This is a genomic window from Streptomyces sp. NPDC048496 (genome assembly GCF_043200055.1).
Lineage (GTDB): Bacteria > Actinomycetota > Actinomycetes > Streptomycetales > Streptomycetaceae > Streptomyces.
Genome location: NZ_JBICXB010000015.1, coordinates 1 through 57403, shown reverse-complemented (window position 1 = coordinate 57403; position 57403 = coordinate 1). Strand labels below are relative to the sequence as shown.

The 57403-nt window shown below is 70.3% G+C and carries 51 protein-coding genes and 2 pseudogenes (1 of these 53 cut by a window edge); 11 read left to right on the top strand and 42 right to left on the bottom strand.

Annotated features, from left to right (window positions below):
* Positions 1 to 711 carry the 3' portion of a uracil-xanthine permease family protein gene (locus ACGFSA_RS16885; RefSeq protein ID WP_393304847.1) on the top strand. 681 nt of this gene lie to the left of the window's left edge, so only the last 711 of its 1392 coding nucleotides appear in the window; its start codon lies off the left edge, out of view; it ends in the stop codon at positions 709 to 711.
* A 476-nt stretch (positions 712 to 1187) separates the two neighbouring features.
* Here ACGFSA_RS16885 and ACGFSA_RS16880 read toward each other — a convergent pair whose 3' ends face one another.
* Both ACGFSA_RS16880 and tnpA read right to left on the bottom strand, forming a co-directional pair.
* Positions 1188 to 2396, bottom strand: a complete 1209-nt coding sequence (locus tag ACGFSA_RS16880) for an RNA-guided endonuclease InsQ/TnpB family protein (protein WP_393304845.1) — start codon at positions 2394 to 2396, stop codon at positions 1188 to 1190.
* Positions 2393 to 2827 carry an IS200/IS605 family transposase gene (tnpA, locus tag ACGFSA_RS16875; RefSeq protein WP_393304843.1) on the bottom strand — a complete coding sequence of 145 codons (435 nt, stop codon included), beginning with the start codon at positions 2825 to 2827 and terminating at the stop codon, positions 2393 to 2395. Before tnpA ends, ACGFSA_RS16880 begins: the two co-directional genes overlap by 4 nt.
* Positions 2828 to 2976: 149 nt before the next feature.
* Between tnpA and ACGFSA_RS16870 the strand changes: the two genes are divergently transcribed.
* A complete protein-coding gene (locus ACGFSA_RS16870; RefSeq protein ID WP_393304841.1) occupies positions 2977 to 3678 on the top strand; it encodes a DUF5995 family protein in 702 nt (233 codons plus the stop codon).
* Positions 3679 to 3881: 203 nt separating this feature from the next.
* Here the strand turns inward: ACGFSA_RS16870 and ACGFSA_RS16865 are convergent, their stop codons facing one another.
* Both ACGFSA_RS16865 and ACGFSA_RS16860 read right to left on the bottom strand, forming a co-directional pair.
* Positions 3882 to 5588, bottom strand: coding sequence for an NAD(P)/FAD-dependent oxidoreductase (locus ACGFSA_RS16865; RefSeq protein ID WP_327247450.1), 1707 nt, complete (start codon positions 5586 to 5588; stop codon positions 3882 to 3884).
* A 49-nt stretch (positions 5589 to 5637) separates the two neighbouring features.
* Positions 5638 to 6435 carry a carbon-nitrogen hydrolase family protein gene (locus ACGFSA_RS16860; protein WP_393304838.1) on the bottom strand — a complete coding sequence of 266 codons (798 nt, stop codon included), beginning with the start codon at positions 6433 to 6435 and terminating at the stop codon, positions 5638 to 5640.
* 367 nt (positions 6436 to 6802) lie between these two features.
* Between ACGFSA_RS16860 and ACGFSA_RS16855 the strand changes: the two genes are divergently transcribed.
* Positions 6803 to 6928, top strand: a complete 126-nt coding sequence (locus tag ACGFSA_RS16855) for a hypothetical protein (RefSeq protein ID WP_393304836.1) — start codon at positions 6803 to 6805, stop codon at positions 6926 to 6928.
* A gap of 15 nt (positions 6929 to 6943) precedes the next feature.
* On the opposite strand, the gene ACGFSA_RS16850 is transcribed toward ACGFSA_RS16855, so the two are convergent.
* Entirely contained in the window at positions 6944 to 7399 is a 456-nt protein-coding gene (locus tag ACGFSA_RS16850) for an Lrp/AsnC family transcriptional regulator (RefSeq protein WP_266987999.1), read from the bottom strand.
* Positions 7400 to 7554: 155 nt separating this feature from the next.
* Between ACGFSA_RS16850 and ACGFSA_RS16845 the strand changes: the two genes are divergently transcribed.
* Complete coding sequence (locus tag ACGFSA_RS16845) at positions 7555 to 8580, top strand: GDSL-type esterase/lipase family protein (protein ID WP_393304833.1); 1026 nt, start codon at positions 7555 to 7557, stop codon at positions 8578 to 8580.
* Between the two features lie 174 nt (positions 8581 to 8754).
* On the opposite strand, the gene ACGFSA_RS16840 is transcribed toward ACGFSA_RS16845, so the two are convergent.
* Positions 8755 to 10221, bottom strand: coding sequence for a GuaB1 family IMP dehydrogenase-related protein (locus ACGFSA_RS16840; protein ID WP_393304831.1), 1467 nt, complete (start codon positions 10219 to 10221; stop codon positions 8755 to 8757).
* A 305-nt stretch (positions 10222 to 10526) separates the two neighbouring features.
* On the opposite strand from ACGFSA_RS16840, the gene ACGFSA_RS16835 reads away from it, so the two are divergent.
* Positions 10527 to 11582: a terpene cyclase gene (locus ACGFSA_RS16835; protein ID WP_393304829.1), complete on the top strand. Its 1056-nt coding sequence runs from the start codon at positions 10527 to 10529 to the stop codon at positions 11580 to 11582.
* A 147-nt stretch (positions 11583 to 11729) separates the two neighbouring features.
* Here ACGFSA_RS16835 and ACGFSA_RS16830 read toward each other — a convergent pair whose 3' ends face one another.
* From ACGFSA_RS16830 to fmt, 4 genes are all read right to left on the bottom strand, one after another.
* The gene (locus ACGFSA_RS16830) at positions 11730 to 12746 is read right to left on the bottom strand and encodes a sugar-binding transcriptional regulator (RefSeq protein ID WP_393304941.1); all 1017 of its coding nucleotides are present in this window, start codon (positions 12744 to 12746) and stop codon (positions 11730 to 11732) included.
* Positions 12747 to 12922: 176 nt separating this feature from the next.
* Positions 12923 to 13606, bottom strand: a complete 684-nt coding sequence (gene rpe, locus ACGFSA_RS16825; protein ID WP_393304827.1) for a ribulose-phosphate 3-epimerase — start codon at positions 13604 to 13606, stop codon at positions 12923 to 12925.
* A 123-nt stretch (positions 13607 to 13729) separates the two neighbouring features.
* Entirely contained in the window at positions 13730 to 15163 is a 1434-nt protein-coding gene (locus tag ACGFSA_RS16820) for an RsmB/NOP family class I SAM-dependent RNA methyltransferase (RefSeq protein ID WP_393304825.1), read from the bottom strand.
* A 109-nt stretch (positions 15164 to 15272) separates the two neighbouring features.
* Complete coding sequence (gene fmt / locus ACGFSA_RS16815) at positions 15273 to 16205, bottom strand: methionyl-tRNA formyltransferase (RefSeq protein WP_366694423.1); 933 nt, start codon at positions 16203 to 16205, stop codon at positions 15273 to 15275.
* Positions 16206 to 16541: 336 nt separating this feature from the next.
* On the opposite strand from fmt, the gene ACGFSA_RS16810 reads away from it, so the two are divergent.
* Positions 16542 to 17090 (top strand): hypothetical protein, encoded by a 549-nt coding sequence (locus tag ACGFSA_RS16810; protein WP_393304822.1) that lies wholly within the window; start codon positions 16542 to 16544, stop codon positions 17088 to 17090.
* 83 nt (positions 17091 to 17173) lie between these two features.
* On the opposite strand, the gene ACGFSA_RS16805 is transcribed toward ACGFSA_RS16810, so the two are convergent.
* The 14 genes from ACGFSA_RS16805 to pyrR all read right to left on the bottom strand — a co-directional run bounded on the left by ACGFSA_RS16805 (position 17174) and on the right by pyrR (position 34049).
* The gene (locus tag ACGFSA_RS16805; RefSeq protein ID WP_393304820.1) at positions 17174 to 19318 is read right to left on the bottom strand and encodes a primosomal protein N'; all 2145 of its coding nucleotides are present in this window, start codon (positions 19316 to 19318) and stop codon (positions 17174 to 17176) included.
* A 136-nt stretch (positions 19319 to 19454) separates the two neighbouring features.
* Entirely contained in the window at positions 19455 to 20678 is a 1224-nt protein-coding gene (gene metK / locus ACGFSA_RS16800; RefSeq protein ID WP_393304818.1) for a methionine adenosyltransferase, read from the bottom strand.
* Positions 20679 to 20910: 232 nt separating this feature from the next.
* The gene (gene coaBC / locus ACGFSA_RS16795; protein WP_393304816.1) at positions 20911 to 22122 is read right to left on the bottom strand and encodes a bifunctional phosphopantothenoylcysteine decarboxylase/phosphopantothenate--cysteine ligase CoaBC; all 1212 of its coding nucleotides are present in this window, start codon (positions 22120 to 22122) and stop codon (positions 20911 to 20913) included.
* 147 nt (positions 22123 to 22269) lie between these two features.
* Positions 22270 to 22542, bottom strand: coding sequence for a DNA-directed RNA polymerase subunit omega (rpoZ, locus tag ACGFSA_RS16790; protein ID WP_037695306.1), 273 nt, complete (start codon positions 22540 to 22542; stop codon positions 22270 to 22272).
* 83 nt (positions 22543 to 22625) lie between these two features.
* Entirely contained in the window at positions 22626 to 23243 is a 618-nt protein-coding gene (gene gmk / locus ACGFSA_RS16785) for a guanylate kinase (protein WP_393304813.1), read from the bottom strand.
* Positions 23244 to 23281: 38 nt separating this feature from the next.
* The gene (locus ACGFSA_RS16780) at positions 23282 to 23605 is read right to left on the bottom strand and encodes an integration host factor (protein ID WP_014157387.1); all 324 of its coding nucleotides are present in this window, start codon (positions 23603 to 23605) and stop codon (positions 23282 to 23284) included.
* Positions 23606 to 23849: 244 nt separating this feature from the next.
* On the bottom strand, positions 23850 to 24689 hold the full coding sequence (gene pyrF / locus ACGFSA_RS16775; protein WP_393304810.1) for an orotidine-5'-phosphate decarboxylase: 840 nt from the start codon (positions 24687 to 24689) through the stop codon (positions 23850 to 23852).
* Complete coding sequence (locus ACGFSA_RS16770) at positions 24686 to 25795, bottom strand: quinone-dependent dihydroorotate dehydrogenase (protein ID WP_393304808.1); 1110 nt, start codon at positions 25793 to 25795, stop codon at positions 24686 to 24688. Before ACGFSA_RS16770 ends, pyrF begins: the two co-directional genes overlap by 4 nt.
* 255 nt (positions 25796 to 26050) lie before the next feature.
* Positions 26051 to 29359, bottom strand: a complete 3309-nt coding sequence (gene carB, locus ACGFSA_RS16765) for a carbamoyl-phosphate synthase large subunit (RefSeq protein WP_393304806.1) — start codon at positions 29357 to 29359, stop codon at positions 26051 to 26053.
* Positions 29352 to 30494, bottom strand: a complete 1143-nt coding sequence (gene carA, locus ACGFSA_RS16760; protein ID WP_393304804.1) for a glutamine-hydrolyzing carbamoyl-phosphate synthase small subunit — start codon at positions 30492 to 30494, stop codon at positions 29352 to 29354. The genes carB and carA overlap by 8 nt, the downstream gene beginning before the upstream one ends.
* The gene (locus ACGFSA_RS16755) at positions 30491 to 31069 is read right to left on the bottom strand and encodes a hypothetical protein (RefSeq protein ID WP_266987967.1); all 579 of its coding nucleotides are present in this window, start codon (positions 31067 to 31069) and stop codon (positions 30491 to 30493) included. The genes carA and ACGFSA_RS16755 overlap by 4 nt, the downstream gene beginning before the upstream one ends.
* Positions 31066 to 32379, bottom strand: coding sequence for a dihydroorotase (locus ACGFSA_RS16750; RefSeq protein ID WP_358860741.1), 1314 nt, complete (start codon positions 32377 to 32379; stop codon positions 31066 to 31068). Before ACGFSA_RS16750 ends, ACGFSA_RS16755 begins: the two co-directional genes overlap by 4 nt.
* Positions 32380 to 32381: 2 nt before the next feature.
* The gene (locus ACGFSA_RS16745; RefSeq protein ID WP_393304801.1) at positions 32382 to 33383 is read right to left on the bottom strand and encodes an aspartate carbamoyltransferase catalytic subunit; all 1002 of its coding nucleotides are present in this window, start codon (positions 33381 to 33383) and stop codon (positions 32382 to 32384) included.
* Between the two features lie 81 nt (positions 33384 to 33464).
* Complete coding sequence (gene pyrR / locus ACGFSA_RS16740) at positions 33465 to 34049, bottom strand: bifunctional pyr operon transcriptional regulator/uracil phosphoribosyltransferase PyrR (protein WP_359112240.1); 585 nt, start codon at positions 34047 to 34049, stop codon at positions 33465 to 33467.
* A 196-nt stretch (positions 34050 to 34245) separates the two neighbouring features.
* Between pyrR and bldD the strand changes: the two genes are divergently transcribed.
* Positions 34246 to 34746 (top strand): transcriptional regulator BldD, encoded by a 501-nt coding sequence (gene bldD, locus ACGFSA_RS16735; RefSeq protein WP_014044812.1) that lies wholly within the window; start codon positions 34246 to 34248, stop codon positions 34744 to 34746.
* 748 nt (positions 34747 to 35494) lie between these two features.
* Here bldD and nusB read toward each other — a convergent pair.
* From nusB to rpsD, 14 genes are all read right to left on the bottom strand, one after another.
* Complete coding sequence (gene nusB / locus ACGFSA_RS16730) at positions 35495 to 35926, bottom strand: transcription antitermination factor NusB (protein WP_358860744.1); 432 nt, start codon at positions 35924 to 35926, stop codon at positions 35495 to 35497.
* Between the two features lie 2 nt (positions 35927 to 35928).
* Positions 35929 to 36495: an elongation factor P gene (efp, locus tag ACGFSA_RS16725; protein ID WP_114243496.1), complete on the bottom strand. Its 567-nt coding sequence runs from the start codon at positions 36493 to 36495 to the stop codon at positions 35929 to 35931.
* A 49-nt stretch (positions 36496 to 36544) separates the two neighbouring features.
* On the bottom strand, positions 36545 to 37654 hold the full coding sequence (locus ACGFSA_RS16720) for an aminopeptidase P family protein (RefSeq protein ID WP_393304798.1): 1110 nt from the start codon (positions 37652 to 37654) through the stop codon (positions 36545 to 36547).
* Positions 37655 to 37725: 71 nt separating this feature from the next.
* The gene (locus ACGFSA_RS16715; RefSeq protein ID WP_393304795.1) at positions 37726 to 38553 is read right to left on the bottom strand and encodes a Pro-rich N-terminal domain-containing protein; all 828 of its coding nucleotides are present in this window, start codon (positions 38551 to 38553) and stop codon (positions 37726 to 37728) included.
* 164 nt (positions 38554 to 38717) lie between these two features.
* Positions 38718 to 39158: a type II 3-dehydroquinate dehydratase gene (gene aroQ / locus ACGFSA_RS16710; protein ID WP_266987952.1), complete on the bottom strand. Its 441-nt coding sequence runs from the start codon at positions 39156 to 39158 to the stop codon at positions 38718 to 38720.
* Positions 39155 to 40801 (bottom strand): 3-dehydroquinate synthase, encoded by a 1647-nt coding sequence (gene aroB / locus ACGFSA_RS16705; protein ID WP_393304793.1) that lies wholly within the window; start codon positions 40799 to 40801, stop codon positions 39155 to 39157. Before aroB ends, aroQ begins: the two co-directional genes overlap by 4 nt.
* The gene (gene aroC, locus ACGFSA_RS16700; protein ID WP_393304791.1) at positions 40798 to 41982 is read right to left on the bottom strand and encodes a chorismate synthase; all 1185 of its coding nucleotides are present in this window, start codon (positions 41980 to 41982) and stop codon (positions 40798 to 40800) included. The genes aroB and aroC overlap by 4 nt, the downstream gene beginning before the upstream one ends.
* 147 nt (positions 41983 to 42129) lie before the next feature.
* Complete coding sequence (locus ACGFSA_RS16695) at positions 42130 to 42966, bottom strand: shikimate dehydrogenase (protein WP_393304789.1); 837 nt, start codon at positions 42964 to 42966, stop codon at positions 42130 to 42132.
* Complete coding sequence (gene mltG / locus ACGFSA_RS16690; RefSeq protein WP_393304787.1) at positions 42953 to 44749, bottom strand: endolytic transglycosylase MltG; 1797 nt, start codon at positions 44747 to 44749, stop codon at positions 42953 to 42955. Before mltG ends, ACGFSA_RS16695 begins: the two co-directional genes overlap by 14 nt.
* 95 nt (positions 44750 to 44844) lie before the next feature.
* Positions 44845 to 45330 (bottom strand): Holliday junction resolvase RuvX, encoded by a 486-nt coding sequence (gene ruvX / locus ACGFSA_RS16685; protein WP_064744960.1) that lies wholly within the window; start codon positions 45328 to 45330, stop codon positions 44845 to 44847.
* Complete coding sequence (gene alaS / locus ACGFSA_RS16680; RefSeq protein ID WP_393304785.1) at positions 45327 to 47996, bottom strand: alanine--tRNA ligase; 2670 nt, start codon at positions 47994 to 47996, stop codon at positions 45327 to 45329. Before alaS ends, ruvX begins: the two co-directional genes overlap by 4 nt.
* Entirely contained in the window at positions 47996 to 48349 is a 354-nt protein-coding gene (locus ACGFSA_RS16675; RefSeq protein WP_393304783.1) for a DUF6167 family protein, read from the bottom strand. The genes alaS and ACGFSA_RS16675 overlap by 1 nt, the downstream gene beginning before the upstream one ends.
* Positions 48350 to 48356: 7 nt before the next feature.
* Positions 48357 to 48806 carry a DUF948 domain-containing protein gene (locus ACGFSA_RS16670; RefSeq protein ID WP_037695363.1) on the bottom strand — a complete coding sequence of 150 codons (450 nt, stop codon included), beginning with the start codon at positions 48804 to 48806 and terminating at the stop codon, positions 48357 to 48359.
* Positions 48807 to 49161: 355 nt separating this feature from the next.
* Positions 49162 to 49776: a 30S ribosomal protein S4 gene (gene rpsD / locus ACGFSA_RS16665; RefSeq protein ID WP_030918857.1), complete on the bottom strand. Its 615-nt coding sequence runs from the start codon at positions 49774 to 49776 to the stop codon at positions 49162 to 49164.
* 187 nt (positions 49777 to 49963) lie between these two features.
* Here rpsD and ACGFSA_RS16660 point away from each other — a divergent pair.
* Positions 49964 to 50229, top strand: a pseudogene (locus tag ACGFSA_RS16660) (DUF2470 domain-containing protein); the annotation flags it as partial.
* Between the two features lie 119 nt (positions 50230 to 50348).
* Here ACGFSA_RS16660 and ACGFSA_RS16655 read toward each other — a convergent pair.
* Positions 50349 to 51722, bottom strand: a complete 1374-nt coding sequence (locus ACGFSA_RS16655) for a replication-associated recombination protein A (protein WP_393304780.1) — start codon at positions 51720 to 51722, stop codon at positions 50349 to 50351.
* A 66-nt stretch (positions 51723 to 51788) separates the two neighbouring features.
* Positions 51789 to 52424 carry a vitamin K epoxide reductase family protein gene (locus ACGFSA_RS16650; RefSeq protein WP_393304778.1) on the bottom strand — a complete coding sequence of 212 codons (636 nt, stop codon included), beginning with the start codon at positions 52422 to 52424 and terminating at the stop codon, positions 51789 to 51791.
* A gap of 135 nt (positions 52425 to 52559) precedes the next feature.
* Between ACGFSA_RS16650 and ACGFSA_RS16645 the strand changes: the two are divergent.
* Positions 52560 to 52893: pseudogene (locus ACGFSA_RS16645) on the top strand (ATP-binding cassette domain-containing protein); the annotation flags it as partial.
* A gap of 71 nt (positions 52894 to 52964) precedes the next feature.
* Here ACGFSA_RS16645 and hisS read toward each other — a convergent pair.
* Both hisS and ACGFSA_RS16635 read right to left on the bottom strand, forming a co-directional pair.
* Complete coding sequence (gene hisS, locus ACGFSA_RS16640; RefSeq protein WP_393304776.1) at positions 52965 to 54227, bottom strand: histidine--tRNA ligase; 1263 nt, start codon at positions 54225 to 54227, stop codon at positions 52965 to 52967.
* A gap of 13 nt (positions 54228 to 54240) precedes the next feature.
* Complete coding sequence (locus ACGFSA_RS16635; RefSeq protein ID WP_393304774.1) at positions 54241 to 54927, bottom strand: MBL fold metallo-hydrolase; 687 nt, start codon at positions 54925 to 54927, stop codon at positions 54241 to 54243.
* Positions 54928 to 55084: 157 nt separating this feature from the next.
* On the opposite strand from ACGFSA_RS16635, the gene ACGFSA_RS16630 reads away from it, so the two are divergent.
* Both ACGFSA_RS16630 and ACGFSA_RS16625 read left to right on the top strand, forming a co-directional pair.
* Positions 55085 to 55873 (top strand): peptidylprolyl isomerase, encoded by a 789-nt coding sequence (locus ACGFSA_RS16630; RefSeq protein ID WP_393304772.1) that lies wholly within the window; start codon positions 55085 to 55087, stop codon positions 55871 to 55873.
* 201 nt (positions 55874 to 56074) lie between these two features.
* Complete coding sequence (locus ACGFSA_RS16625) at positions 56075 to 57304, top strand: DUF349 domain-containing protein (RefSeq protein ID WP_393304770.1); 1230 nt, start codon at positions 56075 to 56077, stop codon at positions 57302 to 57304.
* Positions 57305 to 57403 lie beyond the last annotated feature (99 nt).

Below are 57403 nucleotides of genomic sequence, written 5' to 3'. Positions count from 1 at the left end.
TGGCGCCTCGACCTGTCGGGTGTCTCCAAGGCCGACTGGATCGGACTGCCGTCCTTCCACGCCCCGAGCTTCGAGTGGTCCGCGATCCTGGTCGCGCTGCCGGTGGTGATCGCGCTGATCGCGGAGAACGCGGGGCACGTCAAAGCCGTCGGCGAGATGACCGGTGACTCGCTCGACGACAAGCTCGGCACCGCCATCGCGGCGGACGGCGCAGCCTCCATGCTCTCCACCGCCGTGGGCGGTCCGCCCAACACCACGTACTCCGAGAACATCGGCGTCATGGCCGCGACCCGTGTCTACTCCACCGCCGCGTACTGGGCCGCTGCCTGCTTCGCCCTGCTGTTCGGCCTCTGTCCCAAGTTCGGCGCGGTCGTCGCCGCGATCCCGGGCGGGGTCCTCGGCGGCATCACCGTCATCCTGTATGGAATGATCGGTCTGCTGGGCGCCCAGATCTGGATGAGCGGCAACGTCGACCTCCGCAACCCGCTGAATCTGGTACCGGCCGCCGCGGGCATCATCATCGGCGTCGGCGGGGTCAGCCTGAAGATCACCGACAACTTCGAGCTGAGCGGAATCGCCCTCGGCACCATCGTCGTGATCACCGGCTACCACGTCCTTCGGGCCTTCGCCCCGGCCCATCTGAAGACCCAGGAGCCCCTGCTGGACGCGGGTACGTCCTCGTACGACGACACCACACCTCCCACGCAGTAGCCACGCCCGGCAGAGATTCCGCGGGCCGTCCGGTGAGCCGACCGCTTGCCGGGCCGCGGTCGGCCCCCGTAGGGCGCCGGGGCGAACAGACCTGGCGTCGATGCTGCGGCCGCCGGGGCGGCCGCGCCGGGTCACGCCAGGGCATGGACCGACCGACCGTCAGGGAGATGCAGGCCCACGGCACATCGTGGACGGACAGTTCGCTCGAACCAGCTGATAGCGCCGTCGGCCGTGGCACCGAGTGGGGTTCCGCACCGGGCTGCCGAAAGGAACTCATGTCCGCCGCGCTGCCCCGTCCGGAGCGTCTCGGGGCCGGCCTCCGGGTCACCGATGGCTCCGCCGTCGTTCCCCCGTTCCGATGAACCCGCGGTCGGTCGGCGCCAGGATGTGCCCGCGGCTGGGACGCTGCCCCCATGGCGCAGTTCAAGCAGGTGACTCCACCCACCGTTGAAGCGGCGGGTTTCCTGTGTCGGTGGCTAAGCCACGTCGCAGAGGACCAGCCCGGCCCTGTTGAGGACGTTCAGCGCGCCCACGTGGTCGGCGTTCGCGCCGAATCCGCACGCGGTGCACTCGAACTTCGCTTGGGTGACGCGGTTCTCCCTGCTCACGTGCCCGCAGTCGGGGCAGGTGCGGGAGGTGTTGCGGGCGTCCACCGCGACCAGACGGCGACCGGCACTCTCAGCCTTGTTCGCCAGGATCGCGAGGAACTGCCCCCAACCCGCGTCAAGAATGCTGCGGTTCAGCCCGGCTTTCGCAGTAGCCTGGCTCGGCAGGAAACTGCCGGGACGGGCGAGGTCGGGCTTGGGTGCGGGCGTTTGGGTCATGCCCGTGATGTTCAGCCGCTCATGTCCGATCACGTCGTGCTCGCGGACCAGGGCGAGGGCCTGCTTGTGGTGGTGGTCGAGACGCTGCCGCCGGATCTTCGCGTGGATCTTCGCCACGGCTCGGGCGGCGGCCCGGTGTTTCTTCGTGCGGCGGCGGGTGCGCCTGGGGAAGGTGTCCAGGTGCCGCTGTGCTTCGGCAAGGGCTTCGGCCGAGGCCTCGAGGAAGCGCGGGTTCGCCACGTGCTCGCCGTTGGACGTGGTCAAAAAGTGCGTCACGCCCATGTCGATGCCCACGATGCTGCCCGTTGCGGGAAGCGGCTCGGCAGGGACCTCGTCACAGGCGAGGAGCACGTACCAGTGCTTACCCTCACGCTTGACCGAGATCGTCTTGACGCGGCCCTTCACGGGCCGGTGCTGGTGCACGCGCACATGCCCGACGCCTTGGAGGCGTACGCGGGTGACCGGATCGTGGGGTGTGGAGTCCCATCGGCATCCGTCCCCGTTTTTGGGAAAGGTCACCGTGTCGAAGTGGCCGACGCCCTTGAAGCGCGGGTAGCCCGGCGTCTGCCCGGCCCCGGCCCGGCGGAAGAACGCCTGGAATGCCTTGTCCAGCCGGCGCAACGTGGCCTGCTGGGAGGAGAACGACCAGCGTCCCTGGCGCTGCGGGTCGAACGCCCGGATCTCCTTGAGCTGCGCGGACTGACCCCCGTAGGTGATCCCGGTCTTCGAGACGTGCCGGTAGGCATCCCGCCGTTCCTGCAACGCTCCGTTGTAGAGCGAGCAGTGATCCCGCAGCATCTCGCCGAGGGCGCGGGCCTGACCGGCGGTGGGGCGAAGGCGGAACTTGTAGGCGCGTATCAACCCCGCGCCTCCTTGTCCTTCTTCCAGGGGCGTTCCCACTGGGTGTTGATGTACTCCTCCACCGTCGCCGCGCTGACCGCGCCGACCGAGGCGGCGAAGTACGACGAAGACCACAAGGTGGGCATCCGCGACTTCAGGTGCGGGAACTCCTCGCGCAGCACGCGGGAGGTGAAGCCCTTGAACTGGTTGGCCACGTACGACGCCGACGATTTCGGGTCGTGCTTGACGAACAGGTGCACGTGGTCGGGCATCACCTCAAGGGTGATGATCTCCCAGCCGCGTTCGTCGGCCCTGGCTCGGACCAGCTCCTCCAGACGTTCCGCGACCCGGCCGTCGAGGACCGGACGGCGGTACTTCGGACACCACACCACGTGGAGCCCGAGGTCATACACGCCGCCGGAGAATCGGCGGACCTTCCTGGTCACGGCCACGTGATCACTATACACACGCGACAGGTCTAATGCAGCAGAAAGGCGGTACAGGTGAACAGCGCAGATCCGTGGACCAGGTTGAGGCCAGAGCAGTCCAGAGAAGCCATTCCCCACCCCGCTAAAGCGGGGCGTCCCCTGGCTAGGTCCTGATGGAACAGTTCACGGACCGGGCCGGTCCCGTCACCGCGGCGCCCGATGTCACCTCGGTGATCGGGCGGATGCGTGACTTTCAGTCCTCCTGGCCGCCGGTGGACGGGGTGGCCGTCTTCAACCGGGTCTATCTGACGGTCACCGAGACCGTCGACCGGCGGATCTCCGGTGGCGCGTTCCCGGACCGGGTGGCCACCGCCGCCCTGGACGTGCGGTTCGCGGAGCGCTATCTGACGGCGGTCGACGCGGCGACGGCCGGGCGACGGCCGCCCGACTGCTGGCGCCCGCTGTTCCAGTACCGGCGCCATCCCGGCGTACGGCCGCTGCAGTTCGCACTGGCGGGTATCAACGCACACATCGGCCATGACCTGGCACTCGCGGTCGTGGACACCTGCCATGCGCTGCACTGCGCTCCGCCGGAGCTGGAGGACGAATTCGACCAGGTGGGTGATCTCCTCGTGATGCTGGAGGAGCAGATCCGGGAGGATCTGATGCCGGGGCCCGATCTGCTGGAGGTCGCGGATCCGCTCACCCATCTGCTGGGGTCGTGGTGCCTGGAGCGGGCCCGTGAGGCGGCATGGTCGGCGGCCCGGGTGCTGTGGCGGCTGCGTGATCTCCCGCTCCTCGCCGAGGAGTTCCGGCAGCGGATGGACGCGGGGGCCGGTCTGGTGGGGCGCTGTCTGCTCACTCCTTGCCGCTGACCGCGCCCCACCGGGTGCTCAGAAACTGTCGCCGTACCGGTGGACGGCTCCGGGCGCGGTGACCGTCGCCCGTACCGCCGCCGGGTCGGCCGGCAACGGACGGGCCATGCCCACGTGCTCCTCCCCCGCCACCGCGTCGGTGAGCAGCCGAGGCAGGGCTGCCCGGATCTCGGCGGTGTCGGGAAGCCGGATGCGGGCGCGGGTCAGTCCTCCGGGAGTTCGACCGGGGCGATGTCGTCGAAGACATCGCCGGGGCCGGGGTTCGTCGCGTCCGTGGCACCGCCGAAGTGGTTCATCACACCCCATACGGCGTTGAGCGCGGTCTGCACGGCGCCCTCGGCCCACCCGGCCGTCCACGAGATGTCGTCGCCCGCGAGGAAGAGTCCCCGCTTGTCGGCGGGCAGCCGGTCCTGCATGAAATGGGTGAACAGCCGCCGCTGGTAGCGGTAGTGGCCCGGCAGGTTGGCCTTGAACGCACCCATGAAATAGGGCTCGTTCTCCCAGGAGACCGTCACCGGATTGCCGATGATGTGCTTCCTGATGTCCACGTTCGGGTAGATCTCGCCGAGCGACTTCAGCATCACTTCCATGCGCTCGTTCGGGGAGAGCGGCAGCCACTTCAGACTGTCGTCGCACCAGGTGTACGAGAGGCAGATGACGGCCGGCTTGTCGGGCCCGTCGTCGAGAAGGTACGTGCCCCGGGTCATCCGGTCGGTGAGCGTCATCGACATGGTGTCGCGTCCGGTGGGAACCCCCCTGCCGTCGACGGCCTTGTCCAGCCAGAACGGCCGGTCGACGGGTACGAACAGCTTCGACGACTCCATGTAGTGGGTCCGCTCCATCGCCGTCCAGTGGTCGATGGGGAACAGCTCGTCGTCGCAGGCGATCTTGGAGAGCAGCAGCCAGGACTGCCCCGTGAAGATCGCCGCCCGGAAGGTGCGGATGTCGCCGGTCGCGTCGGTGACCGTGATCCGGTTCCCGGCGGTGCGGTGCAGCCGGGTCACGGCGGGACGCGGCTCCCCCTCGTGCAGTGAGGACAGCGAGGTACCGAGCGGCCAGTGCACGATCTTCTGCGGCTCACGGTCCCAGAGCCGCAGCGGGAGCTGCTGGCTGCCGCCGACGATGCCGCGGTGGTGGTCGTCGGCCTCGGTGTAGACGACCCGCAGGATCTCCAGGATGGAGTTGGGGAAGTCGGTGTCCCAGCCGCCGGTGCCGAACCCGACCTGGCCGAAGATCTCGCGGTGCCGGAACGACTTGAAGGCGTCGGAGGCGCAGAGGAAGCCGTAGAAGGTCTGGTTGTCGAGCTTCTCGACGAGCTTCGCCCAGATCTCCCGGATCCGCGGGACATCGCGCTCACGCATCGCCCGGTTCATGTCGGAGAAGTCGGCGCCCTCCTCCAGACAGGCGTTCCAGGCGTCCATCACGTCGCGGTAGACCTGCGGCAGGTCGTCGATCGTCTCCGCGTAGTGCGACTCGCCCTTGAGGTCGACGACGGTCGACGGGGTGGTCGGCGCGAGCGGGTTGGGGAACGGGCTGGTCTCCAGGCCCACCAGGTCGATGTAGTGCTGCAGCGCCGTGGATGACGGCGGGAAGCGCATCGCGCCCATCTCGGCGGTCAGTGAAGGGTCGCACCCGTCGAAGCCGACGGTACGCAGCCGGCCGCCTATCCGGTCCGCCTCGTAGACGACGGGCTTGAGGCCCATCTTCATCAGTTCGTACGCCGCCACGATGCCGGAGAGCCCGCCGCCGATGACCGCCACCTCGGCGCCGTGCTCGGTCGCCGGTATCTGCCCCAGCCCCGCGGGGTGCGCCAGGAAGTCGTCGTACGCGTAGGGGAAGTCCGGACCGAACATGGTGATCGGCGGCTGCGCGTCGGTGTGCTGGACGGCGTTGGGCACCGTGGACGTCATGGGGTGGGGACTCCTTGCGAGGGCAGTGGAAGAGAGGGGCGCGGCGGGCTCAGACGAGGGAGCCGTACAGACCGGGGCGGCGGTCGCGCAGATACGGGTTGCCGGCGCGGGACGCGGTCAGGAACTCCGGGTCGACCTCGCCGACCACGAGCTCCTCGCCACGTCCGGCGCGGGTGCGGACCGTGCCGTCGGGGCCGGCCAGACAGCTCAGCCCGACGAACTCGAACTCGCCTTCCGGACCGGTCCTGTTGACGTACGCGACATACATCTGGTTCTCGAAGGCGCGGACCGGCACGAGGGACTCGGGGACGAACTGGAAGGGGTGCATCTGCGCGGTCGGCACCAGCAGCAGATCGGTGGCGGCGAGGGCGTGCGCCCGTACGTTCTCCGGGAACTCGACGTCGTAACAGATCATGATCCCGATGCGTACGCCGTCCAGTTCGGTCTGGACGACGGTCTGCTCGCCGGGGGTGAACCACTGCTGCTCGAAGCAGCCGAAGAGGTGGGTCTTGCGGTAGTTGGCGAGCCGGGTGCCGTCGGGGCCGATCAGTTGCGCGGAGTTGAAGATCAGCTCGTCCGCGCGCTCCGGGTACCCGTAGAGGACCGCGAGCCCGTGCCGTACGGCGATGGAGGCCACGGTCTGCGCGGAGGCGCCGTCGGCGGGCTCGGCCAGCAGGGGTACGTCGTCGCCGATGGCATACCCGGTCAGGAACAGCTCGGGACAGACGAGCAGCCGCGCCCCGGCGGCTGCCGCGCGCTCTGCCGCCTCGTCGAGGGCCTTGATGTTCTCGGCCACCGAGCCCGGACGTCCGGAGCTCTGGAGCAGGGCGGTGCGCAACGGCGGCATGGCTGACCTCGGGCAGTACGGGCGGGGCGGGGACGTATAGACGGTACGGGCCGGTAATCCGGCCGGACAAGGCGCGAGCGTTGCGCGCCGACCGTCGATCCATTGCGCAATTCGCCGGTCCGGCGGTGATTCGTTGCGTGGAGCGTCTGGGCAGGTCAGAGGGGTGATATCGGTCTCGCGTCGGAGCGGGTCCCCACCGAGCGGCGGAGAGCGGACGGGGCCCCTGGCGCGATGTGCGGCGGTGGTCCCGCGGGAAGAGTGGGAGCCGTCCGAGCGACTCCCGCTCCGCCCTACGGAAGGCCTGTCATGACCCGCATCGCGCACACCCGCACCCGGCTCGCCGCGATCGCAGCTGCGCTACAGCTGGATGAACCAGGAGGCGGAGGACCACCTGCCCCCATGCGTGTCCTCGGCCCCGTTCGAGAAGGTCGAGGCGGGCACCGGCGACTTCACGGTGCTGCCCTGGCACCCGGAGTACAAGCAGAAGAGCTGATACCCGCCCGCAGGATCAGCCCGGCGTCCCCGAGGAGTACCGCCGCAGCAGCGGCGACAGCACCAGCACGGACTTGGTTCGCTCCACATAGGGCTCGCCCGCGATCCGCTCCAGCACCTGCTCGAAGTGGCGCATGTCGGCGGCGAAGACCTGGACGATCGCGTCGGCCTCCCCGGTGACCGTGGAGGCCGAGGCGATCTCGGGGTAGCGCGCCAGACCGCTCTTGATCGCTTCCGGTGAGGTGTTGCGGCTGCAGTAGATCTCGATGAAACCCTCGGTCTCCCAGCCGAGCGCCGCCGGGTCCACCCGCACGGTGAATCCGGTGATGGCCCCCTCCGCCCGCAACCGGTCGACCCGGCGTTTCACCGCGGGCGCGGACAGGCCGATGATCGCGCCGATGTCGGCGTAGGAGCGGCGGGCGTCCTCGGCAAGGGCGTGGACGATGCGTTCGTCGAGATCGTTCAGTCGCACTTCAGGTGGATCACTTCTCTGCGATGGCCGGTCGGGGCGTCGGCAGCACGGTGCCGCAACCGAAGTAGAACACGTGGTGGTGGGCGGGGCCGTACGGACGTCGGCACGGTGCAACGGGGTAGGGGTGGAGTGCGTACCCGGCGAACGGAGCTCCGATGACCTGGCTCGACCCCGCCCCCTTCCTGCGAGGTGTCGCCTGGTGGGACGGCGTGTGCCCGGTCCGCGCCGACCCGGCCGATCGGGCGCGGCTGCCGTGGGACACCGCGGAGCGGGCGCTGCTGCCGACCGGGGTCCGGCTGGAGTTCCTGGCACCGGGAGCGCGTGCGGTGGAGATCCGCTACCGCGCCGCGGCCCGGGGCGCGGCGGACGGCCGAGCCGGGCTCTTCGCACTGTGGCAGGGCGGGCAGTGTGTCGCGGAGGTCCTCGTCGCCCCCGCCGAGGAGGCCGTCACCGTGATCGGACTCCCGCCGGGGGAAGGCCCGTTCACCGTCCATCCGCCGGAGACGCTGGGCCCGGCGATCCTGGGGCTGCGGGCAGTGGGCGGGGCGCTGCTGCCCGCCCCGGTGCGGCCGCGGTGGGTGGTCCACGGGGACTCGATCACCGAGGGCTGGTGGTCGGCACGCCCGGCCCACGCCTGGCCCGCCGTGGCGGGCCGCGCGCTGGGCCTCGACCCGGTCAACCTCGGGTACGCGGGTTCGGCGCGCGGGGAGTTGTGCGTCGCCGAGCAGATCGCCGGGCTCCCGGCCGACGTACTGACGCTGGCCTTCGGTACGAACTGCTGGGCGTCGGTACCGTTCTCGGCGCCGCTGCTGTACGAGACGGTGCGCGCCTTCGTCGCCCTGGTGCGCGCGGGCCACCCGGGGACGCCGATCCTGCTGGTCTCGCCGCTCCTGCGCCCGGACGCGGAGGACACCCCGAACGCCCTGGGAGCCACGCTGTCCGAGCTGCGGACGGCGCTGGAGCGGGCCGGCGCGAGCCTCGTCCGGGCGGGGGACGCCCGGCTGTCGGTACTGCCGGGACGGGAGGTCCTGGGCCCGGAACACCTGGTGGACGGCCTCCACCCGGACGACAGCGGCCACGCCCTGCTGGCGGCGGCGGTCGCAGATGCCCTCACCCCCTACGTACCCCTGGCAACGGAGAACGCCCGGGCCGCAACAGCGGCCCAGGCGCAGTCCTCGTGAACAACCCCGCGGGTCAATACGCCCAGGGCCTCTCGTTCGGATCATGCTCGCGGAGTCCGGCCTGACCCGAACGAAGGACCCTGGTGCCCCTCCCGGCAAGCTCTGCCCCGTCGCACCGCCCAGCACGCCCGCTCGACGACGCTCCTCATGAGGCAAACATTGCCGGTCGCGGCACTAGCTCCAGCTGGCGTGCAGCGGCTTGCCCTCGGCGTAACCGGCGGCGCTCTGCACACCGACGACCGCCTTCTCGGCGAACTCCTCCAGGGACGCCGCACCGGCGTACGTGAAGGAGGAGCGGACGCCCGCGATGATCGAGTCGATCAGATCCTCGACGCCGGGACGGGCCGGGTCCAGGAACATCCGCGAGGTGGAGATGCCCTCTTCGAAGAGCGCCTTGCGGGCCCGGTCGTACGCGGACTCGTCCGACGTACGGTTCTTCACGGCGCGCGCGGACGCCATGCCGAAGGACTCCTTGTAGTACCGGCCGTCGGCGGCCTGCTGGAGGTCGCCGGGTGACTCGTGCGTACCGGCGAACCAGGAGCCGATCATCACGTTGGACGCGCCCGCGGCGAGCGCCATGGCGACATCGCGCGGGTGGCGGACGCCGCCGTCCGCCCAGACGTGCTTGCCGTGCTTCTTCGCCTCTGCGGCGCACTCCAGCACCGCGGAGAACTGCGGCCGTCCGACACCGGTCATCATCCGCGTGGTGCACATGGCACCGGGGCCGACCCCGACCTTGATGATGTCCGCGCCGGCCTCGATGAGGTCGCGCACGCCCTCGGCGGCGACGATGTTGCCCGCGACGATCGGCACCTGCGGGTCGAGCGCCCGGACCGCGCGGACCGCGCTGATCATGGACTCCTGGTGGCCGTGCGCGGTGTCGACGACGAGCGTGTCGACGCCCGCGTCGAGGAGCTGCTTGGCCTTGCCCGCGACATCGCCGTTGATCCCGACGGCGGCGGCGATCCGCAGCCTGCCGTCGGCGTCGGTGGCCGGGGTGTAGAGCGTGGCGCGGAGCGCCGCCTTGCGGGTGAGGATGCCGACGAGCCGGCCGTCCGCGTCGACCGCGGGGGCGAGCTTGCGGTGGGCGCCGTCAAGCTTGTTGAACGCGTCGCGCGGGTCGATGTCCGCGTCGAGCAGCACGAGGTCCTTGGACATGACCACGGAGAGCTGGGTGAAGCGGTCGACGCCGGTCAGGTCGTGGTCGGTGACGACGCCGATGGGCCGCTGCTCCTCGTCGACGACGACGCCCGCGCCGTGGGCACGCTTCGGGAGCAGGGACAGGGCGTCGGCGACCGTCTGGCCCGGGGCGAGCACGATCGGCGTGTCGAGCACGAGGTGGCGCGTCTTCACCCAGGAGATGACGTCGGTGACGACGTCGATCGGGATGTCCTGCGGAATGACGACCAGACCGCCGCGGCGGGCGATCGTTTCGGCCATCCGGCGGCCCGCGATCGCCGTCATGTTGGCAACGACGAGCGGGATGGTGGTGCCGGTGCCGTCCGGCGAGGAGAGGTCGACCCCCTGACGGGAACCGACCGCTGAGCGGCCCGGGACCATGAAGACATCGTCGTACGTGAGGTCGTACGGGACCGAGGGGGACTGTGTATAACGACCGGTGCCGGGTTCAAGAAAACGCATGACACTCATATTTTCACGCGAAACGGCACAGGTCGCTGCCACGAAGGCACAGCAAATGCCCCCCGCGTTCATACGTTCCTCCAGGGAGCGAGTGCGGGAGCCCCGGGCAAGCGAAACCTGCCTTGTGCGGGGACCCTACCCGAATGACATGCGAACCATTCGCGATCATCTTCCCTAGACCTGACGACAAGGGGTCAGGTAGCTTCCAACGCGCAGGTCCCGCGGGTCACGCCTACGTCCCGAGGAACAGGCGGAACAGCCCCAACTTCCGCCATACGTACGACCGGAGAGGATCCAGACCCGCCGTGGAGAACGAACTGCCGGACATCTACTGCCCGTTCCCCCAGCGGACGAATCCGCACGTCGCGCACACCCGTGAACACCTCGACAACTGGACGCGCAACACCGGCCTGGTGCACCGCGATTCAGCCAGGGAGCGCTTCGAGCAAGCCGATTTCGGCGCCTTCGTCGGCATGGTGTACCCGACCGCGAATGAGCACAATCTCGACCTCGTCGCCGACTGGCTCGTGTGGCTGTTCCTCGTCGACGACCAGCTCGACGACGGCCACCTCGGCCGCAGCCCGGAGCGGGTGCGGGACGTGGTCGCCCTGATGCGCAGCGTGGTCGAGGGCACCGGTGCCGGCCCGCTGCCGGACGAGGATCTCCCGGCCGCCGTGGTCGCCCTGGCCGACCTGTGGAAACGTACGACGCCGAACGCGGCGGCGCACTGGCTCCGGCGCTTCGCCCGGCACCTGGTCGCCTACCTCACCACGGCCACCACCTGGGAGACGGGGAACCGGGCGAACGGTGTCGTGCCGTCCGAGGAGACCTACATCGCCAAGCGGCGGCACACCGGCGCGACACACGTCTGCACGGACCTGATCGAGATCGTGACCGGCATCGAGGCGCCCGAGTCGATCCACAACGATCCCCGGTTCATCGTCGCCGTGGAAACGTCGGGCAACGTCGTGTGCTGGGCCAACGACGTGTACTCGTACGAGAAGGAACAGGTACTCGGCGAGATCCACAACCTCGTCCATCTGGTCCGGCACCACCGCGGTTACGGAAAGCAGCAGGCGCTCGAACACGTCTGCGCGGAGATCGCCACCGAGACCGAGCGCTTCCTGGCGGCCGAGGCCGAACTGCTCATGGCCTATCCCCAGCTGTCCGGGATGCTCCTCCCGTACCTGGACGGGATGCGGAGCTGGATGCGCGGCAATCTGGACTGGTCACGGCAGACACCCCGCTACAACCCGGCCGACGTCAGCCAGTACAAGGCGCCGGAGCAGTACCTGGAGGCGACGGTCCTGGGCATCGGACCGGAACCCGCCGACCGCGGGGCCGAGGGACGCGTCGGCTGAGGATCACACAGAAAAGAGCAGGACAGTACGGAGAAAGCCGGGTGCGCGTGCCGCACCCGGCTTTCCCCCTGAACATTTCGTCCTCGCGACAACGCCGCAGAGGTGCGTGCCGGACCCCGCAAGCCCAGCTGATCCGAACGAGAGGCCCTAATCGCCGTCCGGGTCGGCGCGCTCCAGCGCGGGCCGCTGCGGCGCCGCCGACTCCGTCAGCAGATAGTCGGCAGCGGCCGTGTCCGTCACCAGGCTGGTGACCAGACCGGACCGCAGGACCGCCCCGATCGCCGCCGCCTTGCGCTGGCCGCCCGCGATCGCCACCACCTCGGGGATCCGGCGCAGCCGGTCCGCCTCGACCGTGATGCACCGCTCCCCCAGGTCACGGCCGACCCGACGCCCCTGCGTGTCGAAGAGGTGGGCGGACATCTCGGCAGCGACGCCCAGCGACGCGTAGTGTGCCCGCTCCTCGTCCGTGAGCATGTCGTGGACGGTGGAGATACCCGGCTCCCACGAGCCGATGGAGACCGCGGCGACCGTCACCTTGTCGAAGTATTCGAAGGCACGGGCGATGCCGGTCTGGTGACGCAGCGCGGCGGCCGTGGCCGGGTCGGGCAGCAGCATCGGCGCATAGATCGGGTGGGCCTCGCCGCCGGACACCTGGGCGGCCCTGCGGACCGCCTCGACCGAGCCGCGCTCGGCCGTTCCCGCGTCGTACACCCCGGTCAGCTGGACGACCGTGCACGGCGGCAGCCGGTCGAGGGCCGCCGCCATGTGAATGGTGGACCGGCCCCAGGCCAGGCCCAGCACATCGCCCTCGTTCACCAGTTCGCCCAGAAGGTCGGCCGCGACCTCACCCAGATTCTCCGGGTCCGGGGCGTCGTCCTCCTCCTCTGCCGGCGATTCGACGACGACCGCGTGCCGCAGCCCGTAGCGGGCCCGCAGCGCGTCGGAGCGCTCCGCGTCCAGTTCTGCGGGGACCCGGATCTCGATCCGTACGAGGTCACGCTCAAGGGCCGTCTCCAGGACCCGGGCCACCTTGAAGCGGCTGACGCCGAACTCCTCGGCGATCTGGATCTTCGACTTCCCCTCAAGGTAGAAGCGACGGGCCATGGCCGCCGCCTGCACCAGCTCCGCGGGCCCCATCCGCAGGGCGGACCTGCCCGCCGACATTGCAGACACCGCGATCTCCTCACTGCTGTTCACACGCTCGATACGCCGTTCATCCTGTCAGATACGGCAATCCTTGATCGGTCCCGTCGGACCGCGTTCATCTGCACGTGGCCGAGCCGACCGGCAATCGGGGGCCGGAGTCGGTGCCGCCGTCACTGCCGACGTCCCCGTCGGCTTCAGTGGTTGCACGCCCAGGCCGCCGAAGCGATCGTCCCGTCCGCCTTGGTACGCAGGGCGCGTACCGCCTCGGCCGGGTCATTGGCCCCGTACACCGCCGAGCCGGCGACGAAGACGTCCGCACCGGCCTCGGCGCACCGCTCGATGGTGGATTCCGAGACGCCACCGTCGACCTGCAGCCACAGCTCCAGACCGTGCTTGGAGATCAGCTCACGGGTGCGGCGGATCTTCGGCAGCATGATGTCGAGGAAGGCCTGGCCGCCGAAGCCCGGCTCCACCGTCATGATCAGCAGCATGTCGAGCTCGGGAAGCAGGTCCTCGTACGGCTCGATGGGCGTCGCCGGCCTGAGCGCCATCGAGGCGCGGGCGCCCTTGGCCCGGATCTCCCGCGCCAGCCGTACGGGCGCTGCCGCGGCCTCCACGTGGAAGGTGACGGAACCGGCACCCGCCTCGACGTACTGCGGCGCCCAGCGGTCCGGGTCCTCGATCATCAGATGGCAGTCCAGCGGCGTCTCCGTGGCCCGGCTGAGCGATTCCACGATCGGCACGCCGAGGGTCAGATTGGGCACGAAGTGGTTGTCCATCACATCGACGTGGAGCCAGTCGGCGCCTTCGACAGCTGTCGCCTCCTCGGCGAGACGGGCGAAGTCGGCGGACAGGATGCTCGGGTTGATCTGGGCCATGTGCCAAGCGTGCCACGTTCCGCGGCACTTCCCTGCCTCGGTACGCCCCAAAGCCTCACGGGATCATTACAGTTCGCACAATCCCGGCGATTCGGCCCGGGCCGAGGGCCCGGAAGGTAGCCGTCAGGCCGTACGACGCAACAGCGCGAGGTACATCGCGTCCGTGCCGTGCAGATGCGGCCACAGCTGGACGTCGGGTCCGTCGCCCAGCGCGGGCACACCCGGCATCAGCGGACGCGCGTCCACCCACTCCGCCTCGACCGGCTCACCGCCGCGCCCCTTGAGTACGTCCTCGACCACCACCCGGGTCTCCGCGAGATGCGGCGAGCAGGTCGCGTAACCGACGATGCCGCCGACCCGCACGGCCTTCAACGCCTCACGCAGCAGACCGCGTTGCAGCGGCGCGAAGTTCTCCAGGTCCTCGGCGCGGCGGCGCCAGCGGGACTCCGGGCGGCGGCGCAGCGCGCCGAGGCCGGAGCACGGTACGTCCATCAGGACCCGGTCGAAGACGCCGGGCTGCCACGGCGGGCGGGTGCCGTCGGCGGTGATCACCTGGTACGGACCGGGGTTGCCGGCCAGTGCCCGCTCCACGAGACGGGCCCGGTGCGGCTGCTTCTCGGCGGCCAGCAGCGCGGCTCCGCGTTCGGCGGCGAGGGCAGCGAGCAGCGCGGCCTTGCCACCCGGTCCGGCGCATCCGTCGAGCCAGCGGCTGTCGCTGCCCTCCACCGGCGCGTTGGCGAGAGCGGCGGCCACCAGCTGGCTGCCCTCGTCCTGGACCCCGGCGCGGCCCTCCTGCACGGCGCCCAGGGCGCCGGGCTCGCCGCCCTCCGCCATCCGCACGGCATAAGGCGACCAGCGGCCGGGGAGGCCGTTCTCGTCACCGAGGGCCGTGAGCAGCTCCTCGGTGGTGGAGCGGCCGGGGCGGGCGACGAGGGTGACCTCGGGCCGCTCGTTGTCGGCTTCGAGGAGGTCCTCGATCCCGGCGCGGCCGCCGCCCAGCGCGTCCCAGAGCGCGGAGACGATCCAGCGCGGATGCGAGTGCACGACCGCCAGGTGGTCCTCGGCGTCCTCGTCGTACGACGGCGCGACGCGCGCCACCCAGCCGTCGAGGTCGTCCGCGGCGACCTTCCGCAGCACGGCGTTGACGAACTTGGCGCGCCCCTCGCCGAGTACCACCCGGGCCAGCTCCACGCTGGCGGATACCGCGGCGTGGGTGGGGATACGGGTGCCGAGCAGCTGGTGCACGCCCATGTTGAGCACGTCGAGAACCGGCGGGTCGACCTCCCGCAGCGGCCGGTCGATGCAGGCCGCGACGATCGCGTCGTACGTGCCCTGGCGGCGCAGCGTCCCGTAGACCAGTTCGGTCGCCAGCGCCGCGTCCCTGGCGTCGAAGTCGCCCTTGGCGCGTGCCTTCTTCAGCAGCGGGGGCAGGACGAGGTTGGCGTACGCGTCGCGTTCGTCGACGGCCCTGAGCGCCTCGAAGGCGAGGAACCGGACCGGGTCCTTCTGGGGCCGGCGATGCGGCTTGGCGGGACGGCGACGCTGCTGGTCGTTCACGTGAAAGGTGCTCCGCTGATGGTGAGGGGCGAATCCTCCCAGCGTAATCCCTCCGTACCGGGACAGTGGCTGAGTGAGCTGCCAGGACGCCTTGCTCAGGGAAGCGGCGCTAGATCCCCACCAGCTCCCCCGGGACGATCCGCACCCCGCGCGCCCAGTCCGCGGCCCGCATCGGCTTCTTGCCCTGCGGCTGGACCCAGAGCAGCTCGACGGCGTGCGATCCGGTGCCGACGTACACATGGTTCTTGGACGCGGACAGCTCACCGGGCGCCAGATCGGCGCGGTCCAGGACCGGCACGGCCTGGATCAGCTTGAGGCGTTCCCCGCGGAAGAGCGTCCATGCCCCGGGGGCGGGGGTGCAGCCACGCACCACCCGGTCGACCCTCAGTGCCGGTGCGGACCACTGCACCTGGGCGTCCTCGACGGTGATCTTCGGTGCGAGGGTGACGCCGTCCACGGGCTGCGGCACGGCGTGCAGCGTGCCGTCCTCGATGCCGTCCATGGTCGCGGCGAGCAGCCCGGCACCGGCGAAGGCGAGCCGGGTCAGCAGATCACCGCTGGTGTCCGTGGGCCGCACCTCCTCGGTGAGGACGCCGTACACCGGGCCCGAGTCGAGCCCCTCCTCGATCAGGAAGGTCGAGGCGCCGGTGACCTCGTCGCCGGCCATCACCGCGTGCTGGACGGGGGCCGCGCCGCGCCAGGCGGGCAGCAGCGAGAAGTGGAGGTTGACCCAGCCACGGGCGGGTACGTCGAGGGCGATCTTGGGCAGCAGCGCCCCGTACGCGACGACCGGACAGCAGTCCGGGGCGATCTCCCGCAGCCGTGCGAGGAAGTCCTCGTCGCGCGGGCGGGCGGGCTTGAGCACCTCGATCCCGGCCTCCTCGGCGCGCTCGGCGACGGGGCTGGCGACCAAGCGGCGCCCCCGCCCCGAAGGTGCGTCGGGGCGGGTGACGACAGCGGCCACCTCGTGGCGGCCGGAGGCGATCAAGGCGTCCAAGGCGGGTACGGCAACCTCGGGGGTGCCTGCGAAGACGAGCTTCATCCGATGGCCTCTCAAGCTGGTACGGGAAGTTGAGCAGCGCACCAGTCTGTGACTCCTCCGCCCCACGAACGGGGCGGCTTCTCACTTGGCTCACCAGAGCCTCGTGACGGCCAAGCCCTGACCGCTGCCCAGGGGCAGAGCCAGAGCGTACTACGCCGGTGCGGGAACACCGCCCCGCCGGGGGCGTACGCACGGCCGTGCGCCCCGCGTTTCGACGCATACGCCCCTGGAGCGTGACCACATCACCGGGTCACGCGTTGGTCAAGAGAGATTGACCGAAGCGGGCCGCCACCGTGCGGCCCGGCCCCTTTCAACGCCGGTTCGAGAGGCTTCTTCATGGCCGACCACGCAACCCACGACGCCCAAGCGCGGGCCAGCCTGCATCTGTTGGTGCGGGACATCGAGCGGGTCCGGCGGCAGGTGGACGCACTGCGCACGCTCACGGCCCAACTGGGCAACGTCTACCGTCCGCGCCGCTCCGGCCCGTCCACGGGCTTCGTCGTCTACGGCAGGGCCCCGGCCCCCACCGTCAGGCTGGCCCAGGAACTGCGCGACAGCGTCGAGACCCTGGTGACGGCGGCAGTGGACTTCGACCGCTCGCTGGGCTTCTCCTGGGATGCGGTGGGCTCCGCGCTCGGGGTCACCAAGCAGGCGGTCCACCGGCGCTACGGCGCCCGCCGGAACACCCCGCAGCCGGGAACCACCGAGGTGCCGGCCGAGACCGCCGTGCCGTGTCCGCTGCCCGTGACGCCCGGGTCCGGCACGGCTCCGGTGCTGCCCGCCGTACCCGCCGCCCGCTCCATGCCCCCGCAGCCCTCCGCGGACCGGCCTCCCCTGCGCGAGGAACTGCGCCCCGGCGTCTTCCCCGGCCCGCGCAACGGCTGACCGAGTCCCCCTCTGCCCCACGGTGCCTGGCGCACGGCGGGGCAATCGTATGTGCACCGTCCACCGGGCGCCGGCGGGCCGGGTCAGCCGATGTCCGGGGGATCGATCCTGATCCGGACCGGATCACCGCTGCCCCGGGCCGTCCGCGCGGCCTGTGCCGTCTTCAGCGCGGCAGCCAGCGCGGCGCCGCTGCCCGGCGGAACCCTGAGCAGCGCCCGCTCCCAGCTCTCCCCCAGCGGCGCGTCCCACGGTCTTCTGGGCCTGCCGGGTTCGGTACCCGGAACCGGGACCGGGCCGAGCACCTCCGCCTCCGGCGGCAGTTCGGCGGCGGCAAGGAACGCCGCGAGCGCCTCCGGCAGGCCGGTCACCGACGCCATCCGGGACACCGGCGGGAAACCCAGCTCGGCGCGTTCCGCCAGCTCGCGGCGGGCATGGCCGACCGGGTCCCAGCGCACCAGCGCCTGGACCGGCCGCAGGGTCGGTTCGGCGACGATCACCACCGTGCCGCCCTCCGGCTGGCCCTGTACCAGCGAGGCCGCGGCGGTCCAGCGGCGCAGCGCCTCCTCGCCGGCCCGCAGATCGGGGCGGCCGACCATCGCCCAGCCGTCCAGCAGCAGCGCGGCCGCATAACCGCCCTCGGCGACGGGTTCGGCGCCCGGGGTGCTCACGACCAGCGCGGGCGCGGCCGGCACGGAGTCCAGGATGTGGTCGCGGCCGGACGTCCGCACCGGCACGGCGGGGAAGGCCCGGCCGAGCTCCTCGGCCGTCCGGCGGGCGCCGACGATCTGGGCCCGCAGCCGCTGGGAGCCGCAGGCCACGCAGTGCCAGGCGGCCTCGGCCCGCCCGCACCACGCACAGTTGAGATCCCGCTGGTCCGGCGCCTCCAGCGGCCCGGCGCAGTGGCGGCACCGGGCAGGTTCACGGCAGCGCTCGCAGGCCAGCCGCGGCGCGTATCCGCGACGCGGCACCTGGACCAGCACCGGTCCGCGGCGCAGCCCGTCCCGTACGGTCTGCCAGGCGAGACTGGGCAGTCGCGCCGCCCTGGCCGCCCCGTCCCGGGCCAGCTCGCCGTCGCCGACGGTACGCACCAACGGCGCCGCGATCCGCAACTGCTCCCGGTCCGCGCGCAGCGGCAGCGCCCAGCCGGTCTCCACCAGCTGGGCGGCCTCCACGGTGCAGCTCGTGCCGCCGAGCAGGAACGCGCACCGGCCGTGCGCGGCCCGCAGCTCCAGGACCTCCCGGACATGCGGGAAGGGGGCGTTGTCGTCGCTGTGGCTCGAGTCCCCGTCGTCCCAGACGGCGACCAGGCCCAGGTCCGCGACCGGAGCGAACATCGCGGCCCGCGTCCCGACCACCGCACGCACCGATCCGCGCCGCACGGCAAGCCACTCCCGGTACCGCTTCTCGGGTCCGGAGTCGGCGGTCAGCAGGGCGTGGCGGCCCACCCCGAGCAGTTCGGTGAGCGCGGAGTCCACGCGCCCCGCCGTGCGCCCGTCCGGTACGACGACGAGCGCGCCCCGCCCCGAGGCGAGGGTGGCGGCCACGGCCCTGGCGATCTCCTGGGGCCAGTGCGGCCCGGGCAGCGCGGTCCATACCGCCCGGGGGGCACCGCCCTCGGCCAGTGACCGCAGGAACGCGGGCCCCTCCTCGTACCGCTCCCAGCTCCCGGGCGACGGCGCCGGGGGCGGTGGCAGCGGCTCCGGCGAGGGCTTGGACTCGGCCCGTCCGTTCCTGGGCGGCACGGCCAGCTGCAGCACATCGGCGAGGCTGCCGGCGTACCGGTCGGCCACCGCGCGCGACAGGGCGAGCAGCTCGGGTCCGAGCACCGGCTCGGGCGACACGACGTAGGCCAGCGCGGCGAGCGCCGCCGGGTAGTCCGACTCGGCACGCCGCTCGATGAGGAACCCGTCGATGAGGCCGCCGCCCTCACGGCGCCCAGCGCGGACATTGCGCCCCCCGGCCCCGAACCGCACCCGCACCCGCACCCCGGGCTGCGCCTCGGCGTCGAGTTCCTCCGGCACGGCGTAGTCGAAGTACTGGTCGAGGTGGAGCACGCCCTTGTTGACCAGCACCCGGGCGACGGGCAGCTCCTTCGCCAGCGCGGCGCCCCGCCAGGTCCGCGGTTTGGCCCGCGGCACCTTCGCCTGCCGCACGGTCTCCCGGATGAGCGCAAGCTGCTCCGGCGCCCCGCCGTCAGGTTCCGCGGACTGCTCGTTGTCCCTGCTCACAGCCAAATTCCTACCAGACGCCACTGACAGCGGCCCCGGGCGGAACGCCCTGGCCGGAACGCCCGGCCGCACGCACCGGGGCCCGGACACCGCGTGCGGTGTCCGGGCCCCGGCGTACAGAGCGAGTGCGGCAGGCCTACAGCCCGGCCGCCTTGCGCAGTGCTTCCACGCGGTCCGTGCGCTCCCAGGTGAAGTCGGGGAGCTCACGGCCGAAGTGGCCGTACGCCGCGGTCTGGGCGTAGATCGGACGCAGCAGGTCGAGGTCGCGGATGATCGCGGCCGGGCGGAGGTCGAAGACCTCGCCGATGGCGTTCTCGATCTTCTCGGTCTCGACCGCGGCGGTGCCGAACGTCTCGACGAACAGGCCCACCGGCTCGGCCTTGCCGATCGCGTACGCGACCTGCACCTCGCAACGGGCCGCGAGGCCCGCCGCGACGACGTTCTTGGCGACCCAGCGCATCGCGTACGCCGCCGAGCGGTCGACCTTCGACGGGTCCTTGCCCGAGAAGGCGCCGCCTCCGTGGCGGGCCATGCCGCCGTACGTGTCGATGATGATCTTGCGGCCGGTCAGACCGGCGTCGCCCATCGGGCCGCCGATCTCGAAGCGGCCGGTCGGGTTGACCAGCAGCCGGTAGCCGTCGGTGTCCAGCTTGATGCCGTCCTCGATCAGCTGCGCGAGGACGTGCTCGACGACGAACTCACGGATGTCGGGGGCGAGCAGCGAGTCCAGGTCGATGTCGCTGGCGTGCTGCGAGGAGACGACGACGGTGTCGAGGCGGACAGCCTTGTCGCCGTCGTACTCGATGGTGACCTGGGTCTTGCCGTCGGGGCGCAGGTACGGGATGGTCCCGTTCTTGCGGACCTCGGACAGCCGCCGGGAGAGCCGGTGCGCGATGTAGACCGGGAGCGGCATGAGCTCGGGCGTCTCGTCACAGGCGTAGCCGAACATCAGGCCCTGGTCGCCCGCGCCCTGCTTGTCGAGCTCGTCCTCCTCGTCCCTCCGGGAGGCACCCTCGACCCGCTTCTCGTAGGCGGTGTCGACGCCCTGAGCGATGTCGGGCGACTGCGCGCCGATGGACACCGAGACGCCGCAGGAGGCGCCGTCGAAGCCCTTCTTCGAGGAGTCGTAGCCGATCTCCAGGATCTTGTTGCGCACCAGAGTCGGAATGTCGGCGTAGGCCTTGGTCGTGACCTCACCCGCGACGTGCACCAGACCGGTGGTGATCAAGGTCTCGACGGCGACGCGCGAAGTCGGGTCCTCGCGCAGGAGGGCGTCGAGAATGGTGTCGCTGATCTGGTCAGCGATCTTGTCGGGGTGACCCTCGGTAACGGATTCCGAGGTGAAGAGACGGCGGGACACATCGCTCCCTGGGGTTGCAGCGGCTGCTGGCTGATCATTGGCGGACGGCCGGGAGCTGCGCCCGGCACGGTCCGGGACCAGTTTATCGGTCACTACCGCCTGCCGGACCACGTGTCTCGCCCTTTGGGAGTTCTGTGACCTGCGGCACTGATGTCCGCGGTACGAGAATCACCCTCCGAAGAAGCCACTCACGCCCGGATATGGATGGTTTTTCACCAGTCCGAGAGCTTAATCACGCCTGGGACGAGAAGCGTGCCGACACGAGATCCCAGACCGTGTCGGCGAGTCCCTCCTTGGGACCGTACGGCACCGGGGTCTCGCCGCCGCCGACCGCCAGGACCACCGCCTCGCTCTCCTCGGAGCCGAAGGTCTTGCGCTCCCCCACCTCATTGACGACGAGCAGGTCACAGCCCTTGCGCAGGAGCTTCTCGCGGCCGTTGGCGAGCACGTTGTCGGTCTCGGCGGCGAACCCGACGACGATCTGGTCCGGCGTTGCCCGCTCGGCGGAGACCTCGGCGAGGATGTCCGGATTGCGGACGAGCACGATCGGCGCGGGCTCCTGGCCGTCCTTCTTCTTGATCTTCCCCTCGGCGTACTCGGCCGGGCGGAAATCGGCGACCGCGGCCGCCATCACCACGACATCGGCGTCGGACGCGGCCTTCAGCACCGCTTCTCGCAGCTGCACCGCGGTGCCGACCCGTACGACGTCGGCGCCCGACGGATCGGGCAGCCCGGTGTTGGCCTCGATGAGCGTGACCCTGGCCCCGCGGGCGACCGCGGTACGGGCCAGCGCGTACCCCTGCTTCCCGGAGGAGCGGTTGCCGAGGTAGCGGACCGGGTCGAGCGGCTCCCGCGTACCGCCCGCGCTGATCACCACATGGCGGCCCACCAGGTCCGGCGCGACGGGCCCGCGGGCCAGCACCCGGCGGCAGACCTCGAAGATCTCACCGGGATCGGGCAGCCGGCCCTTGCCGGTGTCGACGCCGGTGAGCCGGCCGACGGCGGGCTCGATGACGACGGCTCCACGCCGGCGCAGCGTGGCGACGTTCTCCTGGGTGGCGGGGTGCTCCCACATCTCGGTGTGCATGGCGGGCGCGAAGACCACCGGACAGCGAGCGGTGAGGAGCGTGTTGGTGAGCAGGTCGTCGGCGAGACCGTGGGCGGCCTTGGCGAGCATGTCGGCGGTGGCGGGGGCGACCACGACGAGGTCGGCGCCCTGCCCGATGCGGACGTGCGGCACCTCGTGGACGTCGTTCCACACCTCGGTCGACACCGGGTGGCCGGAGAGCGCCGACCAGGTGGCGGCGCCCACGAACTGGAGCGCGGATCCGGTCGGGACGACCCGTACGTCATGACCGGACTCGGTCAGCCGTCGCAGCAGCTCGCACGCCTTGTAGGCGGCGATGCCCCCGCTGACCCCCAGAACGACCTTCGGCTTCTCCACTGCGTCTCCCCGCACTCGGGTACGTACTCGGACACGTACAACCCCCATGCTGCCTCACGGCACCGAAGGCGCCCCCACGCCCCCGGACACACCACAGGCCCGGCGATGGTGGCCGCCGGGCCTGTGGTGACGGTGCTTTGTTCCTGCTTACTGAGCGGGGCCCTCGATGGCCTCGGAGGTCAGCAGGCCCGCGTTGATCTCGCGGAGCGAGATCGAGAGCGGCTTCTCGTGCACGTGGGTGTCGACGAGCGGACCGACGTACTCGAGGAGGCCCTCGCCGAGCTGCGAGTAGTACGCGTTGATCTGACGCGCGCGCTTGGCGGCGTAGATCACAAGGCTGTACTTCGAGTCGGTGGCCTCGAGGAGCTCATCAATCGGCGGGTTGATGATGCCCTCGGGCGTGGTGATGGAAGAGGACACTCTCTGCCTTCCGAAGGGGGTAAAGATCAAAGAAATCTTTGATGTTGCGGATTCCGCCGGGGTGGTTCTCCGGTTGGGCTGATTCAGGCGCTGCTGTCACGGCGGGCGGAAGCCTGAAGCATCAAGGCTAGCAGCTCACGCGATACGTCCTCGACGGAGGTGTTGACCAGCGTCGTATCGAACTCGGATTCGGCGGCGAGCTCGACCTTCGCGGCGGCAAGCCGACGCTCGATCACCTCGGGCGCCTCGGTCCCGCGGCCGGTGAGCCGTCGCACCAGCTCGTCCCAGCTCGGCGGGGCGAGGAAGACCAGCCGCGCGTCGGACATCGACTGGCGGACCAGCCGGGCACCCTGGAGATCGATCTCCAGGAGGACCGGCTCGCCCGCGTCGAGGCGTTCGAGCACGGCGCGGCGCGGTGTGCCGTACCGGTTGCCGGCGAATTCGGCCCACTCCAGCAGTTCGCCGTTGGCGATCAGCTTGTCGAACTCGTCGTTGTCCACGAAGAAGTAGTGGACACCGTTGCGCTCTCCTGGGCGCGGCTTGCGGGTCGTCGCCGACACCGAGAGCCAGACGTCGGGGTGCGCCTTGCGCATATGAGCGACGACCGTGCTCTTGCCGACACCGGAGGGGCCGGAGAGCACGGTCAGCCGCGGACGTACGTCCGGGGGTACGGGGGACGTCCCCCGGGATGTTGCAGCCATGGAGCGATTATCCCCGTTCTCAGGGGTGCCTGAGAACGTCAGGCGGCGGAGCCGCCGAACTCTCGCTCCAAGGAAGCGATCTGGTTGGAGCCGAGACCCCGCACACGGCGGCTCTCGGAGATCCCGAGCCGCTCCATGATCTGCTTGGCGCGGACCTTGCCCACGCCGGGCAGGGACTCCAGAAGGGCGGAGACCTTCATCTTGCCGATGACGTCGTTCTCCTGGCCCTGCTTGATGACCTCGTGGAGCGAGGCGCCGGAGTGCTTGAGTCGATTCTTGACCTCGGCCCGCTCCCGGCGAGCCGCGGCGGCCTTTTCGAGCGCGGCTGCGCGCTGTTCAGGGGTAAGGGGCGGAAGAGCCACGCCTACGTCACCTCGGATGTCGATCTGTCGGATACGGACCAGTGAGGAACCTAGTCGCCCCACACCTGGTGAGCAACGAACAACCTGTGCACGTTGGCTCTCGACGGAGACTAGCGGCCAAGGCCGCCGGAGTCAGCGAGAACGGACGAAAAGTCCTGGTCAGCCTCAGCCGACTAGGATATTTCAGACATAACAACCGAGTTTTCAGGTCATGATTCCGTCAACACGCTGTTACATGGCATGGTCAGCTTTCCTGAACGGCTGCACGGACCTCGTCCGTGAGCCGTTCGGCGGCTTCGCGCAGCCCCGACGCGTCCGGTCCGTGGCGCAGCACGCCCCGGCTCACACTCGGCAGCACGTTGCCCACCGCGGCACCGAAGACACCCGGCAGATCGGCGGGGGTGGCACCCTGGGCGCCGATCCCGGGGGCCAGCAGCGGTCCGTTGACCGCAAGATCCACGCCCGCGTCGCCGAGCGTGGCGCCGATCACGACGCCGACCGAGCCGAGCGGCTCGGCGCCCTCGTTCTCGGCGGCCACGTGGTCGAGCATCACCTGGGCCAGCGACCGGCCGTCCGCGGCGGTGGCGCGCTGTACCTCGGCGCCCTCGGGGTTGGAGGTGAGTCCGAGGACGAAGACGCCCGCACCGGAGAGGACGGCCGCGTCGAGCGCCGGGCGCAGCGAGCCGAAGCCGAGGTACGGCGAGACGGTGAGCGCGTCGGAGAACAGCGGTGAGTCCTTGTCCAGGTAGGTCGCCGCGTAGGCGCCCATGGTGGAGCCGATGTCGCCGCGCTTGGCGTCCATCAGGACGAGCGCGCCGGCCGCCCGCGCCTCCTCGACGCCCTTCTCCAGGACGGCGATGCCGCGCGAGCCGAACCGCTCGAAGAACGCGGACTGCGGCTTGAGGACGGCCACCCGGTCGGCCAGCGCCTCGACGACGGTGCGGGTGAAGCGCTCCAGGCCCGCGATGTCGTCGTTCAGACCCCAGGAGGTGAGCAGCGAGGCGTGCGGGTCGATGCCGACGCAGAGCGGCCCGCGGATGTCCATGGCTCGGCGCAGTCGTGCGCCGAAGGGTTCAAGAGTCACTTCGTGGCCTTCCGGGTCTCGGCGCCGACGGCCTCGGCGAGGGTGGCGTACGGGGAGGCGGCGAGGCGTGCGGCCAGGCCCTTGTGGATCGCGCGGGCGTAGAACGGACCCTCGTAGATGAAGGCGCTGTAGCCCTGGACGAGGGTGGCGCCGGCGAGGATGCGCTGCCAGGCGTCCTCGGCGGTCTCGATGCCGCCGACGCCCACCAGGGTGATCTCGTCGCCGACCCGCGTGTAGAGGCGCCGCAGGACCTCCAGGGAGCGCGCCTTGAGGGGCGCGCCGGAGAGTCCGCCGGTCTCCTCGACGAGCGACGGTGAGGACTTCAGCCCGAGGCCGTCGCGGGCGATGGTGGTGTTGGTGGCGATGATGCCGTCCAGGCCGAGCTCGACCGCGAGGTCGGCGACCGCGTCGACGTCCTCGTCGGCGAGGTCGGGGGCGATCTTGACGAGGAGCGGGACCCGGCGCTCGGTGACGGTCCGGTCGGCCGCCTCGCGCACGGCGGTGAGCAGCGGGCGCAGCGCCTCGGTGGCCTGGAGGTTGCGCAGACCGGGCGTGTTGGGCGAGGAGACGTTGACGACGAGGTAGTCGGCGTGGCGGGCGAGCCGCTCGGCGGACTTCACGTAGTCGCCGACGGCCCCGGCCTCCGGCACGACCTTGGTCTTGCCGATGTTGATGCCGACCGTCGTCCGGAAGACGGGGTTACGGGCGGCCAGGCGCTCGGCCACGGCCGCGGAGCCCTCGTTGTTGAACCCCATGCGGTTGATCAGCGCGCGGTCCGCCAGGAGGCGGAAGAGGCGCTTCCTGGGGTTGCCGGGCTGCGGCTCGCCGGTGACCGTGCCGATCTCGATGTGGTCGAAGCCGAGCATCGACATGCCGTCGATCGCGACGGCGTTCTTGTCGAAGCCCGCGGCGAGGCCGAATGGGCCGTGCATGCGCAGACCGAGGGCCTCGGTGCGCAGCTCCTTGTAGCGGGGGGCGAGCGCCGCGGCGACGAAGGTGCGCAGGACGGGGATGCGGGCCGCGAGGCGGATCCACCGGAAGGCCAGGTAGTGGGCCTGCTCCGGGTCCATCCGCTTGAAGACCAGCCGGAAGAAGAACTTGTACATGGGAGTGTCCTCACAGAGAGGGGGACACCGTTTCCGGTGTCCCCCTGCTGGGCTAGTGCCGTGACCGGCAATATTTGCCCCATGAGGAGCGTCGTCCAGTGCGTGCGATCGCAAGGCGGCCGGAAGTCCTTGGATGGGGTCTCCCCTGCTCGAACGGAGTTGAGAGCTTGGGGATGGAGCTACCAGGGCTTTTGGCCAACGCGGCGAGCGGGCGTGCTGGGCGGCGCGACGGGGCAAAGCTTGCCGGGAGGGGCACTAGTCGCGGGCCGCGGTCAGATGTTCCGCGTGTTCCTGGAGGGAACGTACGCCGACGTCTCCGTGGGTGAGCGCGTCGATGCCCTGGACGGCGGCGGCGAGCGCCTGGACCGTGGTCAGGCACGGCACCGCGCGGGCCACGGCCGCGGTACGGATCTCGTAGCCGTCGAGGCGGCCGCCCGTCCCGTACGGTGTGTTGACGATCAGGTCGACCTCGCCGCCGTGGATGAGCTGGACGATGGTCTTCTCGCCGTTCGGGCCCTCGCCCTCGGACTGCTTGCGCACGACGGTGGCGTTGATGCCGTTGCGCTTGAGGACCTCGGCGGTGCCGGAGGTGGCCATCAGCTCGAAGCCGTGGGCGACCAGCTCGCGGGCCGGGAAGATCATCGAGCGCTTGTCACGGTTGGCGACGGAGATGAAGGCACGGCCCTTGGTGGGCAGCGGGCCGTACGCGCCGGCCTGCGACTTGGCGTACGCCGTGCCGAAGACCGAGTCGATGCCCATGACCTCACCGGTGGAGCGCATCTCCGGGCCCAGGACCGTGTCGACGCCGCGGCCGTGGATGTCGCGGAACCGCGACCACGGCATGACGGCCTCCTTGACGGAGATCGGCGCGTCGAGCGGCAGGGTGCCGCCGTCGCCGTTCCTCGGCAGCAGGCCCTCCTCGCGGAGCTCGGCGACGGTCGCGCCCAGCGAGATGCGTGCGGCGGCCTTGGCGAGCGGCACCGCTGTCGCCTTCGACGTGAAGGGGACGGTGCGGGAGGCGCGCGGGTTGGCCTCCAGGACGTACAGGATGTCGCCGGAGAGCGCGAACTGAATGTTGATCAGGCCACGGACGCCGACGCCCTTGGCGATGCCCTCGGTGGAGGCGCGCAGCCGCTTGATGTCGTAGCCGCCGAGGGTGATCGGGGGCAGCGCGCAGGCGGAGTCGCCGGAGTGGATGCCGGCCTCCTCAATGTGCTCCATGACACCGCCGAGGTAGAGCTCGGTGCCGTCGTAGAGCGCGTCGACGTCGATCTCGATGGCGTCGTCGAGGAAGCGGTCGACCAGGACCGGCCGGGTGGGGCTGATCTCGGTGGACTCGGCGATGTACGAGGAGAGCCGCGTCTCGTCGTACACGATCTCCATGCCGCGGCCGCCGAGCACGTACGACGGGCGCACGAGGACGGGGTAACCGATCTCGTCGGCGATGGACTTGGCCTCGGCGAACGTGGTGGCGGTGCCGTGCTTCGGGGCCGGGAGTCCGGCCTCGGCCAGGACACGGCCGAACGCGCCGCGGTCCTCGGCTGCGTGGATCGCCTCCGGGGAGGTGCCGACGACCGGCACCCCGTTGTCCTTGAGCGCCTGCGACAGACCCAGCGGGGTCTGGCCGCCGAGCTGGACGATGACACCGGCGATCGGGCCCGCGAGGGACTCGGCGTGCACGATCTCCAGCACGTCCTCGAGCGTCAGCGGCTCGAAGTACAGGCGGTCTGAGGTGTCGTAGTCGGTGGAGACGGTCTCCGGGTTGCAGTTGACCATCACGGTCTCGTAGCCCGCGTCGCTCAGCGCGAAGGAGGCGTGGACGCAGGAGTAGTCGAACTCGATGCCCTGACCGATGCGGTTGGGGCCGGATCCGAGGATGATCACCGCGGGCTTGGTGCGGGTCGCGACCTCGCTCTCCTCGTCGTACGAGGAGTAGAAGTACGGCGTGTTCGCGGCGAATTCGGCGGCGCAGGTGTCGACCGTCTTGTACACCGGGCGGATGCCGAGGGCGTGCCGCACCTCACGGACGACATCCTCGCGCAGACCGCGGATCTCGGCGATCTGGGCATCGGAGAATCCGTGCCGCTTGGCCTCGGCGAGCAGCTCGGGACCGAGCTTGTCGGCGGCGGCCAGCTCGTCGGCGATCTCCTTGATCAGGAAGAGCTGGTCGACGAACCAGGGGTCGATCTTCGTCGCGTCGAAGACTTCTTCCTGGGTGGCGCCGGCCCGGATCGCCTGCATGACCGTGTTGATCCGGCCGTCGGTCGGGCGGACCGCCTCGGCCAGCAGCTCGGCCTTGTCGCCGGGCTCACCGGTGAAGGCGAACTGCGAGCCCTTCTTCTCCAGGGAGCGCAGCGCCTTCTGGAGCGCCTCGGTGAAGTTGCGGCCGATCGCCATGGCCTCGCCCACCGACTTCATGGTGGTGGTGAGGGTCGAGTCGGCGGACGGGAACTTCTCGAAGGCGAACCGCGGGGCCTTGACGACGACGTAGTCGAGCGTCGGCTCGAAGGAGGCCGGGGTCTTCTCGGTGATGTCGTTGGGGATCTCGTCGAGCGTGTAGCCGACGGCCAGCTTGGCGGCGATCTTGGCGATCGGGAAGCCGGTGGCCTTCGACGCCAGCGCCGAGGAGCGGGAGACGCGCGGGTTCATCTCGATCACGATGACCCGGCCGTCGGTCGGGTCGATGGCGAACTGGATGTTGCAGCCGCCGGTGTCGACGCCGACCTCGCGGATGATCGCGATGCCGATGTCGCGCAGCCGCTGGTACTCGCGGTCGGTGAGCGTCATCGCCGGGGCGACGGTGATCGAGTCACCCGTGTGGACGCCCATCGGGTCGAAGTTCTCGATGGAGCAGACGACCACGACGTTGTCGTGCTTGTCGCGCATCAGCTCCAGCTCGTACTCCTTCCAGCCGAGGATGGACTCCTCCAGGAGCACCTCGGTGGTCGGGGAGAGCGTGAGGCCCTGACCGGCGATCCGGCGCAGCTCGTCCTCGTCGTGCGCGAAGCCGGAACCGGCGCCGCCCATCGTGAAGGAGGGGCGGACGACGACGGGGTAGCCGCCGAGCGTGTCGACGCCCTGGATCACGTCGTCCATCGTGTGGCAGATGACCGAGCGGGCGGACTCGCCGTGGCCGATCTTCGCGTTGACGGCCTCGACGACGCCCTTGAAGAGGTCCCGGTCCTCGCCCTTGTTGATGGCTTCGACATTGGCGCCGATGAGTTCGACGCCGTACTTCTCCAGGACGCCGTTCGCGTGCATGGAGATCGCGGTGTTGAGCGCGGTCTGGCCGCCCAGCGTCGGGAGCAGCGCGTCGGGGCGCTCCTTGGCGATGATCTTCTCGACGAACTCGGGGGTGATCGGCTCGACGTACGTGGCGTCGGCGATCTCCGGGTCGGTCATGATCGTCGCCGGGTTGGAGTTCACCAGGATGACGCGCAGGCCCTCGGCCTTGAGGACGCGGCAGGCCTGGGTGCCGGAGTAGTCGAACTCGGCGGCCTGACCGATGACGATCGGGCCGGAGCCGATGACCAGGACGGACTGGATATCGGAGCGCTTAGGCACGCTGGCCCTCCATCAGGGATACGAAGCGGTCGAAGAGGTACGCGGCGTCGTGCGGGCCCGCGGCTGCTTCGGGGTGGTACTGGACGCTGAAGGCAGGCTGGTCGAGGAGGTGCAGCCCCTCGACGACCTGGTCGTTCAGGCAGACGTGGGAGACCTCGGCGCGGCCGAACTTCGTGTCCGACACCTTGTCCAGCGGGGCGTCGACGGCGAAGCCGTGGTTGTGCGCGGTGACCTCGACCTTGCCGGTCGTGCGGTCCTGCACCGGCTGGTTGATGCCGCGGTGGCCGTACTTGAGCTTGTAGGTGCCGAAGCCGAGCGCGCGGCCCAGGATCTGGTTGCCGAAGCAGATGCCGAAGAGCGGCGTCTTCCGCTCCAGGACGCCCTGCATGACGGAGACCGGGTGGTCGGCGGTGGCCGGGTCGCCGGGGCCGTTGGAGAAGAAGACTCCGTCGGGCTGGACCGCGTACACCTCGTCGAGGGTGGCGGTGGCGGGCAGGACGTGCACCTCGATGCCGCGCTCGGCCATCCGGTGCGGGGTCATGCCCTTGATGCCGAGGTCGATCGCGGCGACGGTGAACTTCTTGGTGCCGATCGCGGGGACGACGTACGTCTCCTTGGTCGCGACCTCGGCGGAGAGGTCGGCGCCCACCATCTCGGGGGCTTCCAGCACCCGGGCCAGCAGCGTGGCCTCGTCGGCGACCGCGTCGCCGGAGAAGATGCCGACGCGCATGGCGCCGCGCTCGCGCAGGTGGCGGGTGAGGGCGCGGGTGTCGATGCCGCTGATGCCGACGACGCCCTGGCGCTCCAGCTCCTCGTCGAGCGAACGCCGCGAGCGCCAGTTGGACGGCACCCGTGCGGGGTCGCGCACCACGTAGCCGGAGACCCAGATCTGCTGGGACTCGGGGTCCTCGTCGTTCACCCCGGTGTTGCCGACGTGCGGGGCGGTCATCACGACGACCTGGCGGTGGTACGAGGGGTCGGTCAGGGTCTCCTGGTAGCCGGTCATGCCGGTGGAGAACACCGCCTCGCCGAAGGTCTCCCCCACGGCCCCGTAGGCGCGGCCGCGGAAGGCGCGGCCGTCCTCCAGGACGAGTACGGCGGGAGCTTTGACGGCTCCCCGGGTGGAGATGGTCATCGTGCGGTGCCTTCCGTAGTGCTGGTGAGGTGGTGAATGGCGTCGACCCAGGCCGGGTGTTCGGCCGAGCGGTCGGAGCGGAAGCCGGAGTCGATCAGCTTGTCGCCGAGTGCCCAGGTGATGATCAGCAGGCCGCCCTCGGGGAGGACCTTGCCCGCGATGCCCTTGTCGAGCCGGGCGTCACGCAGCTGCGCGGCCGGGACGAAGAAGTCGGCTGCTCCGGGGCGTACGACGTCGAGTCCCTGCTCGGTCAGCGTGAGCTCCACGCGGCTGCGGGTACCGAGGCCGTGGGCGACGATCCGGTCGAGCCACTGCCCGGCGGTCGTCGAGGCGTGGTAGCGGCCGGTCATCGTCAGCAGCGGCTCGCCGTCGGCGTACCCCTCCGGCGTGGCGGGCAGCTCCGGCAGATCGGACTGCAGGCTCCCCCGCCACTTCCACCCCTGGCGCATCAGCCAGTAGATGAAGGCGATGAAGACGATCAGTCCGATCACCCAGCTGATGCGGGCGGACCAGTCGGTCACGTCCGCCGACTTCTGCTCGGCGGCCAGCTGGTACAGGGGGGTCAGTGATGTCACGCGAGCTTCCCGTCGACGACCGTGGCACGGCCCCGCAGGAACGTATGGGTGACGCGACCCGGCAGCTCGCGCCCCTCGTACGGGGTGTTGCGGCTGCGGGAGGCGAAGCCCGCGGGGTCCACGACTCCACGGTATGCCGGATCGACCAGCGTGAGGTTGGCAGGCTCACCGGCCGAGACGGGGCGGCCGTGTCCGTCGAGCCGGCCGATGGCGGCCGGGCGGAACGACATCCGGTCGGCGACGCCCGCCCAGTCGAGGAGCCCCGTCTCGACCATCGTCTGCTGAACGACGGAGAGCGCGGTCTCCAGACCCACCATGCCCATGGCGGCCGCGGCCCACTCGCAGTCCTTGTCCTCGTGCGGGTGCGGGGCATGGTCGGTGGCGACGCAGTCGATCGTGCCGTCGGCGAGCGCCTCGCGCAGGGCCAGCACGTCGGCCTCGGTGCGCAGCGGCGGGTTCACCTTGTAGACCGGGTTGTACGACCGTACGAGCTCGTCGGTGAGGAGCAGGTGGTGGGGGGTGACCTCGGCGGTCACGTTCCAGCCCTTGGACTTGGCCCAGCGGACGATCTCCACCGAGCCGGCGGTCGACAGGTGGCAGATGTGCACCCGGGAGCCGACGTGGGCGGCGAGAAGAACATCGCGGGCGATGATCGACTCCTCGGCGACGGCCGGCCATCCGCCGAGACCGAGCTCGGCCGAGACGATGCCCTCGTTCATCTGGGCGCCCTCGGTCAGGCGGGGCTCCTGGGCGTGCTGGGCGACGACACCGTCGAACGCCTTCACGTACTCCAGCGCGCGCCGCATGATCACCGCGTCGTCGACACACTTGCCGTCGTCGGAGAAGACTTTCACTCCAGCGGCCGAATCGTGCATGGCGCCGAGCTCGGCGAGCTGCTTGCCCTCCAGCCCGACGGTGACCGCGCCGATCGGCTGCACGTCGCAGTAGCCGGACTCCTTGCCGAGCCGCCAGACCTGCTCGACGACACCGGCGGTGTCGGCGACCGGGAAGGTGTTGGCCATGGCGTGCACGGCGGTGAAGCCACCGACCGCCGCCGCCTTGGTGCCGGTGAGAACGGTCTCGGAGTCCTCGCGCCCGGGCTCACGCAGATGGGTGTGCAGGTCGACCAGACCGGGCAGCAGAATCTGTCCCTCGGCTTCGACGACGGTCGCGTCGCCGGCATCGATACCGGCACCACTCCAGTCGATTTCGCCCTGCCGGGCGGTGGCGGCAATGGTCTCGCCGTCGATCAGGACGTCCTGGGGCTCTCCGCCGAGGACCTTCGCGCCGCGGATAAGGATCTTGCTCATGATTACTTGTTCTCCTCGGAATCAGCGGGGCGCGCAGCGCTTCGATCAAGGGTGGTGGCGGGCTCGGACCCACCCAGCAGCAGATAGAGCACCGCCATCCGGATGGAGACACCGTTGGCGACCTGCTCGACGGCCGTGCAGCGGTCGGAGTCGGCGACCTCGGCGGTGATCTCCATGCCGCGGACCATCGGGCCGGGGTGCATGACGATGGCGTGCTCCGGCATCTTGGCCATGCGCTCGCCGTCCAGGCCGTAGCGGCGGGAGTACTCGCGCTCGGTCGGGAAGTACGCGGCGTTCATCCGTTCACGCTGCACACGCAGCATCATCACCGCGTCGGACTTCGGCAGCACCTCGTCGAGGCTGTAGCTGACCTCGCAGGGCCACTGCTCCACACCCACCGGCACGAGGGTCGGCGGGGCCACCAGGGTGACATGGGCGCCGAGCGTGTGCAGCAGGTGGACATTGGAGCGGGCGACCCGGCTGTGCAGGACGTCGCCGACGATGGTGATCCGCCGTCCGTCCAGGTCCCGGCCCAGGCCGGCGTCGGCGCCCACCAGCCGGCGGCGCATGGTGAACGCGTCGAGCAACGCCTGGGTGGGGTGCTCATGGGTGCCGTCACCGGCGTTGACGACGGCGCCGTCGATCCAGCCGGACGTCGCGAGGCGGTACGGGGCGCCGGAGGCACCGTGCCGGATGACGACGGCGTCGGCGCCCATCGCCTCCAGGGTCAGCGCGGTGTCCTTGAGCGACTCGCCCTTGGAGACCGACGAGCCCTTCGCGGAGAAGTTGATGACATCGGCGGAGAGACGCTTGGCAGCGGCTTCGAAGGAGATGCGGGTACGCGTCGAGTCCTCGAAGAAGAGGTTGACGACGGTACGGCCGCGCAGGGTCGGGAGTTTCTTGATCGGCCGGTCCGCTACCCGGGCCATCTCCTCGGCGGTGTCGAGGATCAGGACGGCGTCGTCGGGGGTGAGGTCGGCGGCCGAGATGAGGTGACGCTTCATCTGGGTGTTCTCCTGGAGAGTTCAGGCATGCGGGCGTGCGGAAGCCGTCGTACGACCGGGGCGTCGTACGGACGCGTGCAGCTACTGCTCGCCTGCCGGGGCGGTCTGCTGGACGCCGAGCAGTACGGCGTCACGGCCGTCCTCCTCGGCGAGCTGGACCTTGACCGTCTCCCGCAGCGACGTGGGGAGGTTCTTGCCGACGTAGTCGGCACGGATCGGGAGCTCGCGGTGGCCGCGGTCGACGAGAACCGCGAGTTGCACCGCGCGGGGCCGGCCGATGTCGCCGAGCGCGTCGAGCGCGGCGCGGATCGTGCGGCCGGAGAAGAGAACATCGTCCACCAGGACGACCAGGCAGCCCTCGATGCCCTCGCCCGGGATCTCGGTACGGGCCAGGGCGCGCGCCGGACGCAGCCGCAGGTCGTCGCGGTACATGGTGATGTCGAGGGAGCCGACCGGCATCTTCCGGCCGGTGATCTCCTGGAGCTTGTCGGCGAGCCGACGGGCGAGAAAGACGCCTCGGGTCGGGATACCGAGCAGGACCACGTCGTCGGCGCCCTTGGCGCGTTCGACGATTTCGTGGGCGATGCGGGTCAGTACTCGGGCGATGTCGGGAGCCTCCAGAACGGGGCGTGCCGCATTGCCGGTGGCTTCGTGCTGTGCGTCCATAAGAAACGGACCTCCTTCTCCGCCTCACTGGACGGACCTTAAAGGACGTCGAAATTGCGTCATCAACGTTACCAGGGCTTGAACCAGACCCTGGTCGCACCCCCGGGAGGTGCCGGTCCGGACCATTCGGCTTGACGCATCCAAGTAACGCTGCGTAACCTCACAGTGAGTTACCAGACTTCGTCCGGGGAGCCTTATGTCCAGCGAATACGCAAAACAGCTCGGGGCCAAGCTCCGCGCCATCCGCACCCAGCAGGGCCTCTCCCTCCATGGTGTGGAGGAGAAGTCCCAGGGCCGCTGGAAGGCCGTCGTGGTCGGCTCGTACGAGCGCGGCGACCGCGCCGTGACCGTACAGCGCCTCGCCGAGCTGGCGGACTTCTACGGGGTCCCGGTCCAGGAGCTTCTGCCCGGTACGACGCCGGGCGGGGCCGCAGAGCCGCCGCCGAAGCTTGTCCTGGACCTGGAGCGCCTCGCCCACGTCCCGCCGGAGAAGGCCGGACCGCTGCAGCGCTACGCCGCGACGATCCAGAGCCAGCGCGGTGACTACAACGGCAAGGTGCTCTCGATCCGCCAGGACGACCTGCGCACGCTGGCCGTGATCTACGACCAGTCGCCGTCCGTGCTCACGGAACAGCTGATCAGCTGGGGCGTGCTGGACGCGGACGCACGTCGCGCGGTTGCCCACGAGGAAGGCTGACGTCCGGGGCTGAAGCCCCGGCCAGCAGAAACGTACCGCCGGGTTGCCGGTGCCTTTTCGGGCCCGGCAACCCGGCGTTTTTCTACCCCGGACCGGGGTGCGGGGTTCCGTCCTCAATCGCCGGACGGGCTTGATTTTCGCCGCCGTGCCCCGGGGGGCGCCGCCGCGCTGTCCGGTGGTGGGGCGGGCGGGGCCCCTCCGGGGCGTCTCCTCGGAACCGGCGCGGAAACCGGCACCGCAGGCGAACCCGGCACGTACGCCAGCCCCTGCGGGGACTCCCCTGCACGGCCCCACCCGCGCATCACCCGCGCCCGCGACCCGGCGGTCGTGACAAGAGGGCGCACCCGGCCGCACCCGCGGGACGGCCGGTCCGGGGCCGTGCAGGGGAGTCCCCGCAGGGCTACGAACAAAGACCCGGGCTCCCTCCGCGTACCCGCCGAACGTTCGTCGCCCGAGGAGACACCCCGGAGGGGCCCGGGACCACCACCCACCGGGCAGGCGACGGCGGCCACCAGAGACCACGCGGACACCCCAAGCCCGTCCGGCGATTGAGGACGGAACCGCCCACCCCGTGGGCCCGAACCCGCCGGACGCGGCCAGCCCGCACACCCAGCCCGTCCGGCGATTGAGGACCGAACCCCCGCCCCGGACCGGGGCACCACACCACGCCCCGCCCAGACGCCCCGCACGCCGAAGGGCCCACGGTCAGCCGACCGTGGGCCCTTCGTGGGCTGAACGCCGCCGCAGCCTACGCCTCGCGGCGAAGGTTCGGCTTGAGGTCCTTGAACCGGGCGAGCAGCCCGTTCACAAAGGACGGGGAGTCATCCGTGGAGAACTCCTTGGCAAGCTGGACCGCCTCGTCGATGACCACCGCGTCCGGCGTCCCGTCCACCCAGATCAGCTCGTACGCACCGAGCCGCAGGATGTTCCGGTCGACGACCGGCATGCGGTCGATCTCCCAGTCCACGGCGTAGGTGATGATGAGGTCGTCGATCCGGTCCGCGTACTGCGCGTACCCCTCGACGAGCTCCATCGTGTACTCGGTGACCGGCGGCTGACGGGGGTCGGACCGCGAGAGCCGAACCCAGTCCGCGAGGACCGTCTGCACGGACTCACCGCGCTGGTCGGCCTCGAAGAGGATCTGGAAGGCGCGCTTGCGGGCCGTGTTCCGGGCAGCCACGGTTAGCTGTTCACCCGGCCGAGGTAGTCGCCCGTGCGGGTGTCGACCTTGATCTTCTCACCGGTGGTGATGAAGAGCGGGACGCCGATCTCGTAACCGGTCTCCAGCGTGGCGGGCTTGGTGCCACCGGTGGAGCGGTCGCCCTGGACGCCCGGGTCGGTGTGCTGGATGGTCAGCTCGACGGCGGCCGGCAGCTCGACGTAGAGCACCTCGCCCTCGTGCTGGGCCACGGAGGCGGTGAAGCCCTCGATGAGGAAGTTGGCAGCGTTGCCGACAGCCTTCCGGTCGACCATGAGCTGGTCGTACGTGTCCATGTCCATGAAGACGAAGTACTCGCCGTCCATGTACGAGAACTGCATGTCGCGGCGGTCAATGGTGGCCGTCTCGACCTTCACGCCGGCGTTGAACGTCTTGTCGACGACCTTGCCGGAGAGCACGTTCTTGAGCTTGGTGCGCACGAAAGCCGGGCCCTTGCCGGGCTTGACGTGCTGGAACTCGACGACGGACCAGAGCTGGCCCCCGTCGAGCTTGAGCACCAGGCCGTTCTTGAGGTCGTTCGTGGAAGCCACGGTTGCGGAATCTCCTGGACTGAAGCTGGTGGACGGCCAAGGATCCGCGCTAGAGCGCGAGCAGCTCCTTGGTCGTAATGGTGAGTAGCTCGGGTCCGCCGTCCGCCTCGGGGCGCACGACGAGCGTGTCATCGATCCGGACCCCGCCCCGGCCCGGGAGGTGGACCCCCGGTTCGACGGTGACCGGCACACAAGCGTCCAGTTTACCCATGGCTGCCGGTGTCAGCTGCGGGTCCTCGTCGATTTCGAGTCCCACGCCGTGCCCGGTCCAGGGTGCGAGGCCCTCCCCGTGGCCTGCTGAGTCCAGGAGATACCGGGCCGCGCGGTCCACATCACGGTACGCCGTGCCCGGCACGAGAGCCTCACGTCCGGCCCGCTGAGCGGCGAAAACCAGGTCGTACAGATCGATCTGCCAGGCGGCCGGCGCGGTCCCGATGACAAACGTACGGCCGATCTCGCACCGGTAACCGCGATAGTTCGCGCCGAGACAGACGGAGAGGAAATCTCCCTCCTCCACGCGCCGGTCCGAGGGCCGGTGGCGGCCCTGACCCGAGTTGGGTCCGGTGGCGACCGAGGTGGCGAAGGCGGGGCCGTCGGCGCCGTGGTCCACCAGCCTCCGTTCCAGTTCCAGGGCGAGGTGCCGTTCGGTGCGGCCGACCAGAATCGATTCGAGAAGTTCGCCGAGCGCCTGGTCGGTGATCTCGGCGGCGATCCGCAGGCAGGCGATCTCCTCCTCGTCCTTGACCAGGCGCAGCTGCTCGACCGTGGCGCCGAGATCGGTCAGCCGGAGCCGCGGGGCGACCGAGCCCATGGCCCGGTGACGGGAGACCGTCAGATCGTGTTCCTCGACGGCGAGCGATTCCGCGCCGGAGGTGGCGGCCAGGCCGGCTGCGGCGACCGCCGGGTCGTCGCCGCCGGACGGCGGCGACAGGGCCAGCCGCAGCTGGTCGTCGGTGTGCTCGTGGTCGGGTTCGCCGGTCGGCGCGCGGGGGCAGAGCAGAACGTCCTCGTCGGGGCCGAGCAGCAGCACGGCACCCGGGGGCGCTCCACCCGCGAGATAGCGGACGTTGGCGGGGCGGGAGACCAGGGCTGCCGCGGACCCGACGGCGGCGCACCGGTCGCGGAGCAGCCCGCGGCGGACGGCGTACACCTCTGACATGCCACGAGCCTACGAGCGGGGGCGCCGGGCCGCCCGGTCAGCGCATCCGACCGGGGGGCGGCCGGCCGGCGTCACCAGGCCGGCGGGCTGGCTATCGAGCGGGCGAGTATGTCGTCGAGGACGCGGGCCGTGGTCTCCACGTCGTACGTCGAGTTGTCGATGATCGGCAGCCCCGAGCCGTACCAGCCCGCCATCCGGCCGTGGATCCGGGCAACCTCCTCGTCCGACAGGCGGCGGTTGCCACTGCGGGCGGCGTTGCGCTCCAGCACGATCTCCAGGCCCGGCAGGAGCACCACGGGCAGAAGCCCCGGGCCCACATGGCGCTTCCAGCCGCCCAGGCCCACGACGGGGCGGTCCGGGAAGACCGCGTCGTCGAGGATGCAGGAGATCCCGTTGGCCAGGAAATTACGGGCGGCGAAGCCGCAGGTGCGGCGGGCCAGGCGGTATTGGGCCTCCGAGTGGTCGTTCCACCCGGTCTGCGGGTCGGCGAAGCCGGAGCGGACCCATTCGCGGACGTCGTCGAGGCTGACGTGGGCGGTGGGAACGCGGCGGCGGCCGGCCCACAGTTTGGCCACGGTCGTCTTGCCCGCGCCCGCGGGGCCGATCAGGAGGACAGCGAGGGTCGCCGTGCCCGTGCCGGGATCGGCGGGTGGTGCGGGCAGCGGCACGGGACCGCCGGGCGGCAACTGGATGTGACCGGTGGTCTCCCGGGAGACGGGCGCCGGGGCGTGGTGCGGGGCGGGGCCCGTCCAGCCGGGGCCCCGGGGCGCGGGAGGGGGCGGAGGCGGAGGCCCCGGCGGACCGGGGTGGCCGGGGTGCTGGGCCTGGTGCGTCCAGCCGGCAGGTCCGTTTCCGGATCCTTGGGGCGGCGGCAGCGGGGCCCCCACTGCGTGCTGCATCCGGTGCCACTCCGTCTCGTACAGGCAACTGGCGCTGGTGGAACGGCAACCGTACCTCCCCCAGCTACCGCTGGGAGGTGCCCCCTCCCGGTCGCCGCAGAGGGAACGGTCGGGGACGGTACGGAGTGCCCCGGCGGCCGGCGATCCGGCCGCCGGGCCCCGTGTCAGTCCGTCAGTTCGTCGGCGAGGGCGCGCAGGGCGAGCCGGTAGGAGCCGATACCGAAGCCGGCGACGGTCCCCGTGGCGACCGGCGCGACGACCGAGGTGTGGCGGAATTCCTCCCGTGCGTACGGGTTCGAGATGTGCACCTCGATGAGCGGGGCGGTGCGCTGAGCGGCCGCGTCCCGCATTCCGTACGAGTAATGGGTGAAGGCTCCCGGGTTGAGAACGACCGGAATCGACCCGTCGGCGGCCTCGTGCAGCCAGCGGATCAGTTCGCCCTCGTCGTTGGTCTCCCGGACGTCGACGTCGAAGCCGAGCTCCTTGCCGAGCGTCCGGCAGGTTTCGACGAGTCCGGCGTACGACGTCGCGCCGTACACATCGGGCTCACGGGAGCCGAGCCGGCCGAGGTTCGGTCCGTTGAGCACGAAGACCCGGCGGGTCACGCCGACACCTCCCCGTACGCGGCGAGCAGCACCGCCGGGTCGGGTCCCTCCAGGACGGTGGGCTTGCCCAGGCCGTCGAGGACGATGAAGCGCAGCAGGTCGCCGCGGGACTTCTTGTCGATCTTCATGTTCTCCAGCAGCCTGGGCCACTGGTCGCCGCGGTAGGTGAGCGGCAGTCCGACGGACTCCAGGACGGTGCGGTGCCGGTCGGCGGTGGCGTCGTCGAGGCGTCCGGCCAGCCGGCCCAGCTCGGCGGCGAAGACCATGCCGACGGAGACGGCCGCGCCGTGGCGCCACTTGTAGCGCTCGTTCTTCTCGATGGCGTGGGCGAGGGTGTGCCCGTAGTTGAGGATCTCGCGCGGCCCGGACTCCTTGAGGTCGCTGGAGACGACCTCGGCCTTGACCCGGATGGAGCGCTCGATCAGCTCGGCGGTGTGCGGTCCGGCGGGCGTACGGGCGCCTTCCGGGTCCGACTCGATCAGGTCGAGGATCGCGGGGTCGGCGATGAAACCGGCCTTGATGATCTCGGCCATGCCGCTGACGTAGTCGTGCACCGGCAGCGAGTCGAGTGCGGCGAGGTCGCAGAGCACCCCGGCCGGCGGGTGGAAGGCACCGACGAGGTTCTTGCCCTCGGCGGTGTTGATGCCCGTCTTGCCGCCGACGGCCGCGTCGACCATGGCGAGCACGGTCGTCGGCACGGCGATCCAGCGCACCCCGCGCAGCCACGTCGCCGCGACGAACCCGGCCACGTCGGTGGTGGCGCCGCCGCCGACGCCGACGATGACGTCGGTGCGGGTGAATCCGGTCTGGCCGAGCGCCTTCCAGCAGTACGCCGCGACCTCGACGGTCTTGGCCTCCTCGGCGTTCGGCAGCTGGATGGCGATGGCCTCGTACCCCTGGTCGGCGAGGTCCTGACGGACCGCCTCTCCGGTCTCGGCGAGCGCCTCCGGGTGCAGGACCGCGACCCGCCGGGCACGGTCGCCGATCAGTGAGGGCAGCTCACCGAGCAGCTGCCGGCCGACCAGCACCTCGTACGGGTCGGTGCCCGCACTGCCGGCGATCTGGATGCGTGTGGGTCCCTGGTCCGTCATGCGTGTGTTCTCCCGGCCGGGCGCCGCGGGGTCGCCCGCGCGCTCCGGCAGTTCCAGTGCGTCGAGGACCGCCTGGGCGACCTCTTCGGGTGTGCGCTCGTCGGTGGCCACGGTCGCCCGGGCCACCTCGTCGTAGAGGTGGCGGCGGGCGTCCATCAGCTCGCGCCACTGCCGGCGCGGGTTGACGGCGAGCAGCGGGCGCGCGGTGTTCAGTCCGACCCGCCTGACGGCCTCCTCCACGTCCATCGAGAGATAGACGACGGCGTGGCCGGCGAGCAGGGCGCGGGTCGTGGCGTCGAGCACGGCGCCGCCGCCGAGGGCGAGGACGCCGGTGTGCTCGGCGACGGCGGTGCGTACCGCCTGCCGCTCCAACTCGCGGAAGTGCTCCTCGCCCTCGTCGTAGAAGATCTCCGAGATCGGCTTGCCCGCCGTGGCCACGACATCCGCGTCGGTGTCCCGGTAGGTGGTGCCGAGCCGGTCGGCGAGCAGCTCACCGACCGTGGACTTGCCGACGCCCATCGGGCCGACGAGGACGATCAGCGGGCCGCTCATCGGATCTGGAGGTGGTCGAGGTACGACTGCACGTTGCGGTGGGTCTCGGGGACGCTGTCCCCGCCGAACTTCTCCGCCACCGCGTCGGCCAGGACCAGCGCGACCATCGCCTCGGCGACGATGCCGGCGGCCGGCACCGCGCAGACATCGGAGCGCTGGTGGTGTGCCTTGGCCGGCTCACCGGTGACGACGTCGACGGTGGCGAGCGCGCGGGGCACGGTGGCGATGGGCTTCATCGCGGCACGGACCCGGAGCAGCTCGCCGGTGGTCAGACCGCCCTCGGTACCGCCGGAGCGGCCGGAGGCGCGCTTGATGCCGTCCTCGGTGACCAGGATCTCGTCGTGCGCCTTCGAGCCGGGAACCCGGGCCAGGCCGAAGCCGTCGCCGACCTCGACACCCTTGATCGCCTGAATGCCCATCAGAGCGGCGGCGAGGCGTGCGTCGAGGCGGCGGTCCCAGTGCACGTGCGAGCCGAGGCCGACCGGCACTCCGTAGGCGAGCACCTCGACGACACCGCCCAGGGTGTCGCCGTCCTTGTGGGCCTGGTCGATCTCGGCGACCATTTCCTTGCTCGCGGCGGCGTCGAGGCAGCGCACCGGGTCGGCGTCGAGCTTCTCGACGTCGGCGGGCGTGGGGTAGACGCCGTACGGCGCCTTGGCCGCGGCCAGCTCGACGACGTGGCTGACGATCTCGATGCCCGCGGTCTCCTTGAGGTACGACCGCGCGACGGCGCCGAGCGCCACCCGGGCCGCGGTCTCCCGGGCGCTGGCGCGCTCCAGGATCGGCCGGGCCTCGTCGAAGCCGTACTTCTGCATGCCCGCGAGGTCGGCGTGGCCGGGCCGGGGGCGGGTCAGCGGGGCGTTACGGGCCAGGGTGGCGAGCTCGTCGGGGTCGACGGGGTCGGCCGACATGACCTGCTCCCACTTGGGCCATTCGGTGTTGCCCACCATCACGGCGACGGGGGACCCCATGGTCAGGCCGTGGCGTACTCCGCCGAGGAACGTGACCTCGTCCTTCTCGAACTTCATCCGTGCGCCACGGCCGTAGCCGAGCCGCCGCCGGGCGAGTGCGTCCGCCACCATCTCCGTGGTGATCGGGACGCCGGCGGGAAGACCCTCCAGCGTCGCCACGAGTGCGGGGCCGTGCGACTCCCCCGCGGTCAGCCAGCGCAACCTGCTCAACGGTGCTCCTCATGCTCGCGCCTGGAACTGCAACGGCGCGACCGGGTGCGCGGCCCTGGCCCGCCGCCTTCGATCCTCCCACGCCCGGGCCCCCGAACCGGCCGCCGGTCCAGCAGACGGACGGATCGCGGCGCGCGATCGGTGTGGTCAGCGGGCGGCGAGCGCCTCTTCGCCGGCCTTCCGCATGGCTGCGAGCGGGGCGGGCGAGCGGCCCGTCATCTGCTCGACCTGGAGTACGGCCTGGTGCACCAGAAGGTCGAGACCTCCGACGACTGCACCGTTACGAGCTGCCCAGGCGGCAGCGAGTGCGGTGGGCCAGGGCTCGTACAGCACATCGAAGAGCGTGCCGGGTGCGTCCGGTACCGCACCGGCCAGCGCGTCCGTCGCCCCGGCAGGCGTGGTCGCGATCACCAGGGGGGCGTGCAATGCCTGCTTCGCTTCCGCCCAGTCGGAGATCTTCACGTCGACGCCGAGGCGTTCGCCCCAGCCGCGCATCTCGTCGCCGCGTTCCCGGCTACGTACGTAGGCCGCGACCGGCCCTGTGCAGATCACCGCGAGCGCGGCGAGCGCGGAGGACGCGGTGGCTCCGGCGCCGAGGACGGCGGCGGACTCCACCTTTTCCACGCCTCGCTCGCGTAGAGCCGCGATCATGCCGGGGATGTCGGTGTTGTCGCCGACACGACGGCCGTCTTCGGTGAACACGACCGTGTTCACAGCTTCGACCGAGGAGGCGGTCTCGCTGATGGAGTCCAGCAGCGGGAGGATCGCACGCTTCAGCGGCATGGTCAGCGAGAGTCCGGCCCAGGAAGAGTCCAGGCCCTCGATGAAGCCGGGCAGCGCCTGCTCGTCGATCTCGAACCGGTCGTAGGTCCAGTCGGTGAGACCGAGCTCGGCGTACGCGGCCCGGTGCAGGACCGGGGAGAGCGAGTGCGCGATAGGTGAGCCGAGAACGGCCGCCCGTCGGCGCCCGTCAGTTGAGGGCATCGAACTTTTCCTTGAGCTTCAGGAATTCGTTGTAGTTCTTGGCAAACTCGGTCTTGCTGTTGCCGTCGGTCGCCACGAAGTAGATCCAGCCGTCCGTGGTCGGATGAAGCGCGGCTGCCAATGCCTCGGCTCCTGGATTACCGATCGGGCCAGGGGTGAGGCCCGTTTGCGTGTACGTGTTGTACGGATCGTGGTTCTGCTTTATCTCCTTCTCAGTGATCTTGATCTTGCTCTGACCCTTGAGATAGTTGTACGACGAGTCGAACTGAAGGTAGCGATTGGTCTCGGTGTTCGTCGCCTTGAGGCGGTTGTAGACGACTTCGGCCATCTTTCGGAAGTCGTCGTGCGTTTTACCTTCGGCCTGGACCAGGCTGGCCGTCGTGAGCAGTTCCCAGGCATTGTCCAGGTTGTGCTTCTTGGCGTTGGCCTCGAGATCAAGTTTGTCGTACTCGGAGTTGGCCCGCTCGACCATCTTCTTCAGGACGTCCTCCGGCTTCATCCCCTTGACCACGGGGTAGGCCGCAGGGAAGAGGAAGCCCTCCAGCGGGTCCTTGAGTTCCGGGTGGTTCTTGGCCCATTGCGGGAGCCCCAGGCTGCCCGCTTGTTTCTTGGCGATGCCGTCGGTGGTGCCGTCCTTGAGGCCCAGCCTCTTGTCGATCTTTGCGTAGACCACGCTGTTGCGCGTGCCCTCCGGGATGATGAGCAGATTCTGGCTCTTCGGGTCGAGCATCATCTTCACGGCCTCGGCGGCGGACATCTGCTTGTTGAGGAGATAGACACCCGCCTGGATCGAGTTCCCCTTGGGGTTCTCGGCCTGCGCGGCGATGAACGCGTCGACGCTCTTGACGACGCCCTTCGCTTTCAGGACGCTGCCGATCTCGTTGCCGAGGGCGCCCTCCGGGATCTCCACCTCGACGCTGCCGGAGCCCTGGCCCGAGTAGTCGGGTGCCGCGCCGAACTGTTTCTGCCAGTACGTGTAGCCGACGTAGCCCACGCCGCCGAGACCGCCGGCGATGACCACGGCCACGACGAGGCAGGCGCAGCCGTTGCGGCTCTTCTTCTTGTTCTTGCCCTTGCCACGGCGTTCGCCGCCGCCTCGGCCGCCCCTGCGACCGTCACGCGGGTCGTCGTCGTACTCGTCATCGTCGTCACGGGGGTCCCGGCCGTCACGGTCGTCGTCGGTGCCCGTGAAGAAGGGGTGCGTCTCCTCCTGCGGCACGTCCGGGTCCCAGTCGGGGTTCTGCGGCGGGGCCTGTTCGGGCGCGGCCTCGCGCCGGCCCGGGGGCTGCGGCGGCGGGTACGCATCGGGCGTGCCGTAGTTGTCGTGCGATTCGCCGTAGCCGTTCGTCCCGTTCCCGTACGGATCGTTCGGAGGGGTGCCGTACGGCATCGCGGCCTGCTGGCCGGTGTCCCAGCCGCCGTTGTACTGCGGCTGGGGGGGCTGCTGGGCGTACGGGTCCTGCTGCGGCGGCTGCTGCGCATACGGGTCGTACTGCTGCTGGGCGTACGGGTCCTGCTGCGGCGGCTGCTGCGCGTACGGGTCGTGCTGCTGCGCGTACGGGTCCTGCTGCGGCGGCTGCTGCGCGTACGGGTCCTGCGGAGCGCCGTACTGCTGGTGCTGCGGGTACGCCTGCTGCGGCGGCTGCTGGGCGTAGGGATCCTGCGGACCGCCGTACTGGCTCTGGCCGTGGGCAGCCTGCCGGCCTCCCCGTCCCTGGTCCCCGTACAAGGGGTCCTCGGGATGCCACGGTTCGGAGCCGGGGCCCCGGCCATACTCAGTCATCGATCCCCTAGAGCCGCGAGACGACGTTCCGCCTCTTTGCTGTGCGGTGTTTGTTCGAACACCGCCGCATCGCGCGGAACGTTACCGTATCGCGATCAGACAACCACTTCGACGCCCTCGCCCGGAGCTTTGCCCGATGCTCGTTCGGACTCCAGAGCGTTCTGAAGGATCACCACAGCGGCAGCCTGATCGATGACAGACCGGCCCTTCTTGGACTTCACGCCCGAGGCACGCAGTCCCTGACTCGCCGTCACTGTGGTCATCCTCTCGTCCACCAATCGCACCGGAATGGGTGCGACCGAGCGGGCGACCTCCTGGGCGAAGAGCCGGACCTTGGCCGCCGCGGGCCCTTCACCGCCGCCCAGAGACCTCGGCAGGCCGATGATGATCTCGATCGGCTCGTACTCCTCGACGATCTGCCCCAGCCGCCGGTGGGCGGCCGGGACGTCACGTCCCGGCACGGTCTCCACCGGCGTGGCGAGGATCCCGTCGGGGTCGCACGAGGCGACCCCGATCCGGGCGTCCCCGACGTCGATCGCGAGACGACGTCCGCGGCGCATCTGCGTCACTCCCGCCGTCACGCCGTCTCGGTGACGAGGCGTTCGACCGCGGCGATGGCCTCACCGATGGCGGCCGGGTTCTGGCCGCCGCCCTGGGCGACGTCCGGCTTGCCGCCGCCTCCGCCGCCGAGGGTCTTGGCAGCCGTGCGGACCAGGTCGCCGGCCTTGAGTCCGCGCTCGCGGGCGGCCTCGTTGGTGGCGATGACGGTCAGCGGGCGGCCGTTGGCCGTGGTGAACAGGGCCACGACGGCCGCACGGCCGCCCTGGATGCGCCCGCGGACGTCGAGGACCAGCTTGCGCAGGTCGTCGGCCGAGGTGCCGTCCGGTACCTGACCGGTGACGACGGCGACACCGCGGACGTCCTTGGCGGACTCGACGAGCCCGGCGGCGGCCTGCAGGACCTTCTCCGCGCGGAACTTCTCGATCTCCTTCTCGGCGTCCTTCAGCTTGCCGAGCATGGCGGAGACCTTCTCCGGAAGCTCCTCGGGGCGGCCCTTGACCAGCTCCTGGAGCTGGGCGACGACCGTGTGCTCCTTGGCGAGGAAGTTGTACGCGTCGACGCCCACGAGGGCCTCGATGCGGCGCACACCGGAACCGATGGACGATTCGCCGAGCAGCTTCACCAGACCCAGCTGGGCGGTGTTGTGGACGTGCGTACCGCCGCACAGCTCCTTGGAGAAGTCGCCGATGGTGACCACGCGGACCCGCTCGCCGTACTTCTCGCCGAACTCGGCGATGGCGCCCTGCTTCTTGGCCTCGTCGATGGACATGACCTCGGCCTGGACGTCGAGCTCCCGGGAGAGGACCTCGTTGATCTTCTGCTCGACGTCGGTGAGGACCGTGCCGGGGACGGCGGCGGGCGAACCGAAGTCGAAGCGGAAGCGGCCCGGGGAGTTCTCCGAACCGGCCTGGGCGGCCGTCGGGCCCAGTGCGTCGCGCAGCGCCTGGTGCGTGAGGTGCGTGGCGCTGTGGGCGCGGGCGATGGCGCGGCGGCGGGTGTTGTCGATCGCGGCATAGGCGGAGGCGCCGACCGTCACCTCACCGACCTGGACCGTGCCCTTGTGGACGGAGACGCCCGGGACGGGCTGCTGGACGTCGCGCACCTGGATGACGGCGCCGGTGTCGAGCCGGATCCGGCCCTGGTCGGCGAGCTGGCCACCGCCCTCGGCGTAGAACGGGGTGCGGTCGAGGACGACCTCGACGTCGTCGCCCTCCGTGGCGGCGGGCGAGGGCACACCGTCGACGAGGAGGCCGACGACGGTCGACTCGCCCTCGGTGGACGTGTACCCGGTGAACTCGGTCGTGCCGGAGTGGTCGGCCACCTCGCGGTAGGCGGACAGGTCGGCGTGGCCGGTCTTCTTGGCCTTGGCGTCGGCCTTGGCGCGGTCCCGCTGTTCCTTCATCAGGCGGCGGAAGCCGTCCTCGTCCACGGCGAGGCCCTGCTCGGCGGCCATCTCCAGGGTGAGGTCGATCGGGAAGCCCCAGGTGTCGTGGAGCAGGAACGCCTTGTCGCCGGCGAGGACCTTGCCGCCGGTGGCCTTGGTCTCGGTGACGGCGGTGTCGAGGATGTTGGTGCCGCCCTTGAGGGCCTTCAGGAAGGCGGCCTCTTCGGCGAGGGCGACGGTCTCGATGCGCTTGCGGTCGGTGATCAGCTCCGGGTACTGCTGGCCCATCGACGCGATGACCGTGTCGACGAGCTCGGCGACGACCGGGCCGGTGGCGCCGAGGAGGCGCATGTTGCGGACGGCGCGGCGCATGATGCGGCGCAGCACGTAACCGCGGCCCTCGTTGCCGGGGGTGACGCCGTCGCCGATGAGCATGACGGACGTACGCATGTGGTCGGTGACGACCCGGAGGGAGACGTCCGAGGTGTGGTTGTCGCCGTAGCGCACCCCGGTCAGCTCGGTGGCCTTCTCGATGACGGCCATCGAGGTGTCGATCTCGTACAGGTTCTGCACGTCCTGCAGGATCATCGCGAGGCGCTCGAGGCCGAGGCCGGTGTCGATGTTCTTCGACGGCAGGTCGCCGAGGATCGGGAAGTCCTCCTTGCCGTCGCCCGCGCCCCGCTCGTACTGCATGAAGACCAGGTTCCAGATCTCCACGTACCGCTCGTCGTTGACGGCCGGGCCGCCCTCGACGCCGAACTCGGGGCCGCGGTCGTAGTTGATCTCGGAGCAGGGACCGCACGGGCCGGGGACGCCCATGGACCAGAAGTTGTCCTTCTTGCCCAGGCGCTGGATGCGCTCGGCCGGGACGCCGATCTTGTCGCGCCAGATCTGCTCGGCCTCATCGTCGTCCAGATAGACCGTGATCCACAGCCGCTCGGGGTCGAGACCGAAGCCGCCGTCCGCCACGGAGCTGGTGAGAGCCTCCCAGGCGTAGCTGATGGCGCCTTCCTTGAAGTAGTCGCCGAAGGAGAAGTTGCCGCACATCTGGAAGAACGTGCCGTGCCGGGTGGTCTTGCCGACCTCTTCGATGTCCGGCGTACGCACACACTTCTGCACGCTGGTGACGCGCGGGGCAGGCGGCTTGACCTCGCCGAGGAAGTACGGCTTGAAGGGGACCATGCCCGCGGGGACCAGCAGCAGAGTCGGGTCGTCCGCGATGAGCGACGCCGAAGGCACGACGGTGTGCCCGCGCTCCTCGAAGAAGCTCAGCCAGCGGCGACGAATTTCAGCCGACTCCATCAGTGGTCCTCATTCCGGTTGTACGAGTTGTAGGGGAGCTTGCGGTAGGTGGTGGCGTCGGCGGCCGGGGCGGGCTCGGCCGCCTCGACCGCGAAGTGACGCTGCAGGGGGAGTTCGGGGTCGACCGGCGCCTCAAGGCCCAGCGCCTCACCCAGTTCGGCCTCGCGCCGGACCATGCCGTCGCGGACGTCGAGGGCGAAGTCCCTGAGCTTGTGACCGCTCTCGATCGCCCTGTCGGCGGCGCGTGCCGCGAGGCTCTCGGGGGTCAGCTGCCTGAGCTTCCGGTTGACCTTGGTGGTGGCCCAGACACCGGCGGCTGCGCCGGCGGTGAACCAGAACGTACGGCGGAACATCGCTGCGTCAGTCCTTCGATCCGCGGGAGCTTCTGCCGCCCTGCTTCTTGGCTCGCGCGGACGGCACCGTGCGGCCGACGATCACCGTGCGCCGGGACGCCCGGCGGGCCGGCTCGGCTTCCGGAGCGGTCCGGCGGCCGATGGCCTGCCGCACTCCGTAACCGAAGGCGGCGACCTTGACCAGCGGTCCGCCGAAGGTCGACGCGACAGTCGTGGAGAGCGCCGAGGCGTTGGAGGTGACCTCCTGGACATCCGTCGCGATCGCGTCGACCTTGTCGAGCTGCGTCTGCGCGGAGCGCACGGTCGCGGACGCGTCCGCGAGCAGCGGAACGGCCTGCTCGGTCACGTCCGCCACGAGTTTGGTGGTCGCCCTGAGCGTCTGGGCCAGCCTCACCAGGACGACGGCGAGGAACGAGACCAGGATCGCCCAGAAGACGGCCACCAGGATCCCGGCCACCTCTCCACCGGACACAGTGCACCGCTCTCTGGCTTGTCGAATCGTCGTCTCCCGACCCTATCGCGCCGGGGGCCACGCCCCCTACCGCATTACTGGTGGGCGGGACCGTAGCTGCACAAAGGAGTTTGCACGGAGAGCTTCCGTGCCATTACTCTGCGTGTTTCATGCGACGCTCTCAGCGCCCCCTCCCCCGGACACGACAGTGGCCAGGGCGCCGGCCCATGGACCGGCCGGGCCCGGAGGGGCAGCGGCCTGGACCCGCGCCCGTGCCGGGCGGCAGAACGCGGAAGCCCGCCGCCTCCCCGACATCGGGGAGGGGCGGGCCTGAGCGCTGGCGAGAGCAGCTACGCCTGAATCAGCGGGCGTAGTACTCGACGACGAGCTGCTCGTCGCAGATCACCGGGATCTCCTTGCGGTTCGGGTCCCGGTCCAGGCGGAAGGCCAGGGCCTTCAGGTTCACCTGCAGGTAGCGCGGGGTCTCGCCGTCGGGGGCGTAACCACCCTCGCGGGCCACCTGGAAGGGGTGCTTGTCGCGGCTGCGCTCGCGGACCATCACGATGTTGTCGGGACGGACGCGGAACGACGGCTTGTCGACCTTGCGGCCGTCGACCTCGATGTGGCCGTGCACGACCATCTGACGGGCCTGGTAGATCGTGCGGGCGATGCCCGAACGCAGGACCAGCGCGTCGAGACGGCGCTCGAGTTCGACGACGAGCGCCTCGCCCGTCTTGCCCTCGGCCTTCTTGGCGCGGTCGTACGCGCGCGCCATCTGGCGCTCGCTGATGTCGTACTGGGCGCGCAGACGCTGCTTCTCGAGCAGACGGACCTTGTAGTCCGAGTTCTGCTTGCGGCCACGGCCGTGCTCGCCCGGCGGGTAGGGGCGGGCCTCGAAGTACTTGACGGCCTTCGGCGTCAGGGCAATGCCGAGCGCACGGGACTTCTTGACCTTGGGACGCGACTGGTTAGGCACGTTCTCCAGACCTCCGTTGTGGGTTAGGTTAGGCTCACCTTACTCAAGGAGATCGCATGTCTCGCCCTGGGAACACCACACACGTCACGGCAGCACTGACAGCGTCGACGCCACCGAGGGCGTCGATACGACGGAGGACCGATCAGATCGTGGTCAGCCGCGTCCCAGCGGGCTTGAAAACACTCGGATGCCGTCAGCAGCCGAGCGCACACGAACTCTCGTACAGAGTACCTGTTCGGCGGTACTACTCATCCCCGGGATGAGCACTGCGGGCTTCGACCAGCTGATTCCCCTGGACCGGAGCGTGGCCTAGAAGGGGATCTGTTTCTCGAACTTCCTGCCGATTCCCCGGCCGTACGGGCCGCGGTACATGCCCGGGACGACGAGTTGACCGCTGTGCTGGAGATCACGGACGTCGCGCCGGTATCGGTGCCGCACCGCATCCGCGGCCGCGGCCGGCAACAACGCCGAAGGGGGCCCTCCCTGCTCGGGCGAAGCCGAGAGCTTGGGGGAGCAGTCGCAGGGCGCCGGGAGCCGACTCCCTACCGCGGGGGAGGCGATGAGCGTGCGCCTCAGGCGTCGGCCGCGCCGTCGGAGCCGCCGCGGCCGAGCCGCTCGCGGACCCGGTCCACCACGTCCGCGTACCGCGCCTCCGCGCCGTACCGCGTGGGCCGGTAGTAGTGCCTGTCGCGGACGGCATCGGGGGCGTACTGCTGGGCGGCGATCCCGCCGGGGACGTCATGCGGATAGACGTAACCCTGTGCGTGCCCGAGCGCGGCTGCGCCCTTGTAGTGGCCGTCGCGCAGATGGGCCGGGACCGGACCGGCCAGCCCCTTCCGTACGTCCTCCTGGGCCGCGAAGATCGCGAGCGTCGCCGCGTTGGACTTGGGGGCGAGCGCCAGCGCGATCGTGGCATGGCTGAGGGTGAGCGCCGCCTCCGGAAAACCGATCAAGGCCACGGCCTGGGCGGCAGCGACCGCCGTGGGCAGGGCCGTCGGGTCGGCGAGGCCGATGTCCTCGCTGGCGGAGATCATCAGCCGCCGGGCGATGAAGCGGGGGTCCTCCCCCGCCTCGATCATCCGGGCCAGATAGTGCAGCGCGGCATCCACGTCGGAGCCACGGATCGACTTGATGAGGGCGCTCGCCACGTCGTAGTGCTGGTCGCCGTCCCGGTCGTACTTCACCGCTGCCCGGTCGACGGTCGCCTCGACGGTCTGGAGAGTGATCTCCTTCTCCTGCATGGCGAGCGCCGCGCCGGCCGCCGCCTCCAGCGCCGTCAGCGCGCGCCGCGCGTCTCCCCCGGCGATCCGCAGCAGATGTGCCTCCGCGTCCGCGGGCAGAGTGACCGCGCCGCCGAGTCCGCGCTCGTCGGTCAGGGCGCGGTGCATGAGAGCGCGCAGATCGTCGTCGGTGAGCGATTCCAGGGTGAGGAGCAGCGAGCGCGACAGCAGCGGCGAAATGATCGAGAAGTACGGGTTCTCGGTCGTCGCGGCGATGAGCGTCACCCAGCGGTTCTCCACCGCCGGCAGCAGGGAGTCCTGCTGGGCCTTGGAGAAGCGGTGGATCTCGTCGAGGAAGAGAACGGTCTCCTTGCCGTAGCCGCCGGTGGCCCGGCGGGCGCCCTCGATGACGGCCCGCACTTCCTTGACGCCCGCGGTGATCGCGGAGAGTTCGACGAAACGCTTGTTGGTGGCCTTGCTGACCACGTACGCCAAGGTCGTCTTGCCGATGCCGGGCGGCCCCCAGAGGATCACCGACGACGGGCCGGCCGGCCCGCCGCTCCCCTCGCCGACGAGGCGGCGCAGCGGCGAGCCCGGCTTCAGCAGATGCTGCTGGCCGACGACCTCATCGAGCGTACGGGGACGCATCCGGACAGCGAGTGGGCTGCTGGACGGGTCCTTCTCCTGACGGTCTTCGGCGGCTGCGGTAAAGAGGTCGGGCTCCACGATGTGAAGCCTATGTCACGGCACCGACAGCGCCGCCGGGCCTGTCCCCGCCCGGGACCTGCCGGTTCAGCTGGTCCAGAAGGCCCACCAGCGGGTCAGGATCAGCATGCCGATGATGCCGACCCAGACGACCGGCGGAACCCAGTGGAACTCCGTCAGTCCGTTGCGCAGCCAGTTCGGCGCGGGAAGGATCCGGTGCTTGATGTTGTGCGTGGTGACGTAGCAGAACAGGAAGATCGTGGCGACCCACGCCAGGCAGCACCACAGGCAGAGCGAGTTGATGTTGTAGAGCGACTGGTACTGCAGCCAGGTGCAGAAGCCGACTCCGAACAGGGTGCCGGCGTTGAGTCCGAGCCAGTACCAGCTGCGGAACCGGGCCCCGGCGAGCAGCGCCATGCCGATTCCGATGACCACCGAGTACGTGGCGAGTCCGAGCATCGGATTCGGGAACCCGAAGGCGGACGCCTGCTCGCTCTTCATGATGTTGCCGCACGAGACCACGGGGTTGAGGCTGCAGCCCGGGGTGAAGGAGGGATCTTCGAGCAGCTTGAACTTGTCGATCGTGATGACCCAGGCGGCGAGGAGCCCGGCAGCACCTGCGATCACCAGCAGCAGTGCGAACGCGCGGCTGCCGCCGAAGGTCGTCTTCCCGCCGCCCTCGTCCTGGTCGGATGAGGGTTGGTCAACCGCTGCAGTCGTCATATCGCCGTTCCGTCAGTGAGTGGCCTGCTGAGCATGGTCATTGTGCCGCACCACCGCTCGGGTCAACCGTTCGGTGGACATAAAGATGTACAGACGGCGGCACGGAACTCACAGCTCCGCGAGACGCTCCGCGCCATGACCGAATTCACTGTGGCCGTACACGGTCTGCGCAAGCGCTACGGCGAAGCGACCGCGCCGGACGGGTTGGCCTGGGAATCCGTCCAGGCGACGTGCTCGGCACCCGCGGCCGAACGAGGCCGGGAAGAGCACCGCGGTGGAGATCCTCCAGAGGCGTCGCAGCCGCGACGCGGGAACGGTCTCGGTGCTCGCGTCCGCCGACCGTCGCCGGCGTTCCCGGGTCGGGGTCGTCCGGCAGGATGAATCGGCACCCGCCGAGTTGACGGTACGGGAGACGGTGGCGCACTTGGCCCGCTCCTGCCCGCGGCCACGCGACGCCACGGACGTCATCTGACCCCGGCCGCCCCTCACCACGCCCTGTGCCCGCCCGGCGGACCGGGCGGGCACAGGGGAAACGGTGGATCAGGCCAGCTTCCGCTGGATCTCGGCAACCAGCGCGTCGAGCGCGACCGGCTGCTGCTCGCCCGACTCCATGTCCTTGAGCTGAACCACGCCGTCGGCGAGATCGCGCTCACCGGCGACGACGGTCAAGCGCGCACCGGACCGGTTGGCACTCTTCATCGCCCCCTTGAGACCGCGGCTGCCGAACGCGAAGTCGGCGGCCACGCCCAACTTACGAAGCTCCGTCACCTTGGCGAACAGCACCCTGCGGGCCTCCTCGCCGAGCGGCACCGCGAAGACGCTGGTGGACGCGGGCAGTTCGAGCTCGATGCCCTCCGCCTCCAGCGCGAGCACCGTACGGTCCACGCCGAGCGCCCAGCCGACCGACGGGAGCGCCGGGCCGCCGATCATCTCGGACAGGCCGTCGTAGCGGCCGCCGCCGCCCACCGCGGACTGCGAGCCGAGTCCACCGTGGACGAACTCGAAGGTGGTGCGGGTGTAGTAGTCGAGGCCGCGGACGAGCTTCTCGTCGTCCTCGTACGCGACACCGGCGGCGGTCAGCAGGTCGCGGACCTCCTCGTGGTACGCCTTGCACGCGTCGCACAGGTAGTCGCGCAGCACCGGGGCGCCGACCAGTTGCTTCTGCACCTCGGGGCGCTTGTCGTCGAGGACCCGCAGCGGGTTGAGCTCGATGCGGCGGCGGGTCTCGTCGTCCAGGTCGAGCTCGCGCAGGAAGCCCTGAAGGGCGTCCCGGTAGACGGGGCGGCATTCCTTGTCGCCCAGCGAGTTCAGCAGGATCCGGAAGTTCTGCAGGCCCAGGGAGCGGTAGGCCTGGTCGGCCAGGATGATCAGTTCGGCGTCCAGTGCTGGGTCCTCCGCACCGATCGCCTCGGCGCCGACCTGCGAAAAGTGCCTGTAGCGGCCCTTCTGCGGGCGCTCGTAGCGGTAGTACGAGCCGGAGTACCAGAGCTTGACCGGCAGGTTGCCGAGCTTGTGGAGGTTGGCCTCCAGCGCGGCGCGCAGCACGGACGCGGTGCCCTCGGGGCGCAGCGCGAGCTCGGAGCCGCCCTTGGTGGTGAGGGTGTACATCTCCTTGGACACGATGTCGGTGGACTCACCGACACCGCGCGAGAAGAGCGCGACGTCCTCGAAGCCGGGCGTCTCGATATAGCCGTAGCCGGAGTTCTTCAGGGGCGCGGAGATCGCCTCGCGCACCGCGAGATACTTCGCGGAGTCGGGCGGGGTCAGGTCGTACGTGCCCTTGGGGGCTCTGAACGTGCTCACAGTCTGTCTCTCGTCACATTCCTCGTCGGGGCGCGTCCATACCATGCAGATACGGGTTCGTTGCGCGCTCGCGGCCGATGGTCGTCTGGGGGCCGTGGCCGGACAGCACCACGGTCGAGTCGTCGAGCGGGAGGCACACACGGGCCAGCGACTCGAGCAGCTCGGCGTGGTCGCCGCCGGGCAGGTCGGTGCGTCCGACGGAGCCGGCGAAGAGCAGGTCGCCCGAGAAGAGCACCTGCGGAACATCCGCGGCCTCGGGCATCCTGAACGTCACCGACCCCTTGGTATGGCCGGGCGCATGCGCGACACCGAACTCCAGACCGGCCAGCTTCAGGAGGGCGCCGTCGCTCAGCTCCTTGACGTCGTCCGGCTCCCCCACCGTCAGCTCGCCCATGAGCGGCATCCCGATGGAGCGGCCGAGGGCCTTCTCCGGGTCGCTCATCATGTACCGGTCCTGGGGGTGGATCCAGGCTGGGACGTCATGCGCGCCGCACACCGGGACGACGGAGGCGACATGGTCGATGTGGCCATGGGTGAGCACGACGGCGACGGGCTTCAGCCGATGCTTCTTCAGCGTCTCCTCGACTCCTTGTGCGGCCTGGTGGCCCGGGTCGATGATCACGCACTCCTCGCCGGCGGCAGGGGCGACCAGGTAGCAATTGGTCCCCCAGGCCCCGGCGGGGAACCCGGCAATGAGCACGATCGTCCTTAATGGTCGTCCGACGGAGGGCTGCGGTGACCGCGACCGAGCGGGTCGCGGCAGTTCAGAGCCTACCGGCGCTCCTCATTCCACAGCTAACCCATATACGGTACGGGCAACCCAGGCCCGATCAGACGACGTACAAGGAGATCACCCGGTGGTCAGCAGCGATCAGCGGCGGCGGCAGCTCGCCAGGGAGAAGTTCGAGCGGCAGCAGCAGCGCCGGGAGGAGGCCCGCCGGAGGACGAGGCGGCTCACCGTCGTCATCACATCGGCGCTGGCCGTGGTGGCGGTCGTCGGGGCTGCCGCGTACGTCTCCGTCGGCAACGACGACAAGGACAAGAAGAGCGACGCGGCGGCGAGCGCGAGCCCGTCCGCGTCGCCCTCGGCGAGCGAGAGCAGTGCGCCCGAGCCTGCGATGAAGATCGACAAGAAGGCGAAGTACACGTTCTCGCTCAAGACGAGCCAGGGCGACATCGCGTTCACGATGGACGCGGCGAAGACCCCGCACACGACGAACTCCTTCAAGTCCCTCGCCGACAAGGGCTTCTTCGACGGCACGAAGTGTCACCGGCTGACCACACAGGGCATCTTCGTCCTGCAGTGCGGTGACCCGAAGGGCGACGGCACGGGCGGCCCCGGCTACACGATCCCGGACGAGAACCTGACCGCGCTGGGCAAGGCGGGCACGGACGGCACGGTGACGTTCCCGGCGGGCACGGTGGCGATGGCCAACACCGGACAGCCGCACAGCGGCGGCAGCCAGTTCTTCCTGGTGTACAAGGACAGCAAGCTGTCGCCGACCTACACACCGTTCGGCACGATGGACGCCGCCTCGCTGAAGGCCGTGCAGAAGGTCGGGACCGCGGGTGTCACCGGCGGTGCTGCCGACGGTGCTCCGAAGGAGACCGTCACCATCTCCAAGGCGGCCGTCGACAAGGTCTGATCCGGCACCGAGGGCCTGACCGGCGGTGCCGGCCCGGCCCTCGGTGTGCGGGCCGAAGAATTTCGGCGGCGCTGAGTGCGGACAGCCGGGCGGCCGGTCGCCTAGATTGGCGTTGTGCAGGGCGGGCGCGGCCCGCCCCAGGAAACTGTGGACGATGCCGGGGGGCGAACCCTCTCACAGGCATCAGGTGGAGGAGGCGCTGTGAGCAGCGACCCGTGGGGCCGTGTCGACGAGACAGGCACCGTGTACGTGCGTACAGCCGATGGCGAGCAGGTCGTCGGATCGTGGCAGGCCGGTTCTCCCGAGGAGGCTCTGGCTTACTTCGAGCGCAAGTACGAGGGCATCGTGGTCGAGATCGGCCTCCTCGAACGGCGGGTGAGGACCACCGACCTGTCGGCGAAGGACGCGACGACCGCCATCGAGCATCTGCGTCAGCAGGTCGACGAGCATCACGCCGTCGGCGACCTCGACGCGCTCCGGAAGCGGCTCGACGCGCTGGTCGCGACGGTCGACTCCCGTCGCGAGGAGCGCAAGGCCCAGAAGGCGAAGCAGACCGACGAGGCGAAGCACGCCAAGGAGGCGCTGGTCGCCGAGGCCGAGGAGCTGGCGCAGAGCGAGCAGTGGCGCTCCGCGGGCGAGCGGCTGCGGGCACTCGTCGACACGTGGAAGGGCCTGCCGCGGCTCGACCGCAAGTCGGACGACGAGCTGTGGCACCGCTTCTCGCACGCGCGCTCGGCGTTCTCCAAGCGCCGCAAGGCGCACTTCGCCTCGCTGGACGCCCAGCGCGAGGACGCCCGCAAGGCCAAGGAGAAGCTGGTCGTCGAGGCCGAGGCGCTCTCCGGTTCCACGGACTGGGGAACGACGGCCGCGCGTTACCGCGACCTGATGACGGAGTGGAAGGCCGCGGGCCGCGCCCAGCGCGAGGCCGAGGACGATCTCTGGAACCGTTTCCGCGGTGCGCAGGACGTCTTCTTCGCGGCCCGCAGCGAGGTCTTCGCCGAGCGGGACGCGGAGCAGGGCGAGAACCTCAAGCTGAAGGAGGAGCTCGCGGTCGAGGCCGAGAAGCTGGTGCCGGTGAAGGACCTGAAGGCGGCCAGGGCCGCGTTCCGTGCCCTCAACGAGCGCTGGGAGGTCATCGGCCATGTGCCGCGCGACGCCCGCCCGAAGGTCGAGGGGCGGATGCAGGCGGTGGAGCGGGCGCTCCAGGAGGCCGAGGAGTCGGAGTGGCGCCGGACGAACCCGGAGGCGCGTGCGCGCGCCGCGGGTCTGACCGGGCAGCTGCAGGCGGCCGTCGACAAGCTGCGTACGCAGATCGACACGGCGCGCGCCGCGGGCAACAACGCCCGCGCCGACAAGCTGGCCCGTGAACTGGAGGGCCGTCAGGCCCTGCTGGACCAGGCGCTGAAGGGCCTGGAGGAGTTCGGCGGCTGACAGGCTGAGAGCCTGTCGGGTGGCCGGTCATGCGTGAAGCGTGACAGTCGCGATCTGCCCTCCGGGCATGGCGACGGCCCCGGAATGATCACGTGGTGT

What these genes read in the sequence shown, in the direction of transcription:
- ACGFSA_RS16720 (WP_393304798.1), bottom strand. Translation starts at nt 37,654, where the DNA reads ATGTCAGAGGTGTACGCCGTCCGCCGCGGGCTGCTCCGCGACCGGTGC.
- rpe (WP_393304827.1), bottom strand. Translation starts at nt 13,606, where the DNA reads ATGGCCCAGATCAACCCGAGCATCCTGTCCGCCGACTTCGCCCGTCTC.
- ACGFSA_RS16695 (WP_393304789.1), bottom strand. Translation starts at nt 42,966, where the DNA reads ATGCCCTCAACTGACGGGCGCCGACGGGCGGCCGTTCTCGGCTCACCT.
- aroB (WP_393304793.1), bottom strand. Translation starts at nt 40,801, where the DNA reads ATGAGCGGCCCGCTGATCGTCCTCGTCGGCCCGATGGGCGTCGGCAAG.
- fmt (WP_366694423.1), bottom strand. Translation starts at nt 16,205, where the DNA reads ATGAAGCTCGTCTTCGCAGGCACCCCCGAGGTTGCCGTACCCGCCTTG.
- ACGFSA_RS16750 (WP_358860741.1), bottom strand. Translation starts at nt 32,379, where the DNA reads ATGAGCAAGATCCTTATCCGCGGCGCGAAGGTCCTCGGCGGAGAGCCC.
- ACGFSA_RS16810 (WP_393304822.1), top strand. Translation starts at nt 16,542, where the DNA reads ATGGCCGACCACGCAACCCACGACGCCCAAGCGCGGGCCAGCCTGCAT.
- ACGFSA_RS16675 (WP_393304783.1), bottom strand. Translation starts at nt 48,349, where the DNA reads ATGTTCCGCCGTACGTTCTGGTTCACCGCCGGCGCAGCCGCCGGTGTC.
- ACGFSA_RS16745 (WP_393304801.1), bottom strand. Translation starts at nt 33,383, where the DNA reads ATGAAGCGTCACCTCATCTCGGCCGCCGACCTCACCCCCGACGACGCC.
- mltG (WP_393304787.1), bottom strand. Translation starts at nt 44,749, where the DNA reads ATGACTGAGTATGGCCGGGGCCCCGGCTCCGAACCGTGGCATCCCGAG.
- ACGFSA_RS16715 (WP_393304795.1), bottom strand. Translation starts at nt 38,553, where the DNA reads ATGCAGCACGCAGTGGGGGCCCCGCTGCCGCCGCCCCAAGGATCCGGA.
- bldD (WP_014044812.1), top strand. Translation starts at nt 34,246, where the DNA reads ATGTCCAGCGAATACGCAAAACAGCTCGGGGCCAAGCTCCGCGCCATC.
- ACGFSA_RS16830 (WP_393304941.1), bottom strand. Translation starts at nt 12,746, where the DNA reads ATGTCGGCGGGCAGGTCCGCCCTGCGGATGGGGCCCGCGGAGCTGGTG.
- ACGFSA_RS16650 (WP_393304778.1), bottom strand. Translation starts at nt 52,424, where the DNA reads ATGACGACTGCAGCGGTTGACCAACCCTCATCCGACCAGGACGAGGGC.
- ACGFSA_RS16855 (WP_393304836.1), top strand. Translation starts at nt 6,803, where the DNA reads ATGAACCAGGAGGCGGAGGACCACCTGCCCCCATGCGTGTCCTCGGCC.
- pyrR (WP_359112240.1), bottom strand. Translation starts at nt 34,049, where the DNA reads ATGGACGCACAGCACGAAGCCACCGGCAATGCGGCACGCCCCGTTCTG.
- ACGFSA_RS16870 (WP_393304841.1), top strand. Translation starts at nt 2,977, where the DNA reads ATGGAACAGTTCACGGACCGGGCCGGTCCCGTCACCGCGGCGCCCGAT.
- ACGFSA_RS16770 (WP_393304808.1), bottom strand. Translation starts at nt 25,795, where the DNA reads ATGTACAAGTTCTTCTTCCGGCTGGTCTTCAAGCGGATGGACCCGGAG.
- ACGFSA_RS16840 (WP_393304831.1), bottom strand. Translation starts at nt 10,221, where the DNA reads ATGCGTTTTCTTGAACCCGGCACCGGTCGTTATACACAGTCCCCCTCG.
- ACGFSA_RS16865 (WP_327247450.1), bottom strand. Translation starts at nt 5,588, where the DNA reads ATGACGTCCACGGTGCCCAACGCCGTCCAGCACACCGACGCGCAGCCG.
- alaS (WP_393304785.1), bottom strand. Translation starts at nt 47,996, where the DNA reads ATGGAGTCGGCTGAAATTCGTCGCCGCTGGCTGAGCTTCTTCGAGGAG.
- gmk (WP_393304813.1), bottom strand. Translation starts at nt 23,243, where the DNA reads ATGGCTGCAACATCCCGGGGGACGTCCCCCGTACCCCCGGACGTACGT.
- ACGFSA_RS16860 (WP_393304838.1), bottom strand. Translation starts at nt 6,435, where the DNA reads ATGCCGCCGTTGCGCACCGCCCTGCTCCAGAGCTCCGGACGTCCGGGC.
- carA (WP_393304804.1), bottom strand. Translation starts at nt 30,494, where the DNA reads ATGACCATCTCCACCCGGGGAGCCGTCAAAGCTCCCGCCGTACTCGTC.
- ACGFSA_RS16845 (WP_393304833.1), top strand. Translation starts at nt 7,555, where the DNA reads ATGACCTGGCTCGACCCCGCCCCCTTCCTGCGAGGTGTCGCCTGGTGG.